Genomic DNA, 57,671 nt, shown 5'->3' on the forward strand with positions numbered 1-57,671 from the left:
CCCGGCGCCCGCGGCCACCGCCGCGCCGTCGCCGATCGCGCCGGCCGCGCCCGCCGCCGGTGGCGAGAGCCCGTACGTCACGCCGCTGGTGCGCAAGCTCGCCGGCGAGCACGGCGTCGACCTCGACTCGCTGACCGGCACCGGCGTCGGCGGCCGCATCCGCAAGCAGGACGTCCTTGAGGCCGCCCGCGCCCAGCGTGAGCAGGCCGCCCAGGCTCAGGCCGCTCCCGCCCCGCAGGCCCAGCCCGCGCAGGCGGCGCCCGCTCCGGCTCCCGAGCCGGTCCAGGCCGACACCAAGCTGCGCGGCCGCACCGAGAAGATGTCGCGCCTGCGGCAGACCATCGCCAAGCGCATGGTCGAGTCCCTGCAGACCGCCGCCCAGCTCACCACGGTGGTCGAGGTCGACGTCACCAAGATCGCGCAGCTGCGCGAGCGTGCCAAGGCCGACTTCCAGCGCCGCGAGGGCGTGAAGCTCACCTTCACGCCGTTCTTCGCGCTGGCGGCGGTCGAGGCGCTCAAGCAGCACCCCAAGCTCAACGCGACGATCAACAACGAGACCAACGAGGTCACCTACTTCGACGCCGAGCACCTCGGCTTCGCGGTGGACACCGAGCGCGGCCTGCTGGTCGCGGTCGTGCACAACGCCGGCGACCTCAACCTCGCGGGCCTGGCCCGCAAGGTCGCCGACCTGGCCGACCGCACCCGCAGCAACAAGATCACCCCGGACGAGATCACCGGCGGCACGTTCACGCTGACCAACACCGGCAGCCGTGGCGCGCTGTTCGACACGCCGATCCTCAACCAGCCGCAGGTCGGCATGCTCGGCACCGGCGCGATCGTCAAGCGCCCGATCGTGGTCGACACGCCCGAGGGCGAGGTCATCGCGATCCGCTCGATGATGTACCTCGCGCTGACCTACGACCACCGCCTGGTCGACGGCGCCGACGCCGCCCGCTTCCTGACGACGGTCAAGCGTCGCCTGGAGGAGGGCCGCTTCGAGGCCCAGCTCGGCCTCGCCTGACACACCGGGCTCTCGCGGGACGTCCCGCCGGCCCCCTCAGGGAGCCGGCGGGAGTCCGCGCGCCCGCGACGTCAGCCGGGAGCCCCTGCGACCCGCCACGTGATCCGCCGCGTCCCGCGACGTAGAGTGACCGCATGGCAGTCGTCGTCACCGGCTCCTCCGGGCTTCTCGGTTCGGCCCTCGTCCGCGCGCTGCGCGACGAGGGCCGTTCCGTCGTCAGGCTCGTACGCCGCACGCCCTCCGGCGCGGACGAGGCGTACTGGGACCCCGCGAAGGGCGTCCTCGACCCCGCCGCGATCGAGGGGGCGGACGCCGTCGTCCACCTGGCCGGGGCCGGCATCGCCGACCGGCGCTGGAACGACGCCTACCGCCGCGAGCTGGTCACCAGCCGTCTCGACGGCACCCGCCTGCTCGCCACCACCATCGCCGAGCTCGAACGCCCGCCCGCCGTCCTGCTGTCCGGCTCGGCCATCGGGCTGTACGGCGACACCGGCGAGCATCCGGTGGACGAGTCGCGCGAGCCCGGTGCGAGCATCGAGGCGCCCGCGGACGCGCTGAAGGACCCCGGCGAGAAGGGCCAGTGGCTGGCCGGGCTCGTGCGCGCCTGGGAGGGCGAGACGCTGCACGCCGCGGAGGCGGGCGTCCGGGTCGTACGGCTGCGCACCGGCCACGTCCTGGCCAGGCAGGGCGGTTTCCTCGGCAGGATGCTGCCGCTGTTCAGGCTCGGCCTCGGCGCGCCGCTCGGCTCCGGACGGCAGTACGTCTCCTGGATCTCCCTTCCCGACTGGCTCGGCGCCGTCTCCCACCTCATCGCCCACCCGGAGGCGTCCGGCCCGGTCAACCTGACCGCTCCCGTGCCGGTCACCAACGCGGAGTTCACCAAGACGCTCGGCCGCGCGCTCGGGCGTCCCACCCTGCCGGTCCCGGTTCCGGCGTTCGCGCTGCGTGCGGCGCTGGGCGAGCTGGCGGACGAGGGCATACTCATCGGCCAGCGCGTGCTGCCGAGCCGCCTGCTGGAGATGGGTTACCGGTTCAGGCATCCACGTCTCGACGACGCTCTGGCCGCCATACTCTAGGGTGCCGTTCCGGTGAAAAAGGGAGAGGACGCCGCGGCTCGCCCAGGGCCTCGAAGGTGAGACCTCCGCCCCTCGAGGCAGCAGGAGACTTCATGAGCAGAATCGGACAGTCGCACATTCTCGCCATCGGCGGCGGATCCTTCCGCCCGTCACCGCGCTACGGATTCATCGAGGCCTCCGGCCTGCTCCGCTACGCCCTCGACCTGACCGGGCAGGACCGCCCCAAGCTCGGCCTGCTCGCCACCGCGACGGGCGACAACGCCGACTGGCTGCTGAAGATGTACGGCGCCTTCCGCGAGTGGGACGTCGAGGTGAGCCACCTCACGGTCTTCCCGATGCCGAACGTCGAGAGCCCCCGTGACTGGATCATGGAGCAGGACGTCATCTACGTCAGCGGCGGCAGCGTCGCCAACCTCGCCGCCCTGTGGCGGCTGCACGGCCTCGACGAGGCGCTGGAGGCGGCCTGGCAGTCGGGTGTCGTGCTGTCGGGGCAGAGCGCCGGGGCGCTGTGCTGGCACGTCGGCGGCAACACCGACTCCTTCGGCCCCGTCCTGCGCCCGTGGGCGGAGGGCCTGGGCTTCCTCCCCTACTCCTGCGGGGTCCACTACAACTCCGACCCCCAGCGCCGCACCCTGCTGCACGAGTCGGTGGCCTCCGGGGAGCTTCCCGAGGGTTACGCCGCCGACGAGGGCGTGGCGCTGCACTACGTCGGGCGCGAGTTCATCCAGGCCGTCACCGTCGACCCCGAGGGCTACGCCTACAAGATCGAGCGCGACGGCGCCGGGGGCGTGAAGGAACTCCGCGTCGAACCTCGCCTTCTCACCCCGTGACCTCGCGTTAGGCTGGCACCCGTGAGCGAGCGCGCCAACCAGGTCAACCACGAAGGCACCACCGGCGGCGGGGCCGGAAGGCTCGCCCTGGTCCGGCTCGGGGTCGACGTCCCCTACGAGCAGGCGTGGGCGTTGCAGCGCGAGGTCCACGCCCGCCGGGTCGCCGGCACCCTCCCCGACACGTGCCTCATGCTCGAACACGCCCCGGTGTACACCGCGGGCAAACGCACCCGCCCCGAGGAGCGTCCCACCGACGGCACGCCGGTCATCGACGTCGACCGGGGCGGCAAGATCACCTGGCACGGTCCGGGCCAGCTCGTGGGCTACCCGATCGTCCGGCTCACCGAGGAGCTCGACGTCATCGCCTACGTCCGCCTGCTGGAGGAGGCGCTGATCCAGGTCTGCGCCGACTTCGGCGTGGCGGCGGGGCGGGTGGCCGGGCGCAGCGGGGTCTGGGCCGCCGGCGACCCTGCCAGCGGCCTGCCCGACCGCAAGCTCGGCGCGATCGGCATCCGCGTCGCCAGGGGCGTCACGATGCACGGTTTCTCGCTCAACTGCGCCAACGACCCGAGCTGGTACAACCGCATCATCCCCTGCGGCATCACCGACGCGGGAGTCACCTCGCTGTCGGCCGAGACCGGGCGCCGCATCACGGTCGACGAGGTGCTCCCCTTCGCCGAGAAGCGGCTCGCCGAGTCCCTCGGCGCCGAAGGCCTCGACGTCCAGGAGGAGGACCTCCTCTCCGGCCGCCTGTGAGCTGCGAGCGTCCGGTTCGGGGCCGGCGGTGGATTGAGGAGGAGGGAGGGTGAGGTACGAGCCCGTACGACGACGAAAGCCGCCGCCTCAAAGAGGCCCCGAACCCGCCGAGCGCAGCGAGGCAATCAAGCACAGCCGGCGGTGGATTGAGGAGGAGGGAGGGTGAGGAACGAGCCCGTACGACGACGAAAGCCGCCGCCTCAAAGAGGCCCCGAACCCGCCGAGCGCAGCGAGGCAATCAAGCACAGCCGGCGGTGGCTTGAGGAGGAGGGAGGGTGAGGTACGAGCCCGTACGACGACGAAAGCCGCCGCCTCAAGGAGGCCCCGAGCCCGCCGAGCGCAGCGAGGCGATCAAGCACTCGAACCCGCCGAGCGGAGCAGAGCGAGGCAGGAGAACGCAGTGATCCCCGCCACCCTGCCCTGGGTCCGTGCAGGGCGATGCGGAGACGTAAGCTTGAGCGCGTGACAGTTGCTCCTGAAGGCCGAAAGCTCCTCCGCCTGGAGGTGCGCAACAGCCAGACCCCCATCGAGCGCAAGCCCGCGTGGATCAAGACCAAGCTGCGGAACGGGCCCAACTTCAACGAGATCAAATCCCTCGTGAAGGACCGCGGCTTGCACACGGTCTGCGAAGAGGCCGGCTGTCCCAACATCTCCGAATGCTGGGAGGACCGCGAGGCCACCTTCCTCATCGGCGGCGACCAGTGCACGCGGCGCTGCGACTTCTGCCAGATCGACACCGGCAAGCCCGCCGAGTACGACCGGGACGAGCCGCGCCGGGTCGCCGAGTCGGTCGCCCAGATGGGGCTGCGCTACGCCACCGTGACGGGCGTCGCCCGCGACGACCTGCCCGACGGCGGCTCCTGGCTGTACGCCGAGACGGCCCGGCAGATCCACGCGGCGGTGCCCGGGTGCGGCGTCGAGCTGCTGGTGCCCGACTTCAACGGCCACCGCGACCAGCTCGAGGAGGTCTTCTCCAGCCGCCCCGAGGTGTTCGCGCACAACATCGAGACCGTGCCGCGCATCTTCAAGCGCATCCGCCCCGCCTTCCGCTACGAGCGGTCGCTGCAGGTCATCACGATGGGGCGTGAGGCCGGGCTGGTCACCAAGTCCAACCTCATCCTGGGCATGGGCGAGGAGCGCGAGGAGATCAGCCAGGCGATGCAGGACCTCCACGACGCCGGGTGCGACCTGCTCACCATCACGCAGTACCTCCGCCCGTCGCTGCGTCACCACCCCGTCGACCGGTGGGTGAAGCCCGAGGAGTTCATCGAGCTGAAGGAAGAGGCCGAGGAGATCGGCTTCGCCGGTGTCATGTCGGGCCCGCTCGTCCGTTCCTCCTACCGCGCCGGCCGCCTCTACCGCCAGGCCATCGAGTCCCGCCAGACCACCTGACGCCGTCCACGCCCGACCGGCCGGGGCCACCTCGGCCGGTCCCGCGCATCCAGAGGGCCGCGAGTCGTACGGCGCGTGCGCGGCCGGTCGCCGTACGCGACGGCCCAGGTCACGGACCGGGGTGCCGCAAGGTCACGTTTTCCTCACTCCAGCTCAGCGTTTGTATCCTTTAACCATGGCGAACAAGCCCGCAGACCCAGAGCGCCCGGGGCGCGTCAAGCAGCTCCGGATGATCGCTCAGATCATCAGTAAGGCCAATCCCAAGGGGATGCCGATCGTCTTCGCGTCGGCGATCGCCACCCTGGCCGTGTTCATCGTCCTCGGGCTGGTCACCGGTTACCTGTGGCAGCTGATCATCCTCGGGGTGATGTTCGCCGTGACGGTCGGCATGGTCGTGTTCGGGCAGCTGGCGCAGAAGGCGCAGTACTCCATGCTCGACGGGCAGCCCGGCGCCGCCGCGGCCATCCTGCAGAGCATGCGGGGCAACTGGGAGGTCACCCCGCACGTCGCCGTCACCCGCGACCAGGACGTCGTCCACCGCGTCGTCGGGTACCCCGGCATCGTGCTCGTCTCCGAGGGGCCGGGCAACCGCGTCCAGAAGATGCTGGTGGCCGAGAAGAAGCGCGTGCAGCGCGTCGCGGCCGACGTCCCGGTGTACGACATCCAGTGCGGCGACGGCGAGGGCCAGGTCCCGCTGCGCAAGCTCCAGCGCCACCTGATGAAGCTCCCGCGCAACATCAAGAAGCAGGCGGTCTCCGAGGTCAACTACCGGCTCCGCGCGCTGCCTCAGACCCTTCCGGTGCCCAAGGGCCCGATGCCGAGGGGTGCCCGCATGCCCCGGGGCAAGATCCGCTGATGCCGGGTTCGCCGGGCGTCTCGCGGCGGGCGGTGGCCGACGGGCCGACCGTGCGCGCCAACCGCCGCTGGTGGGACTCCGAGGCCGACGACTACCAGGCCGAGCACGGCGGGTTCCTGCGTGACGCGGGCTTCGTCTGGTGCCCCGAAGGGCTCGATGAGGCCGATGCCCGCCTGCTCGGCGACGTCCGCGGCAGGCGGGTGCTCGAGATCGGCTGTGGTGCCGGGCAGTGCGGCCGGTGGCTGGCCGGCCAGGGGGCCGAGGTGGCCGCCTTCGACCTGTCCCACCGCCAGCTGCAGCACTCCCGGCGCATCGACGAGGAGACGGGCCTGCGCCTGCCGGTCGTCCAGGCCGACGCGCTGCGCATCCCGTTCGCCGACGCGTCGTTCGATCTGGCCTGCTCGGCCTACGGGGCGCTGCCGTTCGTCGCCGACGCCCGCGCGGTGCTGGCCGAGACCCGCAGGGTGCTCCGGCCCGGTGGCCGGTTCGTGTTCTCGGTCAGCCATCCGATCCGCTGGGCGTTCCCCGACGACCCCGGCCCGCGCGGCCTGACCGCCGACCGCTCCTATTTCGACCGCTCGCCCTACGTCGAGGAGGACGACGACGGCGAGCCGACGTACGTCGAGCACCACCGCACGCTGGGCGACTGGGTGGGGGACATCGTGGCGTCCGGCCTGACGCTGACCGGCCTGGTCGAGCCCGAGTGGCCGGCGGGCCACCACCGCACCTGGGGCGGCTGGAGCCCGCTACGAGGCCGCCACCTCCCGGGCACCGCCATCTTCACCTGCCTCAGCTCCTGAGCGCCCCTCGCCGCCGAGCGCAGCGAGGCCGTCGAACACAGCGAGGCCATGAGCACGGCACAACTACAGGCGGACGACCACCGTGCGGGCGGCGCGGTCGTGGAGGCCGCGCTGGTCGCGGTCCCAGATCAGGGCGGGCACGGCCAGGCACAGCAGAAGCGTGCGGACGAGCACCGATCCGAAGCCGGGCCTGCCGCCGTCGAGCGAGGCGACCCTGATGTTGAACAGCCGCATGCCGAACGTCATGCCGATCGTGCCGACGAGCAGGACGTACTCCAGGGCGAACACGCCGAGGCCCACCCAGCCGGCGTTGAGCGGGCCGGCGTGCAGCAGGCCCTTGGCGATCAGCCAGGTGCAGATCAGCCAGTCGACCACGACCGCGCCGATGCGCCGGCCCCAGCCGGCGACCGCCCCGCTGCCCTCGCGCGGCAGCCCGAGCCGCTCACCGGGATAACCGAGATCGACACCGGCGGCGCGGGTGCCGCTGATCCAGGTCTGGGTCCATCTCGGTTCCTTGCTCATGCCGGTAACCTATCCATTCGACACAGCGGTCCGCTCAGCGGCTCCACCCCCCTCTCCTTAACATCCGTGAAACAAGCGAGACACGGGGCAGAAACGGCACAGTCCTAGCTTCAAGTCTGTACGCCCGTGCCCCTGGGAGGTTGGATGTTCAGCTCCGCCGATGACGTCCTGAAGTTCATCAGGGACGAGGGGGTGCAGTTCGTCGACGTCAGGTTCACCGACCTGCCGGGCACGACGCACCACTTCACCTTCCCCGTTGAGAACTTCGGGGCCAGCGTCTTCACCGACGGCCTCATGTTCGACGGTTCCTCGATCCGCGGTTTCCAGGCCATCCACGAGTCGGACATGCTGCTGCTGCCCGACCCGTCGACGGCCGTGCTGGACCCGTTCCGCCAGCACAAGACCCTCAACATCAACTTCTTCGTCCACGACCCGCTGACCGGCGAGGCCTACAGCCGCGACCCCCGCAACGTCGCGCGCAAGGCCGAGGAGTACCTCAAGGGCACCGGCATCGCCGACACGGTCTTCTTCGGCCCCGAGGCCGAGTTCTACATCTTCGACGATGTGCGGTTCGCCAGCAGCGCGAGCGAGTCGTTCTACCACATCGACTCGATCGAGGGCGCCTGGAACACCGGCAAGGCCCAGGAGGGCGGCAACCTCGGGTACAAGCCCCGCTACAAGGGCGGCTACTTCCCGGTCCCGCCGATGGACCACTTCACCGACCTGCGCTCGGAGATGGTGCGCCGCCTGATCGAGTGCGGCATCGAGACCGAGATGCAGCACCACGAGGTGGGCACGGCGGGCCAGGCCGAGATCGACTTCAAGTTCGGCACGCTGCTCAAGACCGCCGACAACCTGATGCTGTACAAGTACATCATCAAGAACACCGCGCTCGAGTACGGCCACACCGTCACGTTCATGCCCAAGCCGATCTTCGGTGACAACGGCTCCGGCATGCACTGCCACCAGTCCCTGTGGAAGGACGGCGAGCCGCTCTTCTACGACGAGGTGGGCTACGCCGGTCTGTCCGACACCGCCCGCTACTACATCGGCGGCCTGCTCAAGCACGCGCCCGCGCTGCTGGCCTTCACCAACCCGACGGTGAACTCCTACCACCGCCTGGTGCCGGGCTACGAGGCGCCGGTCAACCTGGTCTACTCCCAGCGCAACCGCTCGGCCTGCATCCGGATCCCGATCACGGGCTCCAACCCGAAGGCCAAGCGCATCGAGTTCCGCGTGCCCGACCCGTCCTGCAACCCGTACTTCGCGTTCGCGGCGCAGCTCATGGCGGGTATCGACGGCATCCGCAACAAGATCGAGCCGCCGCAGCCGGTCGACAAGGACCTCTACGAGCTTCCCCCGGAGGAGGCCGGCCAGGTCCCGCAGGTCCCCGGCTCGCTGCCCGAGGTGCTGGCCGCCCTGGAGGCCGACCACGAGTTCCTGCTCGAGGGCGGCGTGTTCACGCCCGACCTGATCGAGACGTGGATCTCCTACAAGCGCGAGAACGAGATCGACCCGATCCGCCTGCGCCCCCACCCGCACGAGTTCGAGCTGTACTACGACGTGTGACGCCCGGACGGTTTCCGTCCGGCGCCTCCCGGCCCTCCGGCCCGCCCTTGTGGGCGGCCCGGGGGGCCGCCGTCGTTCCCGGGGAATCCGACTGGACCCTGCCACGGTGTCAGGCTGTACAAAGGACGCCATGACGGTCGACATGGAGCGGGCGCTCGACGGGCTCGTGCGGGCGGGCAGGGCGCCGGATCTGCACGGTGTGGTGGTCATGCGGCACGGGGACGTGGTGTTCGAGCACTACGGCCGGGGGGTGGACTTCGTCCTGAACGAGCCGCTCGGCGAGGTGACGTTCGGGCCCGGCACGCTGCACGACATCAGGTCGGTCACCAAGAGCGTGGTCGGGCTGCTGTACGGCACGGCGCTGGCCGCCGGGCAGGTCCCCGAGCCGCGCGAGCCGCTGCTGGCGTGCTTCCCGGAGTACGCCGACCTGGCCGGCCGCACGGAGCTGACCGTGGAGCACGCGCTGACCATGACCCTCGGCCTGGAGTGGAACGAGGACGCCCCCTACACCAGCCCGGCCAACAGTGAGATCGCGATGGAGCTGGCCCCCGACCGCTACCGGTACGTGCTGGAGCGTCCTGTCGTGGAGGAGCCGGGCACGCGCTGGAGGTACTGCGGCGGGGCGTCCGCGCTGATCGGCGCGCTGATCGCCAGGGGCACCGGCATGCCGCTGGAGGACTTCGCGCGGACCGCGCTGTTCGAGCCGCTCGGCATCGCCGCGTTCGAGTGGTCGGCCGGCGGCGACGGTGTGGCCGCGGCGGCCTCCGGGCTGCGGCTGGCCCCTCGCGACCTGGCCCGGATCGGCGCTCACGTCCTCGCGTCCGACGACCCGTGGGTCGCCCGCATGCTGCGGCCGCGCGTGACGATCGGGGACGACTTCTCCTACGGGTACCAGTGGTACATGGGGTCCCGCTGGTACGGCGGGTTCGGCAACGGCGGCCAGCGGCTGTACGTGCGTCCCGATCTCGATCTGGTGGCGGCCGTCACCGCCGGCCAGTACAACGAACCCGACCAGCCGACCGCGACCGCGGTGCTGGAGGAAGTGGTCCTGCCGGCGTTCGCCCGCTCCTGAGCTCCTGGGCAGGGCACCGCGGCCGGGGACGCGGTGCCGTGCGGATGTCCTAGCGGTGACGCCGCGGCGGGGTGATGGTGTGGCGCTTGCCGCGCATGTCCACCACCGGGCCGGGGCCGGTGGGGTTGCCCTTCGTCCCGGAGGAGACGGCTGAGGCCAGCGCGCTCACCACGCTGAAGAGCTCCTGCACGAGGCTCTTGTTGCTCTTGGGGGCGCTCGACATGGGTTCGGTCCTCCTGAAGGTGGCGTGCCTATCGCGCAACATCACGATATGTCGCGTACGGACGGCATGTCCACCGGTTCGGCATTCCTTCCCCGTCACCGCGCGGCCCCGAATATGGACCGAGGCAGGCGGCGGATACTCTTCCTGTGACATCGGCGACAGTCCGTTCAGGAAGCCTCCGCTCGGACACGGCGTTGTCATCGGTGTTCGAGGACGGCCGAAGTGTCGGCCGTCCTGTCATGCGAAAGGCGTTTCATTGTTCGGTCGTAAGCCCATCGAGGAGCGACTCGCCGAGCGCCGCGCGCAGCTGCCCCCCTTGAAGGAGGGGGAGCACTTCGAGCACGCTCCGGCGAAGTTCATCTTCATCTTCTTGATCGTCTTCGTCGTGCTCGGCCACCTGGTCGGTCTCTTCGTCCTCATGGCGCTCAACCTGCACTGACCGCCCGGCCCCGTGCCGGGCGGCCGGCGGTCAGTACGGCAGTGTGTAGCGGGCGAAGCGCGGCGCGGCGTACGGGGCCTTGAACTTCGGGAACGCGACGGTCCTGACGTCCCCGTCGGAGGTGTAGCGCTCCTCCGGGTGGGCGTTCAGCCAGTCGAGCCACGCCGTCGAGCAGAAGCGCGCGCAGTCGCCCACCTTGTCCATCGCCCGTATGCGCGGGATGCCGAGCGGGTCGAAGTCCTTGCTGAACGGCGAGGGCGCCGGGGTGTACCCGGCCAGGAAGACGCCGGTGTAGTTGTAGTTCGTGCCCCCGGCGCCGCCGTGCATCGCCCAGTCCTTGGTGCTCGGCTGGTTGCCGTACGGCAGCGCGAGAGTGGACGGGGCGTCCTTGATCAGAGACGTGATCAGCTTGTGGCCCGCGACGATCTGGTCGGTGACCTGGTCCTTCGACTTGCCTCGCAGGTTGAGGTGGTCACGGGTGTGGTTGCCGATGTCGAAGCCGTTGTCGCGCAGCCATCCGAGGGTCTGCGCCTGTGCCTCCGGGCCGAACGTGCCGAACATGTCCTTGATGACGTAGAACGTGGCGACGGGGCGGAAGCCTGGGTTCTTGCGGGCGACGTCCTGCAGGATGCCGACGGCGGTGTCCGGCTTGGGGGCGCCCATGCCGTCCAGGGTGAGCTGTGAGGGCGAGGAGTCGTCGAAGGTCAGCACGACGGGGTGGCGTCCCGCCGGGATGCCGATCCGTCCCGTGGTGTACTCCTTGGCCGTGATGGGGACGTAGCCGTCCTTCGCCAGCCGTTCGAGTTCGCTGCGGAACTGCTGGGGGGTACGGTCGTCGGGCCCGGCGGGCTTGGCGACGACGCGGTGGTACATGATCACCGGGATCTGCCCGAGTTCGTTGGCCTTTACCTTGGCGGCCCGCTCGGCCGCCGCCTTGTGCGCCTCCTGGGCCGAGGCGGGCTTGCCCGACTTCTGTGCCGCGGCGTGCTGCGCCGAGACCTTGGTCTCCCCTTGAGAGCATCCGGCGAGCGCGACCACCGCCAATGAGAGCAGCCCGATATGACGTTTCCCGAAGCCCCGCATGGTCCCCCCAACCGGCCCGAGGAATGAGCTACGTCTCTCCTACCCCTCTGACCTGGGAGTTCCACCAGCGCGTAGTTTGGCGGACACCAAAGGACCGCAGTTGATTCCACATTTCTCGGCATCGCGGACATATCGCCATATATGCCGATATGCGGGGATTCGGTGGTCCGCTACTGCTTGGTCTCACCCGCCCGGACCCGGATACCGGTGAGACGGCGGAAGATGTCCCACCAGAACGGGGCCCCGAACAACAGGGCGAAGAACGTGATCAGGAACCCGGGCCAGTGGCCGGGCGTCAGCAGGCGGTGCAGCCACTGGCCGCCGTTCCACGACCAGCTCGGGCTGCCGTCGCCGGGGATCCTCACCGACACCGGCGCGTTGCCCACGATGTTCACGAACGCCGGAGCCGACAGCACCTCGGTCACGCAGCCGTACGGATCGGCCGGGTGGTCGGGGCACCTGTCGCGCAGGCCCGCCAGCGACTGCGCTCCCCCGTCGGCCACCGCGGCCACCTGGGCGCGGATGGCATTGTCGGTGAGGATCGCCTTGCCGTACTCCAGGGAGTCCATGCTGAACAGCAGGGTGAGCACCAGGCCCAGCGCGGCGATCACCCAGCGGACGTAGCGCCGGTACAGCATCGTGAGGCGCTGCATCTCGCCGTCGAACCACTCCTCCACACCCTTGCGGAACGCGTCCAGGTCGCCGCGGGCGGTGTCCCAGATGCCCTGCAGCGGCCCGTACAGCGGGCTGTGCGCGTCCTTCAGATTGGCCAGCATCGGGGCGACGCCGCCCTCCCCCGTCACGATCTCCATCATCGCCACGGCGAAGCGCGCGGGCGGGATCGAGGCGATGCTCGTCTTGCCGTCCTTGCGGTGGTCGATCTCGCGGAGCCGTTCGTACAGCCGCCCCGACCAGGTCGTCGCGGCGCTCTCCACGGGGGCGGGCAGCGGGCTGAACGACGGCCGGGCGTCCTTCCCGCCGAACGGCAGCCGCGCGAAGACCTCGGCGACGGAGCTCGGGATCCACGACTTCTTGCCGTCCGGGCCGTCGAGGGTGTCCCTGAGGTAGGCCCACAGGAACTTGCTGCGGATGCCGAGCAGCCGGACGAGACCTTCGTTCACGCCGCTGACGAGCATCGAGAACAGCAGGAACGCGAGGACCAGGCCGATGGCCAGGTCGAGGTAAACAGAGTCCAATGGAGATCACCCGTGACTCTAGATACACCCTCGGCTACGGTCGCCGCAATGACATGGCCCCAGCGGGAATGGATCAGCGCCCGCGGGCCTCAGCGCCCAGCGGGCTCGCGGGTCTCCGCACGGGCGCGCCACCAGGCGTACACCTCCGGCAGCACGGCCGGCGCCCAGGCGGTGAGCCGGAACGTCGCGGCCTCGGCCTCCGTCACCCACCGGGTCTCCGCGATCTCCACCCCGTCGGGCCGCGCCGTGGTGGCGCCGGCGGTGCAGCCGTAGGCCGTGATGACGTAGGAGACCTGGTCACCGTTGGGGTAGACCGAACGGAACTGGGGCCCTCCGTACACGCCGATGAGGCCCTGGACCTCGATGTCGAGCCCGACCTCCTCGCGGATCTCACGGACGACGGCGGTCTCCGGAACCTCGTCGGGCTCCACCATGCCGCCCGGCGGCGCCCAGACGTCCCCCAGCTCGTTGTGGCGGGCGAGCAGCAGCCGCCCCTGGTCGTCGAAGACGCACGCCGTCACCGAGGGCAGGACGAGCAGGGCGTTGCCGACCAGGCTCCGCACGCCGGCGAGGAACTCCGAGATGGGCACGACCGTCTCCCCCAATGCTGACCCCAAAGGACCTCACCCAAGGTACTCAGCCGGATCGACGCGCGGACGAACTCCGCTGGAACCCGCCGGATCACCCGCCGTAGAACACCCGCTCGGTGACCGCCCTGGCCCGCCGGGTGGCGCGCAGGTAGTCCTCCACGAAGTCCTCCGACCCGTCGGGCGGGTAGCCCAGGGCCCTCGCGATCAGCGCGCGCTCGCGCACGTCGGCGGGAATGCTGTCGCCCGCCCTCCCGCGCACCAGCATGATCGCGTCGCGGACCCGCGAGGCGAACCGCCACGCCTCCGCCAGCACCTCCTCGTCGGCCTCGGACAGCAGCCCCGCCCCCACCGCGGCCCGCAGGGCGTCCAGCGTGCGGGTGGTGCGCAGCCCGGGGACGTCGTGGGCGTGCCGCAACTGGAGCAGCTGCGCCAGCCACTCGACGTCGGACAGCCCGCCCCTGCCGAGCTTGGTGTGCAGCAGCGGGTCGGCGCCCCTCGGGAGGCGCTCGGCCTCCATGCGGGCCTTCAGCCTGCGGATCTCGCGCACGGCCCCGTCGTCGATGCCGCCCGGCGGATGGCGCAGTGGCTCGGCCAGGGCCATGAACTCGGCTCCGAGCTCGGGGTCGCCCGCCGAGAAGCGGGCGCGCAGCAGAGCCTGCGACTCCCACGGCGACGACCACCGCCGGTAGTAGGCCGCGTAGGACGACAGGGAGCGCACCAGCGGGCCCTGGCGGCCCTCGGGACGCAGGTCGGGGTCGATCGGCAGAGGCGGGTCGGGGGCGGGCAGCGCGAGCAGGCGGCGCAGCTCGTTGGCGACCGCGAACGCCACGTCGGTCGCGGCCTTCTCGTCGGCCCCGGGAAGCGGCGAGTGGACGAACATCACGTCGGCGTCGCTGCCGTGGGAGCATTCGTACCCGCCGAGGCGGCCCATGGCGATCACCGCGAACCGCGTGGGCAACTCCCCGCGCCGCTCCAGCGAGATCTTGTGGACGGCGGCGTCGAGGGCCGCCTGGATGGTGACGTCGTTCAGCTCCGACAGTGCCCGCCCGACCTCCTCGACGTCGATGTACCCGGCCAGCTCGGCCACGGCCGTACGGAACAGCTCGCGGCGGCGCAGCGCCCGGACGGAGGCGACGGCGGTCTCCGCGTCGGCCGCGTGCCGCCTGACCAGCGCGTCGGCCTCGGCGACGAGGGCCTCCTTGGGGCGGGCGGCGAGCTCGGCGTCGGACCCGAGCATCGCCACGACCTCGGGGGCGTGCAGGAGGAGCCCGGTGACGTAGCGGCTGGTGCCGAGGAGCCGGGCCAGCCGCTCGGCCACGGCCGTCTCGTCGCGCAGCAGGCGGAGGTACCAGGGGGTGGTGCCCAGCTTGTCGCTGACCTGGCGGAATCCGAGCAGCCCGGCGTCGGGGTCGGGCGCGTCGGCGAACCAGCCCAGCATGACCGGCAGCAGGGTGCGCTGGATGGCGGCCCTGCGCGAGACACCGCTGGTCAGGGCGGCGATGTGCCGCAGAGCCCCCTCAGGGTCGGCGTAGCCCAGGGCCGACAGCCGCGCGGCGGCGGCCGAGGCCGACAGCCTGACCTCGTCCCCGGGCAGCCTGGCCACGGCCTGCAGGAGCGGGCGGTAGAACAACTTCTCGTGCAGCCGCCGGGCCTCCATGGCGTGGCGCTTCCAGCGGGTGGTGAACTCGCCGACCGGGTCGGCCGTCATGCCGAGGGCCCGGCCGATGCGGCGCAGGTCGGTGTCGTTCTCGGGGACCACGTGGGTGCGGCGCAGGCGGTGCAGCTGGAGCAGGTGCTCGACCTGCCGCAGGAAGGTGTAGGCCTCCGCGAGGGCCTTGGCGTCGTCGCGGCCGACGTACCCGCCCCGGGAGAGCGCGGCGAGCGCGGGCAGCGTGGCGCGTCGGCGCAGCAGCGGGTCGGAGCGGCCGTGCACGAGCTGGAGCAACTGGACGGCGAACTCGATGTCGCGCAGGCCGCCCGGCCCCAGCTTGATCTGCCGGTCGGCCTCGCCGGCGCGGACGTTGGCCTCGACCCTGCGCCGCATCGCCTGCACGTCCTCGACGAAGTTCTCGCGGGCGGCGGCCTGCCAGACCAGCTCGTTGACGGCCGCGACGTACTCTTCGCCGAGCTCCATGTCGCCGGCCACCGGACGCGCCTTCAGCAGCGCCTGGAACTCCCAGGTCTTGGCCCAGCGGCGGTAGTAGGTGAGGTGGCTGGCGAGCGTACGGACCAGCGGGCCCGCCTTGCCCTCCGGCCGCAGGGCCGCGTCGACCTGCCACAGCGCCCCTTCGGGGGTGCTCGCCGAGCAGGCCCGCATCATGCCCTGCGCGAGCCTGGTGGCCGTCTGGAGCGCCTTGGTCTCGTCGACGCCCTCGCACGGCTCCGCGACGAAGATCACGTCCACGTCGCTGATGTAGTTGAGCTCCCGGGCGCCGCACTTGCCCATGCCGATCACCGCGAGCCGTACCTGGTCGCTCTCGGGGACCTCGGTCCTGGCGATGGCGAGGCCCGCCTCCAGCGCGGCGGCGGCGAGGTCGGACAACTCCGCGGTCACCTCGGGCAGCGACGCCACACCGGTGACGTCCCGCGCCGCCAGATGCAGCAACCTGCCACGGTAGGCGGCCCGCAGGGCCGACATGGTGTCGATCCCGCCACCAAGGCCACCGGGCCGCGGAGCGGACGGGCCGGCGCCGACGGCCGAAAGGAGCTCGGCGCGCATGCCGGGCTCGGACATGCGTTCGGTGGCCTGCTCGCCTTCGAGGAGCTTCCAGTGCTCGGGGTGCCGTACGAGGTGGTCGCCGAGCGCCGCCGACAGGCCGAGGACGCCGATCAGCCGCGCACGCAGCCCGGGGTCGGCGCGCAGCGCGCCGAGGACGCTCGGGTCGCGCTCGACGAGGCGGTCGAGCGAGGTGAGCGCGAGGTCGGGGTCGGCCGTGGCCACCAGGGCGCCGAGCAGGCCGAGATCACCGACGGCCTCGGGGCCGAGCCCGTCGAGGAGCCGCTCGGCCCGCGCTCCGTCGGCGAACCCGAGCCGGGCGAGCCGCCCGGCCGTCGTCTGCATCCGGGTCTCGGCATTCACAACCCAAACGTAGCCGCTCCTTCACTCCACCGTCGTCAACGCTCCCCCACCGTCTTTGGCGCTTCACTCCTCCGCCTTGAGCGTTTCGCTCCCGCCACCTTGGGCCGTTCGACAGGCGCGGGACTCAGGTGCCGGTCGGGTTCCGGCCGGCTTTCACGATCTTGGTGAAGGCGTCGGCGAGGAGGTGCCAGGTCTTGGTGAGTTCGTCACGGGCGGCGAGGACGTCGGCGTCGAGGGCACGCGGGTCGGCGCCCGTGGCGGCGATCTCCTGAGTGGTCGAGGCGGTCCAGGACGCGAAGATCTCCGGGGTGGCCTCCGGGTGGAACTGGACGGCCCAGGCCCGGTCGCCGAGGCGGTAGGCCTGGTTCGGGTACATCGTCCCGGTGGCGAGCGGCACCGCGTCCGGCGGGAGGGCCGTCATGGCGTCCTGGTGGTACTGCACGGCGCGGACGGCCCGCGGGAGAGCGCGGAAGAGCGGGTCGTCGGACGCGGCCGGCAGCAGCGAGATCTCCCCGAGGCCCACCTCCAGTCCCGCGGCCCCGCGTTCGACCTTTCCCCCGCAGGCGAGGGTCATCAGCTGAGCGCCGAGGCAGATGCCGAGCGTGGGGACGCGGGCCTCGACCGAGCGCCTGATCAGGTCGCGGGTGGCGGGCAGCCAGGGGTAGCCCGTGTCGTCCCAGGCAGCGGCGGCGCCTCCGAGCACGATCACGCCATCGGGCCGCGCAGGACCGTCCCCGCCCACAGGGGCCTGGGCTTCGACCGGGTCACCGGCCGCGGGAACGCCGGAAGCGAGGTCGGCGGACGCGGGCCCATCGGAAGTGAGGTCACCGGCCGTGGGACCACCAGAGACGAAGTCCGCGGATGCGGGCCTGCCGGAAGTGGGGTCGGCGGGCGGGAGGGTGGGGAGCTTTTCGCCTAGGTAGGGGCGGACGACGTCGTAGGACAGTCCTGCCTCCGCCAGCCAGCCGGCGAAGAATCCCAGGCCGGCGTCGGCCTCGTGCTCGATGATCAGAACCCGCTGCTTCATGCCCCAATTATGGATGACCGAAACCACCACCTTGCCCCGGAACAGGCGATATAGCTGCCCATATACCTATTAAGACACCCTTTCCCGCTCATTTCCAAGCAGCACCGTTATAGATGTGACCCACGCGACATCCGCCCACATACCCTGCAAAGAAGACCCACCCAGCTCGACATAAAGCTCATTATCGGACAACTTGCTCCCTACCAGGTGGGGGCCTTTCGTGGCTAGAGTTACAGGCGGCAGGAATTCCGGTATTTCTGAGGAGATAGATGGCGCCTTCCCCCGAAGAGCCGCACCCGCCTCCCTCCGAGGAGGCATCTCCCGGTGATTCCTCCCCTCCCCAAGGCCCCCCCGAAGGCCCTCCCGAGGGTGCCGGAGAGCTGGCCCGCCAGGTGGAAGAGCTCACCCGGCTGCTCACGGCCCTCACCGAGACGGTCCGGCGCGAGCACGATCGGGCGGCGCACCGCGAAGAGGTGATCGACCGGCTGCACACCGAGAACCAGCGCCTGCGGCACGGTCTCCTGGAGGAGGCGCTCACCCCGGTCAGGGCGGGTCTCTACCGGCTCCACGACACCGCGGCGCGCGAGGCGGCCCGCTGGCAGGCCTCGGACCCTCCGCCCGCCGCGCTCGCCGGTCCCCTGCTGTCGGCGCTGGCCGACGACGTGGCCGAGGTGCTCGGCCGCACCGGCGCCGAGCGGGTCGGCGTCAAGCCGGGGGACGCCTACGACCCGGCCGTCCACCGCCCGGTCGAGACCCGGACCGTGGACGCGGACGCCGACGGGACGGTGGTGGAGGTGCTGGTCGACGGCTTCGCGCAGGGCGAGCGGGTGCTGCGCAAGGCGTCGGTGGTGGTCGGCAGGGCCGTGACGGACGGCAAGGACGATGACGACGAGGAGAGCGAGTAAAGGGATGGCTGTTCACGGGATCGACCTCGGCACGACGTACTCCTGCATCGCCTACGTCGACGACGTCGGACGGCCGACGGTGCTGCGCAACCTGGAGGGCACCGACACCACCCCGTCGGTGGTCTTCTTCGAGTCTCCCGACAACGTCGTGGTGGGGGCCGCCGCCAAGGACAGCGCCGTGCTGGAGCCCGACCTGGTGGTCAGCCGGATCAAGCGCGACATGGGGCAGGACGTGCCGCGGGTGCGGCACGACAGGGCGTACACGCCCGAGGAGATCTCCGCCTTCATCCTGCGCAAGCTCGCCGACGACGCCCGCACGGCGACCGGCGAGGACGTCGAGGACGTCGTGATCACCGTGCCGGCGTACTTCGGCGCCGCCGAGCGCGACGCCACGCGCAAGGCCGGGCACATCGCCGGGCTCAACGTCATCGACATCATCTCCGAGCCCATCGCCGCCGCGATCACCTACGGCGTGCTCAATCCCGACCAGGACCACACGATCCTGGTGTACGACCTCGGCGGCGGCACGTTCGACACCACCGTGATCACGCTGAAGGGCGGGGACATCGAGGTCGTCTGCACCGACGGCGACCACGAGCTCGGCGGCGCCGACTGGGACGACCGGCTGGTCGAGCACCTGGCCGAGCGCTTCCGCGCCGAGCACCCCGACGCGGGCGACCCGCTGCTGGACAAGCAGTCCGAGCAGCAGCTGCGCCGTGACGCCGAGGACCTGAAGAAGACCCTGTCCACCCGCACCCAGCACGCCGTCCGCGTCGTGCACGAGGGCAGGGTCGCCACCGTCGAGCTCACGCGCGACGCCCTGGCCGACCTCACCCGCGACCTGCTCGACCGCACGATCGAGATCACCCGCAGGACGATCGAGACCGCCGCGCTCAAGGGCGTCCAGAGGTACGACCACCTGGTGCTGGTGGGCGGCTCCACCAAGATGCCGGCCGTGGCGGAGGCCCTGCAGAAGGAGTTCGAGCTGGTCCCCCGCATGCAGGACCCCGACCTGGCGGTGGCCAAGGGCGCGGCGCTGTACGCCTTCGAGGAGACCTACCGGCGGCTGCTGCGCTCGGGCGAGCGCGAACGGGCCGAGGACATGGCGGCGCGGGCGGGCCTGTCGGCCGACCAGCAGGAGCAGATCGCGGGGCGCACCATCAGGACCGTCGCCTCCCGCGCCTTCGGCATCGTCGTCACCGACAAGGAGACCAGGCGGCGCGGCGTTGAGCACCTCGTGCACGCCAACGACCCGCTCCCCGCCTCCGTCACGCAGGACTTCTACACCGTCGACACCGGCCAGACCGGGGTGAACGTCGAGGTCATGGAGCAGGCGGGCAGCGCCGAGTCCGACGAGCCCGAGGACAACGCGCTGATCGCCGAGGGCGTGCTGAAGATCCCGCCCGGCAAGCCCGCGGGGTGGCCGATCGAGGTGACCTTCGCGCTCGACGCCTCCGGCCTGCTCCAGGTGACCGCCCGTGAGCGTGAGACCGGCGAGGAGCTGGAGCTGCGCATCCAGATCGGCGGCATGTCCGAGGAAGAGGTGGCCGAGTCGCGGGCCGCCCTCTCCCGCGTCCGGGTCGGCTAGCCGGGCGGCCGCGTGGCGTTCGACGAGCAGCGTTACACCCGTGAGGTCCTGGAGCCCGCGCGCGAGGCGGGCGGGCTCCCGCCGGAGGGCCTGCGCGCCCGCTACCAGCTGAGCGAGGCGATGAACGCGGCGGAGGTGACCGAGACCGTCAGGCAGGTCCGCCAGTGCTGGCGCCGGGCGCGCGGCATGCTCAAGTACAAGCGGCTCGCCGACCGCCTGGAGGCCGACCACGCGCGGATGGCGCCGATCTTCTCGGCCGCCGCCGAGGGGGACCTGGGGCCGTTGCGCGAGGCGCTGGGCGAGGCCGAGGGCCGTGCGGAGCGCCGGCTGCGCGACGCCCGCCGCCGCCTGGACGACGCCGCGGGCACCCTGCGCATGCTGTCGCCCGCCCTGGTGGCCACGATCGCCCGTTCGAGCGGCGTCACTCCCGAGGAGGCCGCGCGCCTCGCGGCCGAGCGGTCGATCGAGGTCCGGGCTCCCGACCCGCTGCCCGCCTCCGCCCCCTACGCGGGGTACGGCAGGGCGCGTGAGGCGCTCGACACGCTCGGCATGGGCCACCTGGGCCGTTTCGTGTTCGGCGAGCGCTGCGCGGGGATGCGGATGCCGGCCGGCGATTCCGCGGCACGGCCGGGCGGGTCCGTCAGGGTGCCGGACGGCGGGACGGTGGAGGATGCGATCAAGGACGCCGAGCGCCACTGGGCGGCCCGTACGCGGGGCCCGTGGACGACGAGCGCCGACACCGTGCTCGCGGCCCTGCGCGGCTCCCACGACCCGTCGGCGCTGATCCTGTACGACGTCGTGACGCGCCTGCGCGAGCGGGTCCGGGAGCATCCGTACGACGACACGCTGCTGCGGCACGCCACCACCGAGCTCGACCTGGCGCCCGAGGACGCCCGCAGGCTGGTCTTCGCCGTCCGCGCGGAGGGCGGCGCCGTCGCGGGCGGGCCGTCGGCGCGGCTGCGCGAGCTGGTCGACGCCGGGGAGATCCACGCGGCGGCCGACTTCGCCGAGGCGCTCGAGCCGGGCGCCCTCACCGGCGAGGCCGCCGAGCTCGCCGTGGAGGTGCGGGCGCGGCTGGCGCGGGCCGTGCAGCTCAGGGAGCGGGCGCGGGCGGCGCTGGACCCCGACGAGGCGTGGCTGGCCCTGCGCGACGCCCTGCAGCGCGTCCCCGACCTGCCGGGCGCGGCCGAGCTGCTCGCCCGCCTGGCCCCCTACCCGGCGCGGACGCTGCGCGTGGAGGTGCGCGACGACGCGGTCGACCTGCTGTGGCAGCCGTCGCCGTCGCGGGCGGGGCGCATCGTCTACGACGTGTACCGCAACGGCGTGCCGCTCTCGTCCACCGAGCGCACCTCCGCGCGCGACGAGCGGCCGCCCGTCAACGAGCCGCTGGCGTACTGGGTGGTGGCCCGCCGCGACGAGGCCGCGTCCACGCCCTGCACCGCCGCTCCGCTGATCGTGCGGCCCGAGCCCGGGGACGTCCGGCTGACGGCGGGCGACGGCGTGGTGTCGGGGCGGTGGGCCCGTCCGGAGGAGGCCGCCAGGGTGGTGGTGATCCGCGACGGACGGGCGATCGCCGCCGGGGACACCGGGTTCCTCGACAGGGACGTGGTCAACGGCACGAGCTACACCTACCTCGTCGCCGCCTGCTACCCGGCGCCGGAGGGGGAGGTCCTGACACCGGGGGTGCGGCGCACCGTCACCCCCCGGGGCCGTCCCCGGCCGGTCACCGGCTTCACCCTGGAGCCCGACTCCTCGGCCCCCGGCACCTACATCGTGCGCCACGAGGAGCCCCCGGCGGGGACGGTGGAGATCGTCGCGCTCGACGGGCCGCCGCCGTGGCCGGTGGGGACCACGGTCTCACTCGCCGAGCTGCGCGCCGCCACCCGGGCCGTCCCCGCCGTCCCCACCAGGGAGGGGCAGGCCGTCCGCCCGCGTCCGGGACGGGTCGTGCTGCTCGCCGTCACCGTCGCCGGAGAGCTCGCCACGATCGGCGCGCACCGCGACCACGTCAACCTCACCCCCGTGGGCGGGCTGACGGTCCAGCGGCGAGGCGCCACCGTGTACGTCGGTTTCGACTGGCCGGCGGACGTGCCGGAGGTGGAGGTGCGCTGCGGCGGCCACTGTCTGCTGCTCAACTCCGCCGCCTACCGGGCGCAGGGCGGCGTACGGCTGGAGGTGCCCGAGCACCTGCCGGTGACGGTGGAGGTGGCGGCGACCACCCTGGTGCGCGGGGAGCGGGTGCGCGGCCCGGCGGCCGATGCGCGTCTCGCCGCGCGGGTCCCCGTCCACTACGACCTCACCCGTCAGGGGCCGGTGTGGCGGCGCTCGGTGGTGGTGGAGGTCACCTCCGACCCGCCGGTACGGCTGCGGCGCCTCCAGCTGGTGCTCAAACCGGGGCATGTCCAGCCGAAGTCCGCCGACGACGGTGTCGTGCTGACGTCCTGGACCGACCTCGCGGTGCCCGCCCGGCTCACCGTCCCCGAGCCCCGGCAGGCGAGGCCGTACTGGCTGCGCTGCTTCGCCGACGGGGACGCCCCGGACGTGGTGCTCGTCGACCCGCCGGTCCGGCGGATGAAGGCGGAGTGATCCGTTGGTCGTCACCTGCCCCTTCTGCTTCGCCCGCCTGGAGCGGAACAAGATCGCATTCCGCTGCGCGGGCCGTGCCGGGCGCGGCGGCGGCTGCGAGGCGCGGCTGGACGAGACGCTGGCCGACTACCTCGGGTCCAGCGCGGCCGCGTCGCTGCCGCCGGTCTTCTCGGTGCGCAGGCCCGGCCGCCGGGCCGACTGCCCGCACTGCGGGCGCTCCACCGGGTGGCGGGTGTGCCCCGAGTGTCACAACCGGCTGCCGGCGGAGTACTGCGCCAACCCGGGCCGGATCGTCGCGCTGGTCGGCGCCAAGGGGTCCGGCAAGAGCACCTACATCGCCGTACTGCTGCACGAGCTGACCAACCGGGTCGGCGCCGAGCTGGACGCCTCCCTCGTGGCCTGCGACGACCGGACGATCGCCCGCTACAAGCAGGACTTCGCCCGCCCGCTGTACGGCGAGCAGCGGCTGCTCAGCACGACGCGCCCGGCGGCGACCGAGCCCCGCGACCCGCTGGTGTACCTGCTCACGCGCACGGTGCCGGGGCGGCTGCGCAGCAGGACGATGTCGCTCACCCTGGTGTTCTTCGACACGGCCGGGGAGGACCTCCGCAGCCGCGAGTCCACCGAGACCCACCTGCGCTACCTCAACGCCGCCGACGCCGTGGTGTTCCTGGTCGACCCGCTGGAGCTGCCGGGGGCCAAGGCCTCGCTGGACGGGCTCGCCCAGGCCAGGGGCGGCCTGAACGCGGGCGACCCCGACAGCGATCCGATCAACGTGATCAGCAGGGTGACCGAGCTGCTGCGCGACCGTTCGGGGGGCGGGCGGCTGAAGGTGCCGGTCGCGGTGGCGCTCAGCAAGATCGACGCGCTGCGCGAGGGCATGGACGCGCAGTCGGCGCTGCACCGCGCCCGCGTCCCGTCCGGCACGCTCGACCTCGACGACAGGGACGCGGTGCACGAGCAGGTCAGGGCCCTGCTGGACGAATGGCAGGCGGGCATGGTCGACCGGTACCTGCGTCAGCACTTCACCGACTTCGCGCTGTTCGGGCTGTCGGCTCTCGGCGGCGTACCGGGCGCCGACCGGGTGGGGCCCGGCGGCATCCGCCCCTACCGGGTGGAGGATCCGCTGCTGTGGCTGCTGTACAGGTTCGGCATGCTCGCCGGGACGCGCCGATGACCGGACCGGGGTACCGCCGCCCGGATGGCGGGAGGGGTCTCGTCCGCGGGCACGCCGGCGGCGGGCGTGCTTCTTCAAGCGGGCGGACCTCTTCAAGCCGCCGGGCCTCCTCAAGCCGCCGGGTCTCCTCAAGCGGGCGGGGGTGAGGGCGGGTGGCCTGGCAGCTGCACTACACCTCGGCGGAGGCCGGCACCGCCGGGCGGGCGGGGTTCCAGTTCGTGGCCCGGTCGCCGGGCCTCCCCCACGGCCTCGCCGATCAGGTGGCCGCCTTCCTCACCTACCGGCCGCCGCCCGCCGCCCCGCTGGCCCCCACGCCGGACGAGATCACCGCCTTCCCCGTCGCGCTCGGCTACGGCCGGGTGGGCGCGTTCCGCGTGCTGACCCGCTGCGTCTACCTGGGACGCGACTACTCCGGGCGGTACGGCAACTTCCTCGGGCACGCGGTGGTCGCCGGTCCCGGCGAGCTGACCGGGCTGAGGCCGGTGGAGCTGTGGCGGTCGCCGGTGTGGTCGGACGCCCCCGCTTCCCCCGGCAGCGACCTGCCCGAGCTGTCCGACCTCGCCCCCGGCGACCACCTCGACCCCGAATGGCTGTCGGACTGGCTGTCCCGGCAGGGCGAGGCGGCCTACGCCCGGCTGGGCGCCCTGCTGTCCACCGTCTGCCACACCCTCGCCCGGGGGCACGGCCGCGTCGTGCTGGTGTGCCCGGACGTCGAGGAGATCGTCCGCTGGATCGCGGTGATCTCCTATTCGCTGCCGTGGCCGGTGGCGGCCCGGCTGCCGTTCCTCACCTACAGCGCCGACCCGGCCACCGCCTCCCAGGTCATCGTGGGCACCACCCCGGACGTGTGGCTGCCGTCCGACGTCGAGGCCGCCGTCGTCCGCCTCGACGTCCCCGACGGCGGGCCCGGCGCGCCTCCCGGCCGCTTCGCCCGCACGATCGCCGACTGCTGGCGGCGGACCGATCTGGAGGGCATCGACGCGATCGGCGAGCTGAGCGGCCACGTACCGCCGGAGACCGAGGACGGGCGGGCGCGACCGGAGACCGAGGACCGCCGGGAGGACGGCGGCGGCTTCGATCCGGAGAGCGGCGCGGCGCTGCTGGCGTTCTGCCGGGGTGATCCCGGTGTGACCGCCGAGGAGCAGTCCGCCGTGGCCCGCGCGCTCTCACCCGGCCTGCCCGAGTGGATCTGGCACGAGCTCGGACGGGCGTCGGAGCGCATGGGGTTCGAGCTGGCCTCCGCCGCCCGCGCCCTGGCCCCCGCCGACGTCGCCGAGCGCTGCGCGGCGCGGTGCGCCGTCCTGGCCCTGCGCGACCGCGCCCTGCCCGCGCCGCCGCCCGCCCGGCGGGACGAGACGCGTGACGCCCTCCGCCCCGAGGCGGCGCGGGCGGTCGCCGCCGCCCACGACCTGGACGAGGTGGGACGCGTCGTCCGCACGGCCCACGCGATGGGCGTGCCCGTGGCCGCAGAGGGCCTCGAACACGCCGCCCGCGCCCTCGCCCGCGACGGCAGGGGCGACCTCGGACGGCTGATCGAGGGCCTCCCGGTCGAGCTGCGGGAGAGCGCGCTCGGCGGCGCCCTGCCGGGGCTGGAGGAGGCCACCGTAGAGGTCCGCGAGCGGATGCTGACCGGCGCGGTGTGCGAGCGGCTCGCCTCGCGCGACCTGTCGGCCACCCCCCGGACGGGGACGGCGGTGGTGCTCTCCCGGCTACGCCACGGCCACCTCTCCCGCGCCGACGCCACCGGGCGGCTGCTCCACCTCGCCCCCTCCCCCGATGCCGCGGACCCGGACGCCGGCCTCCCCGGGGAGGCCGGCGAGTGGGACGAGGCGCTGGGGCTGATCTGGGAGGAGGCGCCGGGAGCGGCCGAGTGCGCCGACCTGGTCGCCCGGCTCGGCCCCGCCATGGACGCCTCCCCGCACCTGCGCGACCTGCCGGCCCGCGCGTTCCTGGCCGAGGGCCTCGGCTCCCCCGGCACGGTACGGCTCGCCGAACTGGTGCGCGACCGCGTGCCCGGCTATCCCTCCAGGGACGCCGAGGCCGTGCTCCTCGCCGCGGCCGCCGGCGCGGCGGGCGGTCCCGGTGACGCCGCCACGCTTCTCCGCCGCCTGGACGACCTCCGGCAGGAGGCCCACGAGGAGCTCCTGCGCGAGGCGACGGCGGCCGCGGCGCGGTGGCTGGCCGGGCGCGACGCGGCGTTCCGCGCCGAGGTCGCCCGATCGCTGCCCGACGGCCCCCGGGCGGCCCTGGTCCGGGCCTGGCTGGACGGCCGCAGGACGCGCGACGACCGCCTGGCCCTGCTGGAGATCGCCGTACGGCTCCACGTGTCGGGGGCCGCGGCCGCGGCGCTGGACTCGTGGGCGAGGGCGGAGCTGGACGGCTGGGGGGTGTCCCGCTCGCTGGAGTCCCGCCTCCGGCACGACACCGCGCTCCTGGACGGCCTGAGGGAGATGACGAGACCCCGGCGCGGGCGGCCCTGGAAGCGCGAGGACGTCTGATGCCGCTCGCGGTCCTGCTGGGAGTGGCGGTCTGGGCCGTCTGCATGTACTTCGGGTTCCTGTACGGCTTCCCCGTCGCCTGCGCCGTCACGGTGGTGGCCGCGACCGCGGCCGGGCTGGCGCACTACATGTTGCGGGCCACGCGCATCCTGCTGCCCGCCACCGCCGAGGGCCTCTCGCCGGCCGTCCCCGGCGACCCGGACGCGGGCCGCGACCCGGCCTACCGGCACTACCTTTTCACCCAGGCGTCCCGCGACTGGTGGCAGATCCTCCGCGCGGCCGTCCCCGCGATGATCGGCACCGCGGGCCTCGCGCTCCGCACCGCCACCCGGTGGCTGATGGGGGGCTACCAGGGCCTGTTCCTGGTGCCGATCTGGCTGGCCATGGTCGTCGGCCTGGTCCTCACCCTGCTGCCCCTGGCCGGACTGGGCGCCGGGCTCGCCGCCGCGTACGGCGTCGTGACGGCGGTCGGCACGCTGCTGTGGCTCGCCTGCGTGCTGGCGCTGCGCGGCGCCGAGCAGGCCTTCATGCTGGTGCGGCGCATCCTGCAGACCTGCCCGCATCCGCAGTGCTACGCCCGGATCGCCCTGCCCGAGTACGCCTGCCCGACCTGTGGGGAACGTCACCGGCGGTTGATCCCGAACCAGGACGGGGCGTTCCGGCACGTGTGCCGGTGCGGCACGCGGCTTCCCACCGCGATCGTGCTCGGCCGTTTCCGGCTGCAGGCGTACTGCCCGAACTGCGGCCGGGCCCTGCCGCCCCGGATCGGCCGGGTGCGGATCGAGCCGCTGCCGTTCGTGGGCGGCCCGGACGCGGGCAAGACGACGTTCATGGTGCTGGCGATCAGCGCCCTGCACCGGGCGGTGAAGGCGGCCAGCGGGCGGGCCGGTTTCGTGGTGCGGGGCGACGAGATCGCCTTCGCCCGGTCGCGGGAGGAGCTGCGGGCGGGCAAGGTGGCCAAGACGACGACGGCGGCCCCGTCGGCGACCATGGTGGACGTCACGCTGCCCGGTTCGCGGTCGCGGAGCGGGAACCGCCTGCTGTACCTGTTCGACCCTTCCGGCGAGGGCTTCACCGGGGCCGCCGGGGTCGAGGAGATGTCCTACCTGGCCCACACCGAGGCGATGCTCATCGTGGTGGACCCCTTCGCCCTGCCCCTGGTGCAGCAGGGGCTTTCACCCGGTGAGCGGGACGAGCTGCGGGCCGCGGGGGTGGTGCTGTCCCCGGAGGACCCGGCCGACACCTTCCAGCGGGTCAGGAACGAGCTCGCCGCCCGCGAGGACGGCGGGCGGCAGAAGCGGGTCGCCGTGGTGGTCACCAAGGCGGACCTGCTGCGGCGCACGGCCGTCGGGCAGGACTGCGAACACCTGCCCGGCTGGTTCGACGGCGTGGGCCTGGGGAACATGGTGCGCGACCTGGCGAAGACGGCGGGCGAGGTGCGTTACCTGGCCTCGGGGCTGCCCGCGGACGACGCCGCGATCGTCGTGCTGCTGGCTTGGCTGACCGGCCTGCCGCTGGCGTCCCCGCCGCCCGCCGAGGACGCCGAGGTCACCACTGCGGACCTGCGCGAGCCATGGGCCGGGGGCAGGGTGGCCGAGGGGCGGGCGCCCCTCGGCTACCGGCTGTTCCGCTGGTCGATCTTCGCCCTGTCGGTGGTCGTCGGAGCGGGCACGCTCGCCCTGAGCGCCGCCGTGGCGTTCGCGCTGGTCACAGGCTTCGCCGCGATCTGGTGAGACCGCGGCGAGACTCGTGCGTCGTGGTCAGGCGGGCAGGATCCAGGTGGCCTTGGCGGCGCCGACCAGGGTGCCGTCGACCTCGTAGACCGCGCTCTCGCCGAACAGCTTGCGCCCCTCGCGGCCGCTCGCCCGGCCCACGACGGAGTAGGTGCCGTTGGGGTAGACCCGGCGGAACACCTGGGCGGTGATGCGGCCGAGCAGCCCCGGGCCACCGGGGACGTCGTGCGCCCAGCCGGTGGGGCAGTCGAGCGCCGCCCATACCAGCGCGCTCGGCACCACGCCGTTCTCGTCGGTGACGGTCACCGGGACGCGCCAGCCGGCGGCGACCACGTCGGCGCCCTTGACCGGGCCAGGGAAGATCCGCAGACCGTCACCGGGGTTGCGCAGCCCGCAGACGAAGCAGCCGGGCACGGGGTGCTCCCCGGTGAGCCCGGGGAACCCGGCCTCGGCGCGGGCGGCCTGGTTGAACGGCACGAACGGCGGCGGTGTGATGTCCTCCGCCACGGGGATCGCCTCGGCGAGCAGCTGCCCGTCGTGGGACAGCGAGACCGAGTTCGCCATGTGACCGATGGCCAGCCCGGTCTCGAGGGGAATCGGCCGGTGCAGAGTCACCTCGAGCGCGTGCGAGGCGTCCAGCGTGCCCGCCAAGGTGCCGGCGAGCGTGCCGGCGATCCAGCCGCCGTTGGCCATGCCCTCGGGGCCACGGAAACGAGCCGGAACGGTGAGCTCGGTCTGCAGACCGGCGGAAGTCGTCATGCCAGCACCCCCACGCCCCAGCACATGGAGCGACAACTCGTAAATTTAGTGAGATAGCGTCACATTTTACGCGTACTCCCCTGCCAACATCGCACCAGGTGGCGATGACGGACCCGTTAGCCCGGCGTGACGGCGAGGTGACGACCTGCGGCGAGATGGCGTGAACGACCACTTCGCCCTTGCCCGGCCCGCGCCGTCCGGGCCCCGGTGCGCCCGGGGAGCGTTCGCACTGACTGGCAACGACCGAGGTGGACGCCTGATTCCCGGATGACGGACGACCTCTTCGCCCAATCGGAGAAGAGGCCGCCCGGAAGACCTACAGCACCGGCAGGTAGCGGCCGAGCTCGAACTCGGTGACCTGGCGGCGGTACTCGTGCCACTCGGCGCGCTTGTTGCGCAGGAAGTAGTCGAAGACGTGCTCCCCGAGGGTCTCGGCGACCAGTTCGCTGCGCTCCATGGTGGTGATCGCCTCGTCGAGGCTCTGCGGCAGCGGCTCGATGCCGAGGGCGCGCCGCTCGGCGCTGGTCAGCGCCCACACATCGTCCTCGGCGCCGGGGGGCATCTCGTACCCGCCCTCGATGCCCTTCAGGCCGGCGGCGAGGATCACCGCGTAGGCCAGGTAGGGGTTGCAGGCGGAGTCGAGCGACCGGAACTCCACGCGCGTGGAGCCGCCCTTGTGGGGCTTGTACATCGGGACGCGCACCAGCGCCGACCTGTTGTTGTGGCCCCAGCTGATGTAGCTCGGCGCCTCGCCGCCGAGCCCCGCGATGGCCTCGGCGCCGCCCCACAGCCGCTTGTAGGAGTTGACCCACTGATTGCAGACGGCGGTGATCTCGGCGGCGTGCTTCAGCAGGCCGGCGATGAACGAGCGGCCGATCTTGGAGAGCTGGTACTCGGCGCCGGGCTCGTAGAAGGCGTTGCGGTCGCCCTCGAACAGCGACATGTGGGTGTGCATGCCGGAGCCGGGGTACTCGGTGAAGGGCTTGGGCATGAACGACGCCCAGACGCCCTGCTCCAGCGCGACCTCCTTCATCACCAGCCGGAAGGTCATGATGTTGTCGGCGGTGGTGAGCGCGTCGGCGTACCGCAGGTCGATCTCCTGCTGGCCGGGGGCGCCCTCGTGGTGGCTGAACTCCACCGAGATGCCCATGGCCTCGAGCATCATGATCGCGTTGCGGCGGAAGTCGTGGCCGGAGCTGTGCGGGGTGTGGTCGAAGTAGCCGCCGGAGTCGATGGGGACGGGCCTGCGGCCCTCTTCGGGGCGCTCCTTCAGCAGGAAGAACTCCACCTCGGGGTGGGTGTAGAAGGTGAAGCCCATGTCGGCGGCCTTGGCGAGCGTGCGCTTGAGCACCCAGCGCGGGTCGGCGTGGGAGGGCGAGCCGTCGGGCATGAGGATGTCGCAGAACATGCGCGCCGCGCCCGGCGTCTCGCTGCGCCACGGCAGGATCTGGAACGTGCCGGGGTCGGGCTTGGCCAGCATGTCGGACTCGTGGACCCGGGCGAAGCCCTCGATGGCCGACCCGTCGAAGCCGATGCCCTCGGCGAAGGCCCCCTCGAGCTCGGCAGGGGCGATCGCCACCGATTTGAGGAACCCGAGGACGTCGGTGAACCACAAACGGATGAACCGGATGTCGCGCTCTTCCAGTGTGCGGAGCACGAACTCCTGCTGGCGGTCCAAGGCATCCCCTTCTGCCGGACGGTGATCGGACACCATCGTCGTCGCGCTGAGCCATTCTCTGAGTCGGCGGAAGACATGTCTGGTCTTCTACCAGTCTGCCCGCTTGGTGTTTCGGACACGTTACGCGGGAGAGCAGCTCCGCGCACAACTCCGCTCACCCGACACGGCAACATGCCCTCCGACCTGGGCGTCTGCCCGACATCGCGGCGTGAATCACCGGAACAGGCCATCATCACGTAATGTGACACCATGATATCGCAGCGTGTTCGTCAAGCCTGACGTGGGCGAGGGGGAGGCCATGAACACGGATCGGCGGCAGCGCCTGGCGTGGGGCGTGTCGATGGCGACGGCGCTCGCGCTCCTGGCGCTCGGCGCCCGCGCCGGCAAGGACGCCGCCTGCGCCGCCACGGGAGCCGGAGCGTCCGGGCTCCGCAGGCACGACGACGCCTGGCCGGGCGGCGGCGACTGCTCGCTCGCGGGAGCGGTGATCGGCGACCTGGTCGCGGCGGTCTCGACCGAGGAGTACGCCGGCTCGGCCGCCTGCGGGGCCTATCTCGACGTCTCCGGTCCGCAAGGCACGGTGCGGGTGCAGGTGACCGGCCGGTGCGAGACGTGCGACCCGGGCGAGCTCGACCTGAGCCGCTCCGCCTTCGCGCGGGTCGCCGGGCCCGTCGGGAGGCTCGTGCGGGTCACCTACCACACGGTGCGCAATCCCGAGGTCGCGCAGCCGGTGGGCTTCCGGCTCAAGAGGGGCTCCTCCGCGCGCTGGCTGGCCATCCAGGCCGTCGACCACGGCAATCCCCTGCGGCGGCTGGAGATCCTCCGCTCCGGCCACTGGCAGGCCCTGTCCCGCCGGTCCGACAACTACTGGGTGGCCGCCGAGGGCGCCGGCCCCGGGCCGTACACCGTGCGCCTCACCGACGTGTACGGCCAGCGGCTGGTCGTGGGCGGTCTGCTGCTGGCCCCCGGGGATCTCCAGCGCACCTCGCGCCGGCTGTACCGCACGGGGCAGCCACCGGCCGCCCGCATGGCGACGCCGCCCTCCTCTCCGGCCGCCCACGTACCACCGCCGCCTTCCTCCCCGGCCGCCGGCACACCGGGGAAAGGGGTGGAGGGGGCCTCCGCGCACAGTGCCCGCCACGAGGCCGGCCGGGTCCCCGGGCGTGGCCCCGCCCGCGCGAGCTCCTCGAAGGAGGCCGGGCCGCGGCCGTCCGCCTCGCGGGGCGGGGCGTCCGCCTCGCGGGGCGGGGCGTCCGGCGAGCCGCCGGCGAGTCCCTCGCCGACGCCCGAGAAGTCCGGCAGCGCGGTCTCGGGGCACGACGGCGCCGAGGGCCCGCCGCTGGCCGCGCTCCCCTCGGCCCGCCCCTTCTTCTGCTGAGGCGGGTTTCAGGAGCCGCCGACCAGGGCGTCCCCGGTGGCCGTGCGCTGGTAGAGCACCTCGCGGCCGAGCCGCCTGCGGGTGACCAGGCCGTTGCCGCCGAGCACCGAAAGGTGCTGGGAGACCGCGCCGGGGGTCAGCGACACCCGCCTGGCCAGGGCCGTGGTGGAGGCGGGCTCGCGGAGGGCGAGCAGCAGTTGTGCGCGCGTCCTGCCGATCAGCGCGGCGAGCGCGCCGGGGGCGGGCGGCGGGCCGGCGTCCCAGACGGTGCCCACACCGTGCGCCGGGTAGACGAGCATGGGCTGGTACGGCTCGATCATGACGGCGATCTCGGGCCAGCGGAACACGCTCGGCACCAGCAGCAGCCCGTCGCCGCCGATCTCCCCGGAGTGGTCGTAGCTGCCCCGGGTGAAGAGCCGGTCCCCCTTCCAGCTCACGGAGGGGTGCAGGTCGGCGAACAGCTCCCTGGCGCCGCCGGCGGCCAGCCGCCTGGTGCGCCGCATCACGTCGGCCTCCAGCAGGCCGTAAACCCGCGGCCAGAATTCGGCGAGCGCCAGCTCCCAGTAGGCGGCGAGGGTGGCCGTCACCCGCTCGATCCCCGCGACCGGGTCGGCCTGGAACCGGGCGACGGCCCGCCGGTCGCCCGTCATCGCCCATCCGGCCTCCTCGGCCGCCCGGGCGGGCGGCGTCCGCCGTACCCTGTCGAGTTCGGCGGTGAAGTCGGGCAGCAGGGTGTCCGGGGGCGGGGTGAGGAAGTCGGGCATGTAGCCGCGCGCGGGCACCAGGGCGAACAGCTCCGACAGGTCGATCGCGCCGAGCCGGGGCCGTACGGCGCGCAGCCAGGGCAGGTGAAGGGAGTGGCGCGCGGGGACCTGCAGCACCCGCAGGCTCGCGACCAGCTCCCACAGCGGTGAGAAGGCGAAGCGGAGCCGGGCCAGGTCGTCGGCCCCGAACCGCCACTGGATCCCCACCCGCGCCCCCGAGGTTTTAGCCAGAGCTAAAAGATTGGCACGAGCGCGGGACAATGTCCAAAAGTGGTGCCCGTGACCAGCGCAACCACCACCAAACCCTCCCTCCTGCAGTCTCGCGTCGGCGGCCTCCCCCGGGCGTTCTGGGTGCTCTTCGGCGGCACCTTCGTCAACCGGCTCGGCACCATGGTCGAGCCCTTCATCGGCGTGTACCTGACCCAGGCGCGGCACATGCCGCTCGCGACGGCCGGGGTGGTCATGGCGGTGTTCGGCGTCGGCTCGCTGCTGTCGCAGCTGGTGGCGGGCTGGCTGGCCGACCACATCGGCCGCAGGGCGACCCTGACGGGCGGCATGGTCGCGACGGCCGCCGCGATGATCGTCCTCGGGTACAGCACGTCGCTGCCCGCGATCGTCGCCGTGATGGCGGTGCTGGGCCTGGTGGTCGACGCCTACCGGCCCGCGTCCCAGGCCATGGTGACCGACCTCATCTCGCCGGACGACCGGCCCAGGGCGTTCGGCCTGCTGTTCTGGGCGATCAACATGGGGTTCGCCGTCGCGATGGTCGCGGGCGGCTGGCTGGCCCAGTCCGGTTTCACCTGGTTGTTCTGGATCGACGCCCTGACCTCGCTGGCCTTCGGCCTGCTGGTGTGGCGGGCGGTGCCCGAGACCCGGCCCGAGAAGAACGGCCACGAGGGCGGCGGCTTCGCCGAGGTGCTGAAGGACCGGCTGATGGTGGCGTACGTGCTGTTCAGCCTGCTGTACACCTTCGTCTACCTCCAGGCGTTCACCACGATGCCGCTCGCGGTGACCGGCCAGGGCCTGCCCACCACGTCGTACGGCGTGGCCATGGCGGTCAACGGGCTGCTGATCGTCCTCGTCCAGCCCCTGATCAGCCCGTGGCTGAGCAAGCGCGACCCCAGCCTGATGCTGGCGATCGGCATGGCCGTGGTGGGCGTGGGGTTCGCGCTGACGGCACTGGTGTCCACCACCGCCGGGTACGCCGCCACCGTCGCCGTCTGGTCCATCGGCGAGGTCCTCACGGCGGGCATGGCCGGGGCGGTCGTCGCCGCGCTCGCCCCGGCGCACCTGCGCGGCCGGTACAGCGGGCTGTACGGTTTCGCCTGGTCGGTCGGCGGGCTGCTCGCGCCGCTGATCGGCACCCGGCTGCTGGCGTCCGGCCAGGTGGTCCTGTGGCTGACGGTGGGCGCGATGGGCCTGCTCGGGGCCCTCGGTCAGCTCGCGATCGCCCCGGCGGTGCGCCGACGCTCGGCCGCCGGGTGAGCACCTTTCCCAAAATGTCACCCTTCGGCGCACCGTAACCCTCTGCCGCCGCCCGGAAACCTGCGCTACCGTCCCCGGTCGGGGAGGGAAGCGGGGATGGTCAAGATCACTGGGCCGCGGGTGGCGGCCACCGCCGCGGCGGCGTGGTCGCCGCTGCTCGTCATCGCCGCCATGAGCCTCTACGTCGGGCTGCCGCCCGAGTGGCGCCCCCGTCCTCCGGCCACCCCCGACACGGGCGCCGGCCTGATGTTCCCCGTGGTGGGCGCCTTCCTGGTCTACCAGCGGCCCCGCCTGAGCATGGCCTGGCTGATGTGCGCCGGCGGCCTGGCGGCCGGGATCAGCCAGTTCTGCGGCATGCTGATGTTCCGCATGGCCGCGGACGGGCACCTGGTCGCCGCCGGTCACCTGCGATACGTCAACCTGGTCGGCTGGGCGGTGTCCGGCGTATCCCTGGCCATGCTGCTGCCGCTGCTCTCCCCCGACGGCAGGCTCCCCTCCCGCCGCTGGTGGCCGGTCGCCGCGCTCGGCGTCCTGTCGATCTCCGTCGAGCTCGTACGGCAGATCGTCCGGCCGGCGCCGCACCCGAACCCCCGGCCCGCCCTCATCCCGAACCCCCTGGCGATCGAGGCGCTGCGTCCCTACGGCGACGTGATCAGCGCGGTCGCGTGGGTGGGCATCATCGCGGCGGTCGCCCTGGCGATGCTGTCCCTGGTCGCGCGGTTCCACCGCTCCGGCCCCGAGGGCCGGCGCCAGATCGCCTGGCCGCTGCTGGCCTTCGCGGTGTACGTGCTGTTCCTGCTGTTCGGCCCGGGCATGTGGCCGATGGCGGCGGTCTGGGCGGCCGTGGTGCCCGTGGCGATCGCCTTCTCGGTGATGCGTTACCGGCTCTACGGGATCGACACGATCGTCAGCCGGGCCTTCGTCGCCGCCGGGATCCTCGCGGTCGTCAGCGCGGTCTACTTCGGCATCGGCGCCCTCGCGGGCCTGGTGGTCTCCGAGCAGCACCAGATCGGCGGGCTGGTCGCGGCGCTGTTCACCGGCGCGTTCTTCCAGCCGTTGCGGCGCTGGCTGCAGCGGCTGGTCGACCGCATGCTGTACGGCAGCGTCGGCGACCCGCGGCTGCTGGCCGAGCGCCTCACCCAGGAGGTACGCCGGGCCGACCCGTCCAGGGCCCTGTCGTCGGTGGTGAGGGTGCTGCGCGACGGGCTCGCCGTCGAGGGCGCGGCCGTGGAGGTGGTCGACGGCAAACCGGGGTACGTCGAGAACGGCGAGGTGGGCGACTCCCCCAGGCAGATCCCGCTGGAGTGGCACGGGGAGACCGTCGGCCGTCTGCTGCTGGGGCGCCCCGGGGCCCGGCGGTTCCCCGCCGCGCACGACGAGCGGGTGCTCGCCACCCTCGTCCCGTACGCCGCGGACGTGGCGCACGCGGTGCGCATGGCCGCCGACCTGCAGCGTTCCCGTGAACGGATCCTCGCCGCGCGCGAGGAGGAACGCCGGCGCCTGCGCCGCGACCTGCACGACGGCCTCGGGCAGACGCTCTCCAGCATGGCCATGACGATCAACATGGCGCGCAGCAGCCTGAAGAAGTCCCCCGACTCCGCCGACACGCTGCTGCGCGACCTGCGCACCGGCATGGACGCGGTGTCCGGCGACATCAGGCAGCTGGTGTACGGGCTGCGCCCGCCCGCGCTCGACGACCTCGGGCTCGGCGGCGCCGTGCGCGCCCTCGCCGGCGAGGGGCCGCCCGCCACGACGGTGCGGGTGACGGGCGAGCTGGACGGATTGCCCGCGGCCGTGGAGGTCGCGGCGTACCGGATCGTGCAGGAGGCGCTCACCAACGTCCGGCGGCACGCGCACGCCGAGAAGGCCGCCATCACGATCGAGCGAGGCGAGGACGCGCTGCGGGTCCGCGTCGAGGACGACGGCGCCGGGCTCCCCGGCCGCCCCCGCGCGGGGGTCGGGCTGGCGTCCATGCGGGAGCGGGCGGCCGAGCTCGGCGGCACCTGCGTAGCGACCCCCGCCCCCGGTGGCGGCACCATGGTGGAGGCCGTCCTCCCGCTGTGACCGGCATCCCCGTGCGGACCCTCCCCTCCCCTCCATCTCCTGTGCGCCTCGGCTGCCCGTCAGGGCGGGCGGAACAGGCTGGGGCTCCTGGTTTTCCACAGGCGAGGGCGGATAGCCGTTCTTCATCCACAGGAGGCGATCCAGCCCGTTCGCCTCGTGACCTCCGCACGTAAGGTGGAGACCGTGCCACAGCTGCGTATAGCCCTCGCCCAGACCAATCCCGCGGTCGGCGACCTCGCCGCCAACGCCGACACGCTCGTCGAGTGGACACGTCGCGCCGCCGACCGCGGCGCGCACCTGGTCGTGTTCACCGAGATGTTCCTCACCGGATATCCCGTCGAGGACCTGGTGCTGCGCACGTCGTTCGTCGACGCGTCGATCGCCACGCTCACGGCCACCGCCGCCCGGCTGGCCGACGAGGGGCTCGGCGAGATCCCGGTCGTCGTCGGATACGTCGACCGCTCCGGCATCACGCCGCGCCCGGGCCAGCCGAAGGGCGCGCCGCTCGACGCCGCCGCGCTCATCCATCGTGGCCGCGTGGTCACGCGCACGGCGAAGCACCACCTGCCCAACTACGGCGTGTTCGACGAATACCGCTATTTCATCCGCGGCGACCGCCTCCCGATCTTCCGGCTCCATGGTGTCGACGTGGCGATCGCGGTCTGCGAGGACCTCTGGCAGGACGGCGGGCCGGTGGCCGCCGTCGCCCAGGCCGGCGCGGGGCTGCTCGTGGTGCCCAACGCCTCGCCCTACGAGCGCGAGAAGGACGACGTCCGGCTGGAGCTGTGCGCCAACCGTGCCCGCGAGGCCGGGTGCGCCCTGGCGTACGCCAACCAGGTGGGCGGCCAGGACGAGCTGATCTTCGACGGCGACTCGATCGTGGTCGACGCCGCGGGCGAGCTGGTCGCCCGCGCGGGCCAGTTCCGCGAGGAGCTGCTGGTCACCGACCTGGAGCTGCCGCTCGCCGACCCGGCCGCCCGTCCCGGCTCCTTCCCGGTCGACGCCGGAGACGGCACCACGATCACCGTCGAGCGGCTGGAGCTGTCGTCCGAGCCGCTTCCCGCCTACACCCCCGAGCCGCCGACCGTGGCACCGCGCCTGGACGACCTCGAGGAGGTCTACTCCGCGCTGGTCCTCGGCGTCCGCGACTACTTCACCAAGAACGGCTTCCGGTCGGTCATCCTCGGCCTGTCGGGAGGCATCGACTCGGCGCTGACGGCCACCATCGCGGCCGACGCCGTCGGCCCCGGGCAGGTCCATGTGGTGCTCATGCCTTCCCGCCACTCCTCCGAGCATTCGGTCAGCGACGCGCAGGACCTCGTCGAGCGGCAGGGGCTCAACTCCCGGGTGGTGCCGATCGAGGGCATCGTCGACGCCTTCGAGAAGGAGATCGACCTGCACGGCCTGGCCGCCGAGAACCTCCAGGCGCGGGTGCGGGGCATGCTGCTCATGAGCCTGTCCAACGAGCACGGCCACCTGGTCCTCACGACGGGCAACAAGAGCGAGCTCGCCACCGGCTACTCCACCCTCTACGGCGACTCGGCGGGCGGCTTCGCGCCCATCAAGGACGTCCTGAAGACGATGGTGTGGCAGCTGTCCACCTGGCGCAACGCCCAGGTCGGCCACGAGAACGACCTGCTGCACCCCTTCGCCGTGCCGCCCATCCCGGAGAACTCCATCACCAAGGAGCCCAGCGCCGAGCTCCGGCCCGACCAGCGCGACACCGACTCCCTCCCGCCGTACGACGTGCTCGACCGGCTGCTCTCCGACTACGTCGAGCACGACATGGGCAAGGGCGAGCTGATCGCGGCGGGGCACGACCCCGAGCTCGTGACGAGAGTGATCCGCCTGGTCGACCTCGCGGAGTACAAGCGCCGCCAGTATCCCCCGGGCCCCAAGATCACCCCCAAGAACTTCGGCCGCGACCGCCGCCTTCCGATCACCAACCGCTGGCGGGAGACCACCGCCTGACGCTCGCCCGGGGCCGGTGCGGCGGGCGGTTCGCAGGGCTGTGCCATGCTGGGCGACATGGGAGATCTTGGCGGCATCGACACCGTTCGCCGGAGTTATGACACCGTAGCCGAGAAGTACCTGGCCAACCTGGGTGACGAGCTCGCCGGCAAGCCGCTCGACCGGGCGCTGCTGGCGGCCCTCGCCGAGCAGACGGAGCCCGGTACGCCGATCGCCGACCTCGGCTGCGGGCCGGGGCACGTCGCGGCCTGGCTCGCGGCGCGCGGGGCGACGACCGTCGGCATCGACCTGTCCCCCGGCATGGTGGCGGTGGGCCGCCGGGAGTATCCGGAAGTGGAGTTCCGCGAGGGCGACCTGGTGGCGCTCCCGGCCGAGGACGGCGAGTTCGGCTCGGCGGTCGCGTTCTACTCGATCATCCACATCCACCCGGACGACCTCCGCCGGGCCGTCGGGGAGGCCTACCGGGTGCTGCGCCCCTCGGGTCTCCTCCTCGTGTCGTTCCACGTCGGCTCGGAGGTGCGGCACGTGGAGGAGCTGTGGGGGCAGAAGGTCGACGTCGACTTCCGCTTCCTCGACCCCTCGCACGTCGCCGGTCTCCTGGAGGAGGCGGGCTTCGCCGTGGAGATGCGCATGGAGCGCGTCAACTACCCCCACGAGGTCGAGACCCGCCGCGCCTACCTCCTGGCCCGCCGCCCCTGACCCCGGCGCCTCCGCCCGGAACGCGCCCCGCCGTACGACGGCGCCGCCTTCGCCGTACCCTCGTCCCGCCCGTACCGGCGCCGGGAAGTACGCACTGACAGCAGGTGAGGGCGCCTCGGACGCCGCTGGAATACACGACCCGCGCCCTCCGGTGGAGGAGCGGCGCGGGTCGGGCACGAAGACTCCTGGGAACACGCGACCCGCGCGCTCCGGTAGAGGAGCGGCGCGGGTCGGGCGTGGAGATGGGGCCGGTGGGTCGCCGGTCAGGGGCGTAGGCCTGTGAGCATCTGGTCGGTGATGCGTACGGCGATGTCGGGGGAGAGGGCGTCGTCGAGGTCGCGCCATTTGGTGAGGAACAGCATCGTGCCGCTCAGCGTCGCCATCGCCACCTCGACGTCGACGTCGGGGCGCAGCTCGCCGCTGTCGACGCCGCGCTGGATGATCCTGCGCAGCGCCTCCCGTCGCGGCTTGACGGCGATCTCGCGGAACCGCTCGGCGAGATGCGGGAAGCGGTCGGACTCGCCCAGCGCGATGTTGATGATGCAGCGGGTACGCGCGTGGCTGCTCTCCTGCCGCATCAGCTCGAGGTAGCTGATGATGTCGTCGCGCACGGACTTCCCGGGCAGCTCCGGCAGCGGCGGCTTGAGGGTGGCGAGCGCGTCGACGACGAGGTCCTCCTTGTTGGACCAGCGCCGGTAGATGGTGGTCTTCCCGACGCCCGCCCGCGCGGCGATCGCCTCGATGGACAGCTCGGCCACGCCGGTGCCCTCGGCGAGCATGTCGATCGTCGCGTCGATGATCGCCTTCTCCGCCTTCTCGCTGCGGGGACGGCCCGGCGTGCGCGCCGCCCCCATCTGCTCAGTCACCATGGTCAGATCACACTACTGCCGGTTCCTTGCTTTCGGGGCGTGTCGGCACCGCATCGGCCGGCTGCTTGCCGGGAAGCCACTTGGCGACGACCGCTGCCCCGATCAGCGCGACCACGGCGCCGCACAGGGCGGTGATGTGCATGCCGTCCATGAACGCCTGCTTGGCGGGCGCGACGAGCGCGGCGCCGCGGGGGCCGAGCGCCTGGGCGACGCCCATGGTGGCCGTGATCGACTCGCCCGCGGTGTGCCGGATGTTCTCCGGGAGCACGGACAGCGCCGGGGCCATGTTGTCACGGTAGGTGGCCGACAGGATCGACCCGAGGATGGCCACGCCGAGCGCGCCGCCCACCTGCCGGACGGTGTTGGTCATGGCCGAGCCCACGCCGGCCTTCTCGCGCGGCAGCGAGGACATGACGGCCTCGGTCGCCGGCGGGTTGATGTTGGCCATGGCCGCGCCCTGGACGAAACCGATGATCTCGAAGACCCAGATCGGGGTGTCGACCTTGAGGAAGGAGTAGCTCACCAGCGCGCCGGCCACGACCACCAGGCTGGTGGTGGCGACGGCCTTGCCGCCGAACCGCCGCACCATCTGGGCGCTCAGCGGGGAGAAGATCAGCTGGGCCGCGGCGAACGGCAGGACGAGGGCGCCGGCCTCCAGCGGGGTGTAGTTCTTGACGATCTGCAGGTAGAACGCCATGAAGAACATCACGCCCATCATCGCGAAGAACACCAGGCCGACGCTGGCGACGGCCGTGGAGAACCTGGCGATGCCGAAGTACCGCACGTCGAAGGCGGGGTGGGCCGTACGGCGCTCGTGCCAGACGAAGGCCGCGAGCACCAGGACACCGGCGATGCCGGGCGCCCAGACCTCGGGGTCGGTCACCGTGCCGAGCTCGCCGCCCTTGATGATGCCGTAGACCACGCCGACCAGACCGATGATCGACAGCAGCACGCCGACGGGGTCGAGCTGGGCCTTGTCGGGGTTCCTCGACTCGGGCACCAGGAACGCGATCAGCACCGAGCTGATGGCCACGACCGGCACGTTGACCAGGAACACCGAGCCCCACCAGAAGTGCTCCAGCAGCAGGCCGCCGGTGATCGGGCCGATGGCGATGGCGAGGCCGACGCCGCCCGCCCAGATGCCGATGGCCTTGCCGCGCTCCTGGGGCGCGAAGACGTTGGAGATGATCGCCAAGGTCGCGGGCATGACGGCGGCGCCGCCGAGGCCCATGGCCGCCCGAGCGAAGATCAGCTGTGTCGGGTCCTGCGAGTAGGCGCTGGCGAGGGAGGCCAGGCCGAACAGCACCATGCCGACCTGCAACATGCGCTTGCGCCCGAACCGGTCGCCCAGCACGCCGAAGGTGAACAACAGGCCCGCGAAGACAAGTGTGTAGGAGTTGATCGCCCACTCGAGCTGGCTCTGGGTGGCCCCGAGCCCGGCGACCGGGTCGGAGATCACCTTCAGTGCGACGTTCAGAATCGTGTTGTCAAGGACGATGGCCAGCAGGCTGAACACCATCACGCCGAGGATCTGCCATCGGCGCGGGTGACCTGTCGGTTGATCCACTGTGCCCCCCAGTTAGGAATCAGTAGTCCAGTTTCGATACGGTTGAGTTTCGCTACGCCACCGTAGCGGTTCCTGATTCGATACGCAACCGTCTCGTTTCGATATTCCCCACGGGCACCCCTGCGCCGTACGGCCGGGTAGCCTGGCGGGGCCGGCCCCAAGGCCGATCACACCCCTGTTTCCTCACGTCAGGGCATCCGCGACAAGTCGGGGTGACCACCGAGGAGTGAAGGGATGAGGAGGGGGCAGCCCGGGTGTTGCCATGGCGGTCAGGCATGCGATGATCTGACCGTCCGGGGACGCCACAAGGGCGCCTCGAGGCCTGGAGGGATCCATGATGTCCTCTACGTCAAGCATTTCCGGCTCGCCGACCACTCTCTACGGCGGCAAGGCCGGGCGGAGGGTCACCGTCCGCGACATCTCGGCCGCCAAGGAGCGCGGCGAGAAGTGGCCGATGGTCACCGCCTACGACGCGATGACGGCGAAGGTCTTCGACGAGGCGGGAATCCCCGTCATGCTCGTCGGCGACTCGGCGGCCATGGTCGTCTACGGCTACGACTCCACCCTTCCCGTCTCGGTCGACGACCTCGTCCCGCTGACGGCGGCGGTCGTGCGCGGCTCGTCGCGCGCGATGGTGGTGGCCGACCTGCCGTTCGGCTCCTACCAGTCGTCGCCGCAGCAGGCCCTCGAGTCGGCGGCGCGGTTCATGAAGGAGGCGGGCGCCCACGCGGTCAAGCTCGAAGGCGGCCGGCGCGTGCTCCCGCAGGTCGAGACGCTGGTCTCGGCCGGCATCCCCGTCATGGGCCACCTCGGCCTGACCCCGCAGTCGGTCAACGTCTTCGGCGGCTACCGCGTGCAGGGGCGCGGGCAGTCGGGCGACGAGCTGATGGCCGACGCCAAGGCGCTGGAGCACGCCGGCGCGTTCTCCGTCGTCCTCGAGTGCGTCCCCAGCGAGCTCGCCGCGCGGGTCACCGACGCCCTGTCGATCCCCACGATCGGCATCGGCGCCGGCCCCTCATGTGACGCCCAGGTGCTGGTCTGGCAGGACCTCATGGGGCTCACGCCGCACCCGGCGAAGTTCGTCAAGAAGTACTTCGACCTCGCCGGCGAGATGGACCACGCGGTCCGCGCCTTCGCCGACGAGGTCGTCTCCGGCGCCTTCCCCGCCCCGGAGCACAGCTACCGCTGACCCACGGTCCCCTTGTCGCCGCCCCATCCACCGGCGACAAGGGGACGCCCCGGCGCCGATCGGAAGAAGGGCCCGGTCAGGTCAGGGTGGCGGGGTCGGTGTTGGCGCCGCAGACGACGACGGCCACGCGCTCGCCGGGGGCGGGAGCGTAGGCGCCGGAGCGGAGCGCCGCGAGCGCCGCGGCGCCCGCGTGCTCGGCGGCGACGCGATGGTCGCGCCACAGCTCCCTGCGGGCCTCGATGATGGCGTCGTCGGTGACCAGGACGGACCTCACCCCCGCGGCCGTGACCGTGTCGAAGGCGATGCGCCCGATCCGGCTCGCGCCGAGCGAGTCGGCGGCCACGCCGCTCACCTCGACCAGTACCGGCTCCTGCCGTGCCAGGGCCTCGTGCAGGGTGGGGATGCGTTCGGGCTCCACGGCGACGACCCGGGCGGCGCCCGCGACGGCGGCCGTGATGCCGCCGATCAGCCCGCCGCCGCCGACCGCGACGAGGATCGTGTCGACTCCCCCGCCGTCGCGCGCCTGGTCGAGGATCTCCAGTCCGACGGTGCCCTGCCCCGCCACCACCTCGGCCTGGTCGTAGGCGTGGATCTCCAGCGCACCGGTCTCGGCGGCCCGCTTCGCCGACGCCTCGTACGCCTCGGCGAAGATCGCCCCGGTCTGGTGGACGTGGGCGCCGAGCGCCCGCAGCCCCGCGACCTTCACCGGTGAGGAGATCACCGGGACGAAGATCTCGGCGCGTACGCCGAGCACCCGCGCGGCGTACGCCACGGCGAGCCCGTGGTTGCCGCCGCTGGCCGCGATGATCCCCGCCTCCGGAAGGTGCTCGGCCGCCAGGATGCGGTTGAAGGCGCCGCGGACCTTGAACGACCCGGAGTGCTGCAGGCTCTCGAGCTTGAGCAGCGGCCCCGGCCCGCCGTCGAGCAAGGGGGTACGGCGGACGTGCCCGGCGATCCGTTCGGCCGCGCGCTGGACGTCCTCTCGTGTCAGAAGCATCGCGTCACCCTAATCCCATTTCCCGTACGTCGCCCTCATCGGCCTGGCCGCGCACCCTCCACCCCGGGAGCCGGGGCGGAGGGTGACGGGTCTAGCTCTGGGCGAGGGCCTGCTCGAAGTCGGCCCAGAGGTCGTCCGGGTGCTCGATGCCGACCGCCACGCGGACGGTGCCCTCGCCGATGCCCGAACGCGCGAGCTCCTCGGCGGTCAGCGACCGGTGGGACGTCGTCGCCGGGTGGAGGATCAGCGTCTCGACGCCGCCGAGGGACGGGGCGAGCAGCGCGAGCCGTACCGAGCTCATGAACTTCTCGCCGGCGGCGCGCCCGCCCACCAGGTCGAACGAGAAGACCGCCCCGAAGCCGGGCAGCAGCCCGGCTGCCAGCTCGTAGGACGGGTGGCCGGGCAGGCCGGGCCAGTGGACGGCGGCCACGGCGGGATGCTCGGCGAGGCGGGTGGCCAGCACGCGGGTGTTGTCGCAGTGCCGCGCCATGCGCAGCGGGAGCGTCTGCAGGCCGCGCAGCGTCAGCCAGGCGGCGAACGGGTCGAAGGTGGCGCCGAGCTCGCCGGCGAACGACCAGATCTTGCGGTACATCGCGTCGTCGGCGAACACGGCGATCCCGCCCAGCAGGTCGCTGTGGCCGCTGAGGAACTTCGTCATGGAGTGGACGACGATGTCGGCCCCGTGCTCCAGGGGCCGGCACAGCACCGGCGAGGCGAAGGTGTTGTCGACCACGGTGACCACGCCCGCCTCCCTGGCGGCCGCGCACATGCCGGGCAGGTCGGCGACCTGGGTCATCGGGTTGGCGATGGTCTCCAGGTAGAGCATCTTCGTCTCCGGGCGGACCGCCTGGCGCACCGCGTCCGGGTCGGCCTCGGGCACGTAGGTGACCGAGACGCCGAACCGCCTGGTCAGGTCGTTGACCAGCGCGGCCGTGCCGCCGTACAGGGCCTTCTGCGCGATCAGGTGGTCGCCGGCCCCGAGGAGGCCGAGCAGCACGGCGCTGATCGCCCCCATGCCGGATGCCGTCGCGACCGCCGCGACCCCGCCCTCCAGGCCGGCGACGGCCTCCTCCAGGACCCGCACGGTGGGGTTGCCGTGCCGCCCGTACACGAACGCGCCGTCGGGCCGGCTCATGCCGTCGGCGAAGACGGCCGGGTCGTCGAAGGCGAATCCCGAGGTCTGGTAGATGGGGGTCGTGATCGGCACGCTGCCGTTCAGGGGTGGCTTCGGCAGGTGGACGGCGCGGGTGTCCGGATGCAGAGAAGTCATATCGTCCAGCTTGCTGTCGCGGGGGTCATTCCGCTTCCGAAAAAACGACAAGTGCCGCGGAAGATCCGCCATGCCCGGTGCGTGGGCCTTCGGCGCCGGAGCCGGCGCTCACCGGCACGTCCACACCCTATCCGCCCTGAAACGACGGCTCCGGCACAGGTCAGACGTCGGTGATGCGGATCCCGGCGTGAGCCTTGTAGCGGCGGTTGATCGAGATGAGGTTCGCGGTGAACGCCTCGATCTGGTGGGCGTTGCGCAGCCGGCCGCCGTAGACGCCCCGCACGCCGGGGATCCGCGACGCCAGGGCCTGCACCGTGTCGGTGGCCTCGCGGTCGTCGCCCAGCACCAGGACGTCGAGGTCCACCTCGGCGACCTCGGGGTCGAGCAGCAGGACGGCGGAGACGTGGTGGAAGGCCGCGACGACCCGGCTGTCCGGGAGGACCGCCGCCGCCTGCTGCGCCGCGCTGCCCTCCTCGACCGGCAGCGCGAAGGCGCCCTGCTTGTCGAACCCGAGGGGGTTCACGCAGTCGACGACGATCTTGCCCGTCAGCTCGGAGCGCAGCGACTCCAGCAGGGACTTGTGCCCGTCGTACGGCACCGCGACGATCACGATGTCGGCCTCCGCCGCCACGGTGGCGTTCTCGCCGCCGCGCACGCCCAACTCGGCCCCGAGACCGTCGGCCGCCTCCTGCGCGCGAGAGGCGCTGCGCGAGCCGATCAGCACGGTGTGGCCCGCCAGAGCGAACCGGCGTGCGAGACCTTTGCCCTGGTCACCGGTGCCGCCGAGGATGCCGATCGAAAGGCTCTTCACGTCCTGAAGCTCCTCAGTCATGATCATTTCCTTTTGCTCGCCCGATAATTCTCCAGATCATGCCAGGTGTTTCTTCCCGGGACGGGAGCGGGGGCCGTGATGCACCATGGTGGCCATGGACGCTGCGTCGGTGGCCTTCCTGCGCGAGGTTCTCTCCACGACCGGGTGGGTGGAGCGCACCCGCGAGCTCGGGCTGTCCCTCCGCTCGACCCGTACGCCGGGCGGGCTGCTCGTGGTCGGCACACCCGACGACGAGCCGTGGCACCTCGCCGCCCACCTGGGCGACGAGGCCCGGATGTCGGGGCTCGCGCAGCTCTCCCCCACCCTGGTGCGCTGGTCGCCCCCGCCCGGCGCCCCTCCGCACCTGTCGGTGGGCGTCGACCGCATCCAGGCGGCCCGGCGCGGCGAGACTCTGTTCGTCGTGGCCGAGCAGAAGGCCCCCGCTCCCCTGCTCGAACGCGTCGACGACGCCAGGCGCACGGGGGCGACGATCCTGGCGCTCGACGGCGGCGACCCCGAGCTGGAGGACCTGGCGCACGACGCCCTCGCCGTGCCGCCGCACGACGACCTGTTCAGCTTCGACGCCGCCCAGCACCTGGTGAGCATGGCGGCGGGCGAGGCCTCCCGGTCGCGCGGCAGGCTGCTCGACCGCCTGGCCCGCCTCGCCGAGCGCATCACGGGCCCCCACGTCTCCGACTGACGTCCCAGAGACGCCGGCCCTGACCGCCGGGATGCGCGAACCTGACCGAAAACCCCCGCGTGGTGCACAAAACCTGCATCCCGATATGAGGCGCTTTCCCTTGAATTCGAAGCCTGCCCACCCGGGTTGAACCTCCGTCCTCGCACTCCGGAAGGCACGCCTGACGGCACGCGTAGCGTGGAGCGTGGCTCCGATCCCCAGGAAGGCAGGAGGGTCAGTTGCAGCTCAGCGCGATCCGCCGGAAGCACGCCGCTTCCGGCACGTCGGGACGGCGGGTCCGTCCCGGTGAGGCCCGGGTCCGTGTCCGTTCTCGTTGACGTCTGCGGCATGCTCGGCGCCGCGGCGTTGCTGTTCGCCTACGCCCTGCTGTCCATGTCGAAGATCTCCGGTGACAGCCTGTCCTACCAGCTCGCGAACCTCCTCGGCGCGATCGCCCTCATGGTCAACTCCGCCTACCACTTCGCGTGGCCGTCCGCCGTCCTCAACCTCATCTGGAGCGCCATCGGGACGTTCGCCCTCTGGCGCGTCTTCACCGCCCGGCCCTGGAGACGGCGGTACGGCTCACGCGGCTGACCGCCCGGCCGCCGCGGCGCCGGGCGCACCCGACCGGGGAGGCGCTAGTCGTCCTCCCACTCCTTGTCCTGCTCCTGCCAGGCCTTGTTGCGCGCGGCGGCGGTCTGCAGCGCCGCCGCCGCCTCCTCCTGAGTGGGATAGGGGCCGAGACGGTCCTTGTTCGGGCAGCCCCTCTCGGGCTCGACCGCCATGTGCTTCAGGCAGAACCACCACTGGCCTTCACTCATAAGCCCCTCCAATGAGAACCGCGCCGGACACACCGCCGCGCTCGTCGTCAGGCAGATCCTGCCCTCTTGGGGGCGGAACTAGACTTGCCGCATGACGACACTGCTCCGGCCGGGACGGCTCTCTCCCACCCGCAAGGTCCCCGCCCACATCGCACGTCCGGAGTACGTCGGCCGCAAGGAGCCCCGCAGGGGAGAGACCGACGTCCAGACGCCGGAGACCATCGAGCGCATGCGCGTCGCGGGGCGCATCGCCGCCCAGGCCCTGGAGGAGGTCGGCCGCCACGTCGCGCCCGGCGTCACCACCGACGAGCTCGACCGCATCGGCCACGAGTTCCTCTGCGACCACGGCGCCTACCCCTCGACGCTCGGCTACCGGGGCTACCCCAAGTCGCTGTGCACCTCGATCAACGAGGTGATCTGCCACGGGATCCCCGACGACACCGTGCTCAACGAGGGCGACATCGTCAACGTCGACATCACCGCCTACATCGGCGGCGTGCACGGCGACACCGACGCCACCTTCCTGGTGGGCGAGGTCGACGAGGAGTCCCGGCTGCTGGTGGAGCGCACCCGTGAGGCGATGATGCGCGCGATCAAGGCCGTGGCGCCGGGTCGCCAGCTGAACATCGTCGGCCGCGTCATCTCGGCCTACGCCAAGCGGTTCGGATACGGCGTCGTGCGCGACTTCACCGGGCACGGCATCTCCACCTCGTTCCACTCCGGCCTGATCGTGCCGCACTACGACGACCCGTCCCTGACGGTGACGCTGGTGCCCGGCATGACGTTCACGATCGAGCCCATGCTGACCCTCGGCACCATCGAGTACGACGTGTGGGCCGACGGCTGGACGGCCGTGACCAAGGACCGCAAGCGCACCGCCCAGTTCGAGCACACGATCGTGGTCACCGAGAGCGGCAACGAGATCCTCACCCTCCCCTGACCCTCCGGGGCTAGAAGAACGCGAACCACCACACCACGAAGGCCACGGCCACCAGCGCGGCGACGGCGGCGCGCGGGCGCGAAGGGCCGCGGACGAGCAGCACCACGTCGAGCAACGCCGAGAGCACGGCCAGCGTGCCGTACCACGTCAGCGACGACGGCACCCCGACCGCGAGCACGGTCGGGTTCGACGTCGCCACGCCGTACACCACCGCCACGGCGAGCAGGGTGAAGACCACTCCGGTGACCCCCGCCACGGTGGTCAGGGCGACCGCCGAGGAGACCGTCCTGCTGCCGGGGCGCCGCACCAGCGCCGTCGTCCCGGCCGCCAGCTGAACGGCCGCCACCAGGAAGAACAGGGCGAACGGCACGAGCAGCCACCAGGCGCCCGTGCTCACCCGGTAGACGGCCGAGGTGAGGTGCAACTCCCCCGGCCCGGCGATCTCGTAGGCGGCCTGGCGTGGATCGCACGGCGCGGCGGCCCCGGGATCGGCGACGAAGGCGGAGATCGTCTGACGGCCGCACCGGCTCGAGAGGAAGACCGCGTGCCCGACCCCGGCGAACTCCACGAACCGGGCGCGGGGCAGCGCCTCGGCGGCGGCCCTGGCGGCCGACGGCGGGGTCGCCGGGTCGTACTGCCCGCCGAGGACGAGCACGGGCGCGGTCGTGCTCGGCGGGTCCGCCGGCCGCTCGCGCGGCGGCAGCCCCCAGGCGTCGCACACCGCCTGGTCGCCGGTCACGGTGAACAGCCTGGGATGGCCGCGGCCGGCGGCGAAGGAGTTGGCGGGGGCCTCGTCCTGGCACATCACGGCGTAGTACAGGCCGAACTCGTGGGACAGCAGCGCGCTCCCGGCCTGGTCGGCCAGCGCCTGCAGCAGGTCGTACCTTCCCGCGGCCACGCCGTCGACCAGCGCCGGCACGATCGGCAGGACGTCCACCTCGTGCATGGCCTCGGTCAGGACGGTCGCCACGTCGTCGCCGGTGAGGACCACCGTCAGCGGGCGGCCGGTGAGCGGGTCGGCGGTGCGGAGCCGGGCCGGCCGCCGGTTGAGGCGATCGACCATCGCGGCGAACCGGTCGGGCAGGCCCTTCCAGGTCCCGCCGAGCCGGGCCAGGGTGTCCTGCAGCTTGGCCACGGCGCCGTCGTACCAGCGGTCCTGGAAGGTCCAGAACGAGTCGAGGACGACCGAACGGGTGCCGCGCGGGTCGGCCGCCGCGGCGGTCAGCATCGTCCTGGTCGAGTAGCTCACCCCGAACAGGTTCCACTGGTCGTACCCGAGCGCCCGCCGCAGGTCGGCGACGTCGGCCGCGATCTCGGCCGTCACGTACCCGCGCAGGTCGACGCCCTGCCGCGTGAGCCGGTCGCGGCAGGCGGTGGCGCCCTGCGCCATGCGGGCCCGCTCGCCGGGGTCGGCGGTCTGGCCGGGAAGGGTGAGGGTGTCGACGAGCGCGCGGGCGATCTCCGGGCAGTCGAGGCGCGGCTGCGACCAGCGGCTGCCGCGCTGCTCCAGCACGACGACGTCCCGGTCGCGGGCGAACGCCATGTCGGCGAGGTAGCCGACGAGCTGGATGGAGGAGGAGGCGGGGCCGCCGCTGGTGTACACGACGGGGTCCGGTCGACGGTCGGCGTCCGTGGAGCGGTGGACGGCGAAGCCGACGCGGATCTGCCGGCTCCCGGGGACGTTCCTGCGTTCGGGCACCACCAGGAAGCCGCAGCGGGTGCCGCCGGGCACCGGGACCGGGCACGGATGGTCCTCCAGCCTCGGCACGGATTCCGCGCGGACGCCGGTGGAGGCCGCCCCCGCCGCGGTGGCCGGCGTGGAGGCGCCGGCGGTCAGCACGAGGGCACCGGGCCCGGCCGCCGCCGCCCGGCCGCTCGTGAGCGGCAACGGAACGACCAGGAGCAGGGCCAGGATGGGGACGAGCGCCCAGAAAGGTCGCGGGCGACCGGTGCGCCCTGCTGTACGACGCACGGCCTCGTGGCCGCAGGAGGACATCACCTGATCGGCTCCCTCCGACGACGGTTCCGGCTCGCCTCCCCGAGAGTAACCGCCGATCGCACGGCCGGGCGGAACCGAGACTGATCGGTGATCAAGGCTGTGGTTTTCCGCAATCGAACGGCTGCGGCGTACCCCCGGAAACCGGACGGTGATCCTCATGCCCGACATATCATCTGATCAATAGCGTTATCAGCATGGAAACCACGACCGTCGATGGAGTCGCCGGATGGGCGATCGGCCTCATGGAACAGCTCGGAGCCCCCGGCGCGGGCCTCGCCATCGCGCTGGAGAACCTCTTCCCCCCGCTGCCGAGCGAGGTGATCCTTCCGCTGGCCGGTTTCACCGCGAGCAGGGGTGACATGAGCCTGCTGGACGCGCTGCTGTGGACCACGCTCGGGTCGGTGATCGGCGCGCTCGCCCTGTACGCCGTCGGGGCGCTGCTCGGACGGGAGCGCACCCTGGCGATCGCCGCCCGGCTGCCGCTCGTCAAGGTGTCCGACATCGAGAAGACCGAGGCCTGGTTCGCCCGCCATGGCCGCAAGACGGTGTTCTTCGGGCGGATGATCCCGATCTTCCGCAGTCTCATCTCGGTCCCGGCGGGCGTCGAGCGCATGCCGCTGCTCTCCTTCCTCGCCCTGACGGGCCTCGGCAGCCTGATCTGGAACACGGTGTTCGTGCTCGCCGGGCACCAGCTGGGCGAGAACTGGTCGCTGGTGGAGACCTACGCCGGGATCCTGTCCAAGGTCGTGCTCGGAGCCGTCGTCCTCGCCGTCGTCACCTTCGTCGCCGTACGGCTGGCCGACCGCCGCAAGGGCAGGCATGCCGGCCGGTGAGAGCCGCGGCGCGGTGATCGCCCGTCCCGAGCCGACCCGCCCGCTGGAGGCGGGCACCGGACCGGCCGGCCGCGCCGGAGCGATCGGCCGCGCCGCGCTCGTGCCGGTCGCGCTGCTGGCCGGGACGGCGACGGCGCTGCTGCAGCTCGCGTTCCTGCTGGTGGCCGCGGTGGTCGTGCTCGCCTGCCTGGCGAGCGTGCGCGCGCGGCGCCGCACGGCGTCCCTCATCCTCGCGGTGACCGGGCGGCTGACCGCGCTGGAGCTGCGGCGCCTGCGCCTGACGGCCGGCGAAGAGGATCCCGTGCCCGGCACGCAGGCCCGGTACGACGGGCGGCGCTCGCTGTCGTACGTCATGGCGCGCTGGCCGGTGGGGATCCTCGGCGGCGCGGTGCTCCTGCTGTTCGCCTTCGGGCTCTCCACGGCCGTCCGGGCCGCCTGGAGCTGGCTGAACGGCGGGAACGTCGACGGCATGCCGCCCACGACGCCGATCCTGCTGTACCTCGGCGTCGCCGGGCTCGTGCTGCTGTTCCTCGTCGTCTCCGGAATGGCAGGGGTCGTGGCCCTGGAGCGGGCACTGGCCCGGCGCATGCTCGGCCCGAGCCCCACCGAACTGCTGGAGCGCAGGATCGCCGAGCTGGCCGAGAGCCGCGCCGGGATCGTCGCGGCCGTCGACCAGGAACGGCGGCGCATCGAACGCGACCTGCACGACGGGCTCCAGCAGCGGCTGGTGGCGCTGGGCATGCTGATCGGCAGGGCCCGCCGGGGCCGCTCGCCGGAACTCCTGGACACCCTGCTCCTGCAGGCCCACCAGGAGGCGCGCGACGCCCTCGCCGACCTGCGGGAGGTCGCCTGGCGGGTGTACCCGACGGGGCTCGACACCCTCGGCCTGCGGGAGGCCCTCGCCACGGTGGCCGAGCGGTCGGCCCTGCCCGTGCGGATCCACTACGACCTGGCCGAGCGGCCCGAGCCCACGGTGGAGACCGCCGCGTACTTCGTGGTGTGCGAGGCGGTCACCAACGCCGCCAAGCACGCGGACGCGCACCTGGTCACCGTCCACCTCGCCCGGCACGGCACAATGATCGTCGTGCGGGTGGAGGACGACGGGCGCGGCGGCGCCGATCCGGAGGGGACCGGCCTGTCGGGGCTCGCCCGCCGGGTGGCGGCGCTGGACGGCCGATTCCGCCTCGACAGCCCGCCCGGAGGTCCCACCGTCGTCACCGCGGAGCTGCCATGCGCGTGATCATCGCCGAGGACTCGACGCTGCTGCGCGAGGGACTGGTCCGGCTGCTGGTGGAGGAGGGGCACGAGGTCCCCGCGGCGGTCGGGGACGGCGACGCCCTGGTGGCGGCGGTCTCCGAGCACCGGCCCGACATCGTGGTCGCGGACGTGCGCATGCCGCCCGGCCACACCGACGAGGGCCTGCGGGCGGCGATCGAGATCCGCCGCCGATGGCCGGGGACGCGGGTGCTCGTGCTCTCGCAGTACGTCGAGAAGCGGTACGCCACGGAGCTGATGAGCGGGGACGTCGAAGGGGTCGGGTACCTGCTCAAGGACCGGGTGGCCGAGGTGTCGGACTTCCTCTCCGCCCTGGAGAGGGTGGGGGCCGGCGGCGCGGCGTTCGATCCGGAGGTGGTGCGCCAGCTGCTCGCCCGCACCACCCACGCCGACCCGCTCGCCACCCTGACGCCGCGCGAGCGCGACGTGCTCGACCACATGGCGCAGGGGTACACCAACGCCTCGATCGCCGCCCAGCTGCACGTGTCGCAGAGCGCCGTCGAGAAGCACGTCAACGCCATCTTCGACAAACTGCGCCTCTCCCACGTCACCGGCTACAGCCGCCGGGTCCTCGCCGTCCTCCGCTATCTGGGTTCCTGACAGCGTGGAGGGTGCTCTTCTAGGCTCGCCGGAGCACGGTGAACACTCGTCATCCCAGGGAGATCCCGCATGGACGACTTCCAGCCGGCGACCGCCGCCGAGCACCTGCTGTGGCTGCTCGCCGAGCACGGTGTCGAGCATCTCTTCCTCAACCCCGGCACCGACTCGGCCCCGCTCCAGGAGGCGATCGCCACGCTCGCCAAGGCCGGCGTGCCCGCGCCGAAGGTCGTCCTGTGCTCCTTCGAGTCGGTGGCGCTGGCCGCCGCGCACGGCTACTGGCAGGTGACCCGCCGCCCGCAGTGCGTCTTCGTCCACGTGGACGTGGGCACCCAGAACCTCGGGGCCATGGTGCACAACGTGATGCGCGACGGCGCCGGGGTGATCGTGATCGCGGGCAGGACGCCGTACGCCGAGGAGCGCGACTCCCCCGGCGGGCGCTCCCACACGATCCAGTGGCAGCAGGACGTCCCCGACCAGGCGGGCATCATCCGCGGGTACGCCAAGTGGGTCATGGAGATCACGCGGCCCGGCGTGCTCGCGCGGGCCGTCGGCCGGGCGGTGCAGGTGGCGGCGGGCGGGCGGCCCGGCCTGGCGTACCTCATGGTCTCCCGCGACGTCCTGATGGACCCGCCCGCGCCCGAGCGCGGCCGCACGACCCGGTACGCCCTTCCGCGCCCGCCGGCGGCGGACCCCGAGACGGTGCGGTGGATCGCCGACCGGCTGGTGGAGGCGGAACGGCCGTTGCTGATCACGGGCAAGGTCGGCCGCCGTCCGGAGGGCTTCCTCGCCGTCACCCGCCTGGCCGACATCGCCGGGGTCCGGGTCATCGACCTTCCCGAGACCGGCTGCCTCAACATCTCGACGTCCCACCCGATGAACGTGCTGACGGCGGCCGACGGGCAGCGGGCGGTCGAGGAGGCCGACCTGATCGTGGTCGTCGACGCCGACGTGCCGTGGATCCCGAAGTTCACCAGCCTCCGGGACGGCGCCACGGTCGTCCACATCGACGCGGACCCGCTCCAGGCCGGCATGCCCCTGCGGACGTTCCCGGCCGACGTGGCCGTCACCGCGGACGGCGCCACCGCCCTCGCTCAGATCGTCGCGCACCTGGAGGAGACCGGACGCACGACACCCCCCGCCGGACGGCCGCCGGCGTCCCGGGCCGCCGCCCCGGCGGTCCCGGGTCCGGACGATCCGATGAGCCCGCACGAGGTGCTCGCCGCGCTGAACGAGGTCCTGCGCGACGACGACCTCGTCGTGGAGGAGTCGGTGACCTCCGCCCGGACGCTCCACGAGGTCCTGCGCCGCACGCGCCCGGCGACGTTGTACGGCACGGGCACCCCCGGCCTGGGCTGGGGGCTCGGCGGGGCCGTCGGAGTCAGCATGGCCTCGCCGGGACGGCGGGTGGTGACGGTGGTGGGCGACGGGTCGTTCATGTTCGGGGTGCCGACGGCGGCGCTGTGCCTGGCCGCCGAGGCGAACGCGCCGATCATGGCGGTGGTGCTGAACAACGACGGTTACCGCGCCAGCAGGCTCCCCGTCTACGAGCTGTTCCCGGAGGGGCTCTCCGCCGCCCGCGGCGACGCCGAGGGGACGCGCTTCGGCTCGCCCCCCGACTTCGCGGCCGTGGCCCGCGCCTGCCACGCGCACGGCGAGATGGTCACCGGCCGCGCCGACCTGCTCGCCGCCCTGCGCCGCGGCCTTGCGGCGGTGGAGTCGGGCCGCTGCGCGGTGGTGGACGTCCGCATCGCGCGGGACTGACTCAGGCGCCGGTCCGCGCGGGCGACCGGCCCGCGCCCGGACGAGCGTGCGCCGCCGGGAAGAGGCGGCACGCCCGCTCCCCCGCCGCCCAGCTGGCGGGGGAACGGGCGTGGTCTGTGACGGGCGGCTATCCGGCGGACGCGCGCACGGGCCGCCGTACGTTCCCCTCCGCGCGGACGGCCTCACGCACGCCGTCCCGCTCGGGGGCGGCGGCCAGGGCCCGCAGGACCCGGTCGCGCCGGCGGAGCAGCTTGGCCGGGTTGATCGGCATGTCGACGACGCCGGCCGGCGTGATGCCGAGACCGATCATGTCCGGGAGCGGGATGGCCGCGATCTCCCGCGCCCAGCCGGTCACCCGGCTGCCCGCCGCCCCCTCCACCCCCCTGATCTCGAAGACCATGACCCCGGCGGGGCAGGAGAATTCACATCTCAGCCCTTCCGCGGTTTCCACCACCGGCACGGATTTCCGTGCCATTGTTTCCCTCAGCGTCAGACCGGCCACCGCCACGATCTCCGCCGCCCTTTCCGGAGCGAGCGGGAAATCGGCGGTGACGCACTCCACCGCGATCCTCCCCCTGCGGGTCCTCCGGGTGGCGAAAACCCCGGAAAACAGCACGATCGCGAGGATGGCGACGGTCACACCTTCCATAGCCGGCTCCTTGCCCGTGCTCGTACGGACACGACTTCACACGGCCGTCACCGGTGCCCGCGGCCGGAAAGCCGCCGACCACCGACAAACCCCTCCCTATTGACATAAGGACGATATCCGGCCTGATCACCGGTAGCGCCTCCATCGGCGGCGGGTTTTCGGCGGGCGGAGGTCAGTACTTAGTACTGGTCGCGCTCACTCCGTGAACTTCGGTGAACGGTCGGTGACCGTCCGATGAAGTGACACCTCACCCGCCCCGCCGTCGGCCGGGGTCAGTCGAAGAAATGCTCCAGCTTCGCGGCGATGCCCGACCGCTGCTCGACGCCGAGTTTCCGCAATATGCGCGAGACGTGCCCCTTGATGGTCGACTCGGTCACGAACACCCTGGCGGCGATCTCCTTGTTGGTCAGCCCCCCGCGCGCGATGAGAAAGGCGATCTCCCGTTCCTTCGACGACAGCGAGTTGACGAGGTTCTCGGCGCGCACGGACGGCCGGGCGATGATGTCCATCGTCGCGGTCTGTCCCTCCTCGCACTGCTCCCGCAGCTCCCGGACCATACGGACCAGCTCCGGCCCACCGTCCGGGAGGGCCTCCTCGATCGCGCAGATCTTCGCGTGCAGGGCGGCGAGGACGGCGGAGACGTCCTGCACGACCTCGGAGATCGTCGGCTGGTCGGTCTCGGAGCCGCCGGCCGGTACCGCGAGCTCCTCGCGGTTGAGGGCGTCCTCGCGCTCCCGGGCGAGCACCGTGGCCACCGACCGCGCGGTCCACTCGAACGCCCTGACGTGCTCGTCGGTGTAGGAGTCGGGGCGGTAGGACTGGATCGACGCCAGGCCGATCACCTCCCGCTCGCCCTCGTCGCGGGTCTCGAAGATCGGGATCGTGATGGCGTCCAGCGAGACCCGCCGCTCGTCGCCGAAGGCCACACCGTGGTGCAGGAGCAGGCCGCCGTCGCAGGCGTAGGTGTAGGGACGCCGGTGCCTGAGGATCCACGCGGCCTGCCCCCTGGGGCCGTACGCGCAGACCTCCGGAGGCACGTATCTCTTCACGGCGACGCTGTCGTCGTAGGTGTACGGGTAGACGATCTTTCGCCCTTCCCGGTAGAACCCGACGTAGAACGCGTCCACCGCGCAGATCGTGCTCAAGGCGAAGCGCCAGTAGTCGAAAAGGGCGTGATGGTTGCCCATCCGGGCACGGATCCCTCGATCGGCCTGACTCAACGCCGCGGCGACGTCCGGCGAGAACCCGGAGTTCGCACGAGGCACTGACACTCGCCCTCCCATGACTGACCTCGACGTCCGAACGACTCGGTGCCCGGAAAACCCGGGCACGGCTTTGAGCCTTACCGATTCCCGCGCGTCTTGTCACTATTCAACCTGATTTGCTGCCATTAAGAGATCATTCGGTGCCCGCCCAGAATTTCGCCTGCCCGCCGTACCGGCCATCCGTTACCGTTGGTAGCCACACAGCTACACATAGCATTCGGCGTCGTGTAGAACGGCCGCCCCCGTAGCGGATCAACGGAAATCGGCGAGGAGCCCAAATGCCGCGTATGACGAAAATCAACCCCGAGGACTCGGCTCGCGCGAGGTTCGCGTACGAACTCCAGCGCCACCGCATTCTGGCCGGGCTGACACAGGGGCAACTCGGCAGTCGCATCGGCTTCTCCGGGAGCCTCATCGGCGCCGTCGAGAACCTCAAGCGCACCCCGAGCGACGATTTCGCCAAACGCTGCGACCAGGCACTCGGGCTCGACGGCGGGCTCACCACCCTTCACCTCCAGGGCTGGCCGCCCCCGCCCCCGGTCCCCGCCCACTTCCGCGACTGGACGATGGAGGAGCGCCGCGCGACGGCCCTGCAGATGTGGGACCCGATGCTGATCCCCGGGATATTCCAAATCGAGCCGTACGCCAGGCGAATCTTCGAGCGGGCGCCCGGAATCACCCCCGACGAAGTGGAGCAGCGCCTCGTCGGGCGGATGCGCCGCAAGGAACTCCTGTCACTGGAAAACCCGCCGATGGTGCTGAGCCTGATCGACGAAGGAGTTCTCCGCAGAATGATCGGCGGGCGCGAGGTGATGCGCCGGCAACTGGAGTACCTATTGGAGATCGCCCAGCACCCGAAAGTCACGATTCAGATCGTTCCCTTCGATGCCGAGGTCGTTCCCGGATTACTCTCGGCCTTCGTTATAGCTGAGCTACGCGGCAACCCGAGTGCGGTATATGTGGATTCCATACCCGAGGGACGTACGATGAGCGACCGAAACGCCATCGCAGCGCTCACCGCCCGCTATGACGCCATCAGGACTGAGGCCTACCCCCAGTCACTGTCGCTGAAAGTAATCAAGGAATCGGCAGACAAATGGACTTAAACAACGCGCAATGGCGCAAATCAAGCTTCAGCGGGGACACCGGCGGCCACTGTGTCGAGGTCGCGAGCAACCTGCCGGGCCTGATCGCCTTGCGCGACTCCAAGAAACCCCACACACGCCCCCTCCTCCTCCTTCCCGACGAATGGGTCATTTTCCTCAAGAGCCTTAAACAGGGCAGATCACATTCCAGCCGGTTCGCATAGCCGCGCTTTCCCCTTTCGTGT

Annotated in this window: 50 protein-coding genes; 31 read left to right on the plus strand and 19 right to left on the minus strand. The window is 72.2% G+C overall.

Going from position 1 to position 57,671, the window contains the following annotated elements:
- From sucB to KIK05_RS41110, 7 genes are all read left to right on the plus strand, one after another.
- A partial coding sequence (sucB, locus tag KIK05_RS41080; protein ID WP_214416319.1) for a 2-oxoglutarate dehydrogenase, E2 component, dihydrolipoamide succinyltransferase occupies positions 1-1,021 on the plus strand: 1,021 nt, incomplete at its 5' end.
- 134 nt (positions 1,022-1,155) lie between these two features.
- Positions 1,156-2,097, plus strand: coding sequence for a TIGR01777 family oxidoreductase (locus tag KIK05_RS41085; RefSeq protein ID WP_214416320.1), 942 nt, complete (start codon positions 1,156-1,158; stop codon positions 2,095-2,097).
- Positions 2,098-2,189: 92 nt separating this feature from the next.
- Positions 2,190-2,927 (plus strand): Type 1 glutamine amidotransferase-like domain-containing protein, encoded by a 738-nt coding sequence (locus KIK05_RS41090; protein WP_214416321.1) that lies wholly within the window; start codon positions 2,190-2,192, stop codon positions 2,925-2,927.
- 87 nt (positions 2,928-3,014) lie between these two features.
- Entirely contained in the window at positions 3,015-3,683 is a 669-nt protein-coding gene (lipB, locus tag KIK05_RS41095; protein ID WP_214416381.1) for a lipoyl(octanoyl) transferase LipB, read from the plus strand.
- A 462-nt stretch (positions 3,684-4,145) separates the two neighbouring features.
- Positions 4,146-5,075, plus strand: coding sequence for a lipoyl synthase (lipA, locus tag KIK05_RS41100; RefSeq protein WP_214416322.1), 930 nt, complete (start codon positions 4,146-4,148; stop codon positions 5,073-5,075).
- 229 nt (positions 5,076-5,304) lie between these two features.
- Complete coding sequence (locus KIK05_RS41105) at positions 5,305-5,931, plus strand: DUF4191 domain-containing protein (protein WP_250564295.1); 627 nt, start codon at positions 5,305-5,307, stop codon at positions 5,929-5,931.
- Entirely contained in the window at positions 5,931-6,731 is an 801-nt protein-coding gene (locus tag KIK05_RS41110; protein WP_214416324.1) for a class I SAM-dependent methyltransferase, read from the plus strand. Before KIK05_RS41105 ends, KIK05_RS41110 begins: the two co-directional genes overlap by 1 nt.
- Before the next feature lie 63 nt (positions 6,732-6,794).
- Here the strand turns inward: KIK05_RS41110 and KIK05_RS41115 are convergent, their stop codons facing one another.
- Entirely contained in the window at positions 6,795-7,253 is a 459-nt protein-coding gene (locus KIK05_RS41115) for an RDD family protein (RefSeq protein ID WP_214416325.1), read from the minus strand.
- A 144-nt stretch (positions 7,254-7,397) separates the two neighbouring features.
- On the opposite strand from KIK05_RS41115, the gene glnA reads away from it, so the two are divergent.
- Both glnA and KIK05_RS41125 read left to right on the plus strand, forming a co-directional pair.
- Positions 7,398-8,822, plus strand: coding sequence for a type I glutamate--ammonia ligase (glnA, locus tag KIK05_RS41120; RefSeq protein ID WP_214416326.1), 1,425 nt, complete (start codon positions 7,398-7,400; stop codon positions 8,820-8,822).
- 130 nt (positions 8,823-8,952) lie between these two features.
- Positions 8,953-9,894: a serine hydrolase domain-containing protein gene (locus KIK05_RS41125; RefSeq protein ID WP_214416327.1), complete on the plus strand. Its 942-nt coding sequence runs from the start codon at positions 8,953-8,955 to the stop codon at positions 9,892-9,894.
- A 49-nt stretch (positions 9,895-9,943) separates the two neighbouring features.
- Here KIK05_RS41125 and KIK05_RS41130 read toward each other — a convergent pair whose 3' ends face one another.
- Entirely contained in the window at positions 9,944-10,117 is a 174-nt protein-coding gene (locus tag KIK05_RS41130; protein ID WP_214416328.1) for a hypothetical protein, read from the minus strand.
- 256 nt (positions 10,118-10,373) lie between these two features.
- Between KIK05_RS41130 and KIK05_RS41135 the strand changes: the two genes are divergently transcribed.
- Positions 10,374-10,556 carry a hypothetical protein gene (locus KIK05_RS41135; RefSeq protein WP_214416329.1) on the plus strand — a complete coding sequence of 61 codons (183 nt, stop codon included), beginning with the start codon at positions 10,374-10,376 and terminating at the stop codon, positions 10,554-10,556.
- A gap of 30 nt (positions 10,557-10,586) precedes the next feature.
- Here the strand turns inward: KIK05_RS41135 and KIK05_RS41140 are convergent, their stop codons facing one another.
- From KIK05_RS41140 to KIK05_RS41160, 5 genes are all read right to left on the minus strand, one after another.
- On the minus strand, positions 10,587-11,594 hold the full coding sequence (locus KIK05_RS41140) for a polysaccharide deacetylase family protein (protein WP_308250346.1): 1,008 nt from the start codon (positions 11,592-11,594) through the stop codon (positions 10,587-10,589).
- A gap of 215 nt (positions 11,595-11,809) precedes the next feature.
- Positions 11,810-12,835: a hypothetical protein gene (locus KIK05_RS41145; RefSeq protein WP_214416331.1), complete on the minus strand. Its 1,026-nt coding sequence runs from the start codon at positions 12,833-12,835 to the stop codon at positions 11,810-11,812.
- A gap of 89 nt (positions 12,836-12,924) precedes the next feature.
- Positions 12,925-13,425 (minus strand): NUDIX domain-containing protein, encoded by a 501-nt coding sequence (locus KIK05_RS41150; RefSeq protein ID WP_308250340.1) that lies wholly within the window; start codon positions 13,423-13,425, stop codon positions 12,925-12,927.
- Positions 13,426-13,516: 91 nt separating this feature from the next.
- The gene (locus KIK05_RS41155) at positions 13,517-16,486 is read right to left on the minus strand and encodes a bifunctional [glutamine synthetase] adenylyltransferase/[glutamine synthetase]-adenylyl-L-tyrosine phosphorylase (protein WP_214416383.1); all 2,970 of its coding nucleotides are present in this window, start codon (positions 16,484-16,486) and stop codon (positions 13,517-13,519) included.
- A gap of 142 nt (positions 16,487-16,628) precedes the next feature.
- Complete coding sequence (locus tag KIK05_RS41160; RefSeq protein ID WP_250564297.1) at positions 16,629-17,531, minus strand: type 1 glutamine amidotransferase; 903 nt, start codon at positions 17,529-17,531, stop codon at positions 16,629-16,631.
- A 392-nt stretch (positions 17,532-17,923) separates the two neighbouring features.
- Between KIK05_RS41160 and KIK05_RS41165 the strand changes: the two genes are divergently transcribed.
- From KIK05_RS41165 to KIK05_RS41190, 6 genes are all read left to right on the plus strand, one after another.
- Complete coding sequence (locus KIK05_RS41165) at positions 17,924-18,436, plus strand: nucleotide exchange factor GrpE (protein ID WP_308250341.1); 513 nt, start codon at positions 17,924-17,926, stop codon at positions 18,434-18,436.
- A gap of 4 nt (positions 18,437-18,440) precedes the next feature.
- Complete coding sequence (locus tag KIK05_RS41170; protein ID WP_214416333.1) at positions 18,441-20,024, plus strand: Hsp70 family protein; 1,584 nt, start codon at positions 18,441-18,443, stop codon at positions 20,022-20,024.
- Between the two features lie 12 nt (positions 20,025-20,036).
- Complete coding sequence (locus KIK05_RS41175; protein ID WP_214416334.1) at positions 20,037-22,610, plus strand: hypothetical protein; 2,574 nt, start codon at positions 20,037-20,039, stop codon at positions 22,608-22,610.
- Positions 22,611-22,614: 4 nt separating this feature from the next.
- Complete coding sequence (locus tag KIK05_RS41180; protein WP_214416335.1) at positions 22,615-23,787, plus strand: TRAFAC clade GTPase domain-containing protein; 1,173 nt, start codon at positions 22,615-22,617, stop codon at positions 23,785-23,787.
- A 152-nt stretch (positions 23,788-23,939) separates the two neighbouring features.
- Positions 23,940-26,285 (plus strand): GAP1-N2 domain-containing protein, encoded by a 2,346-nt coding sequence (locus KIK05_RS41185; protein ID WP_214416336.1) that lies wholly within the window; start codon positions 23,940-23,942, stop codon positions 26,283-26,285.
- Positions 26,285-28,018: a TRAFAC clade GTPase domain-containing protein gene (locus KIK05_RS41190; RefSeq protein WP_214416337.1), complete on the plus strand. Its 1,734-nt coding sequence runs from the start codon at positions 26,285-26,287 to the stop codon at positions 28,016-28,018. Before KIK05_RS41185 ends, KIK05_RS41190 begins: the two co-directional genes overlap by 1 nt.
- Positions 28,019-28,045: 27 nt before the next feature.
- Here KIK05_RS41190 and KIK05_RS41195 read toward each other — a convergent pair whose 3' ends face one another.
- Positions 28,046-28,777, minus strand: coding sequence for a hypothetical protein (locus KIK05_RS41195; RefSeq protein WP_214416338.1), 732 nt, complete (start codon positions 28,775-28,777; stop codon positions 28,046-28,048).
- Positions 28,778-29,093: 316 nt separating this feature from the next.
- Positions 29,094-30,455: a gamma-glutamylpolyamine synthetase GlnA2 gene (gene glnA2 / locus KIK05_RS41200; RefSeq protein WP_214416339.1), complete on the minus strand. Its 1,362-nt coding sequence runs from the start codon at positions 30,453-30,455 to the stop codon at positions 29,094-29,096.
- A gap of 298 nt (positions 30,456-30,753) precedes the next feature.
- On the opposite strand from glnA2, the gene KIK05_RS41205 reads away from it, so the two are divergent.
- Positions 30,754-31,833 (plus strand): expansin EXLX1 family cellulose-binding protein, encoded by a 1,080-nt coding sequence (locus KIK05_RS41205; RefSeq protein WP_214416340.1) that lies wholly within the window; start codon positions 30,754-30,756, stop codon positions 31,831-31,833.
- An 8-nt stretch (positions 31,834-31,841) separates the two neighbouring features.
- On the opposite strand, the gene KIK05_RS41210 is transcribed toward KIK05_RS41205, so the two are convergent.
- Positions 31,842-32,804 (minus strand): DUF5937 family protein, encoded by a 963-nt coding sequence (locus KIK05_RS41210; protein ID WP_214416341.1) that lies wholly within the window; start codon positions 32,802-32,804, stop codon positions 31,842-31,844.
- A gap of 72 nt (positions 32,805-32,876) precedes the next feature.
- Here KIK05_RS41210 and KIK05_RS41215 point away from each other — a divergent pair, with 72 nt between their 5' ends.
- From KIK05_RS41215 to KIK05_RS41230, 4 genes are all read left to right on the plus strand, one after another.
- A complete protein-coding gene (locus KIK05_RS41215) occupies positions 32,877-34,082 on the plus strand; it encodes an MDR family MFS transporter (RefSeq protein ID WP_214416342.1) in 1,206 nt (401 codons plus the stop codon).
- A gap of 96 nt (positions 34,083-34,178) precedes the next feature.
- A complete protein-coding gene (locus KIK05_RS41220) occupies positions 34,179-36,146 on the plus strand; it encodes a sensor histidine kinase (protein WP_214416343.1) in 1,968 nt (655 codons plus the stop codon).
- A gap of 183 nt (positions 36,147-36,329) precedes the next feature.
- Complete coding sequence (locus KIK05_RS41225) at positions 36,330-38,117, plus strand: NAD+ synthase (RefSeq protein WP_214416344.1); 1,788 nt, start codon at positions 36,330-36,332, stop codon at positions 38,115-38,117.
- 57 nt (positions 38,118-38,174) lie between these two features.
- Positions 38,175-38,816: a class I SAM-dependent methyltransferase gene (locus KIK05_RS41230; RefSeq protein WP_214416345.1), complete on the plus strand. Its 642-nt coding sequence runs from the start codon at positions 38,175-38,177 to the stop codon at positions 38,814-38,816.
- Between the two features lie 263 nt (positions 38,817-39,079).
- Here the strand turns inward: KIK05_RS41230 and KIK05_RS41235 are convergent, their stop codons facing one another.
- Both KIK05_RS41235 and KIK05_RS41240 read right to left on the minus strand, forming a co-directional pair.
- Complete coding sequence (locus tag KIK05_RS41235; protein WP_214416346.1) at positions 39,080-39,685, minus strand: TetR/AcrR family transcriptional regulator; 606 nt, start codon at positions 39,683-39,685, stop codon at positions 39,080-39,082.
- 7 nt (positions 39,686-39,692) lie between these two features.
- The gene (locus KIK05_RS41240; RefSeq protein ID WP_308250342.1) at positions 39,693-41,252 is read right to left on the minus strand and encodes an MFS transporter; all 1,560 of its coding nucleotides are present in this window, start codon (positions 41,250-41,252) and stop codon (positions 39,693-39,695) included.
- Between the two features lie 334 nt (positions 41,253-41,586).
- Here KIK05_RS41240 and panB point away from each other — a divergent pair, with 334 nt between their 5' ends.
- On the plus strand, positions 41,587-42,441 hold the full coding sequence (gene panB / locus KIK05_RS41245) for a 3-methyl-2-oxobutanoate hydroxymethyltransferase (protein ID WP_372455655.1): 855 nt from the start codon (positions 41,587-41,589) through the stop codon (positions 42,439-42,441).
- 76 nt (positions 42,442-42,517) lie between these two features.
- Here the strand turns inward: panB and KIK05_RS41250 are convergent, their stop codons facing one another.
- The 3 genes from KIK05_RS41250 to npdG form a co-directional block, all read right to left on the minus strand.
- The gene (locus KIK05_RS41250) at positions 42,518-43,438 is read right to left on the minus strand and encodes a threonine/serine dehydratase (RefSeq protein ID WP_214416348.1); all 921 of its coding nucleotides are present in this window, start codon (positions 43,436-43,438) and stop codon (positions 42,518-42,520) included.
- A gap of 91 nt (positions 43,439-43,529) precedes the next feature.
- Positions 43,530-44,708, minus strand: a complete 1,179-nt coding sequence (locus KIK05_RS41255; RefSeq protein WP_214416349.1) for a trans-sulfuration enzyme family protein — start codon at positions 44,706-44,708, stop codon at positions 43,530-43,532.
- A gap of 160 nt (positions 44,709-44,868) precedes the next feature.
- Positions 44,869-45,540, minus strand: a complete 672-nt coding sequence (npdG, locus tag KIK05_RS41260; protein WP_214416350.1) for an NADPH-dependent F420 reductase — start codon at positions 45,538-45,540, stop codon at positions 44,869-44,871.
- 94 nt (positions 45,541-45,634) lie between these two features.
- Between npdG and KIK05_RS41265 the strand changes: the two genes are divergently transcribed.
- The gene (locus tag KIK05_RS41265) at positions 45,635-46,219 is read left to right on the plus strand and encodes a hypothetical protein (RefSeq protein ID WP_250564298.1); all 585 of its coding nucleotides are present in this window, start codon (positions 45,635-45,637) and stop codon (positions 46,217-46,219) included.
- Between the two features lie 300 nt (positions 46,220-46,519).
- Positions 46,520-46,792 (plus strand): CBU_0592 family membrane protein, encoded by a 273-nt coding sequence (locus tag KIK05_RS41270; protein ID WP_214416352.1) that lies wholly within the window; start codon positions 46,520-46,522, stop codon positions 46,790-46,792.
- A gap of 44 nt (positions 46,793-46,836) precedes the next feature.
- Here KIK05_RS41270 and KIK05_RS41275 read toward each other — a convergent pair whose 3' ends face one another.
- Positions 46,837-47,019, minus strand: coding sequence for a hypothetical protein (locus KIK05_RS41275; RefSeq protein ID WP_214416353.1), 183 nt, complete (start codon positions 47,017-47,019; stop codon positions 46,837-46,839).
- A gap of 91 nt (positions 47,020-47,110) precedes the next feature.
- Between KIK05_RS41275 and map the strand changes: the two genes are divergently transcribed.
- Positions 47,111-47,959 (plus strand): type I methionyl aminopeptidase, encoded by an 849-nt coding sequence (gene map, locus KIK05_RS41280; RefSeq protein WP_214416354.1) that lies wholly within the window; start codon positions 47,111-47,113, stop codon positions 47,957-47,959.
- A 10-nt stretch (positions 47,960-47,969) separates the two neighbouring features.
- Here map and KIK05_RS41285 read toward each other — a convergent pair whose 3' ends face one another.
- The gene (locus KIK05_RS41285) at positions 47,970-49,955 is read right to left on the minus strand and encodes an alpha/beta fold hydrolase (protein WP_250564308.1); all 1,986 of its coding nucleotides are present in this window, start codon (positions 49,953-49,955) and stop codon (positions 47,970-47,972) included.
- Positions 49,956-50,152: 197 nt separating this feature from the next.
- Here KIK05_RS41285 and KIK05_RS41290 point away from each other — a divergent pair, with 197 nt between their 5' ends.
- The 4 genes from KIK05_RS41290 (at position 50,153) to KIK05_RS41305 (ending at position 54,427) form a co-directional block, all read left to right on the plus strand.
- Complete coding sequence (locus KIK05_RS41290) at positions 50,153-50,791, plus strand: DedA family protein (RefSeq protein WP_214416356.1); 639 nt, start codon at positions 50,153-50,155, stop codon at positions 50,789-50,791.
- On the plus strand, positions 50,778-52,031 hold the full coding sequence (locus tag KIK05_RS41295; RefSeq protein WP_214416357.1) for a sensor histidine kinase: 1,254 nt from the start codon (positions 50,778-50,780) through the stop codon (positions 52,029-52,031). The genes KIK05_RS41290 and KIK05_RS41295 overlap by 14 nt, the downstream gene beginning before the upstream one ends.
- A complete protein-coding gene (locus KIK05_RS41300; protein WP_214416358.1) occupies positions 52,022-52,666 on the plus strand; it encodes a response regulator in 645 nt (214 codons plus the stop codon). Before KIK05_RS41295 ends, KIK05_RS41300 begins: the two co-directional genes overlap by 10 nt.
- A 69-nt stretch (positions 52,667-52,735) precedes the next feature.
- A complete protein-coding gene (locus KIK05_RS41305) occupies positions 52,736-54,427 on the plus strand; it encodes a thiamine pyrophosphate-requiring protein (RefSeq protein WP_214416359.1) in 1,692 nt (563 codons plus the stop codon).
- Positions 54,428-54,554: 127 nt separating this feature from the next.
- Here the strand turns inward: KIK05_RS41305 and KIK05_RS41310 are convergent, their stop codons facing one another.
- Together KIK05_RS41310 and KIK05_RS49255 are read right to left on the minus strand one after the other, a co-directional pair.
- Positions 54,555-55,076 carry a hypothetical protein gene (locus tag KIK05_RS41310; protein WP_214416360.1) on the minus strand — a complete coding sequence of 174 codons (522 nt, stop codon included), beginning with the start codon at positions 55,074-55,076 and terminating at the stop codon, positions 54,555-54,557.
- A 272-nt stretch (positions 55,077-55,348) separates the two neighbouring features.
- Entirely contained in the window at positions 55,349-56,347 is a 999-nt protein-coding gene (locus KIK05_RS49255) for a LuxR C-terminal-related transcriptional regulator (RefSeq protein ID WP_308250343.1), read from the minus strand.
- A 281-nt stretch (positions 56,348-56,628) separates the two neighbouring features.
- Between KIK05_RS49255 and KIK05_RS41320 the strand changes: the two genes are divergently transcribed.
- Complete coding sequence (locus KIK05_RS41320; RefSeq protein ID WP_214416361.1) at positions 56,629-57,447, plus strand: helix-turn-helix domain-containing protein; 819 nt, start codon at positions 56,629-56,631, stop codon at positions 57,445-57,447.
- Positions 57,438-57,650 carry a DUF397 domain-containing protein gene (locus tag KIK05_RS41325; RefSeq protein ID WP_214416362.1) on the plus strand — a complete coding sequence of 71 codons (213 nt, stop codon included), beginning with the start codon at positions 57,438-57,440 and terminating at the stop codon, positions 57,648-57,650. The genes KIK05_RS41320 and KIK05_RS41325 overlap by 10 nt, the downstream gene beginning before the upstream one ends.
- Positions 57,651-57,671: the final 21 nt, after the last annotated feature.

Origin of the sequence: Sphaerisporangium fuscum (assembly GCF_018531465.1) — a bacterium.
In the GTDB taxonomy this organism is placed as follows: domain Bacteria; phylum Actinomycetota; class Actinomycetes; order Streptosporangiales; family Streptosporangiaceae; genus Sphaerisporangium; species Sphaerisporangium fuscum.

Coding starts and splice junctions, on each gene's coding strand:
- KIK05_RS41310 (WP_214416360.1), bottom strand. CDS start 55,076: ATGGAAGGTGTGACCGTCGCCATCCTCGCGATCGTGCTGTTTTCCGGG.
- KIK05_RS41265 (WP_250564298.1), top strand. CDS start 45,635: ATGGACGCTGCGTCGGTGGCCTTCCTGCGCGAGGTTCTCTCCACGACC.
- KIK05_RS41105 (WP_250564295.1), top strand. CDS start 5,305: ATGATCGCTCAGATCATCAGTAAGGCCAATCCCAAGGGGATGCCGATC.
- KIK05_RS41125 (WP_214416327.1), top strand. CDS start 8,953: ATGACGGTCGACATGGAGCGGGCGCTCGACGGGCTCGTGCGGGCGGGC.
- KIK05_RS41170 (WP_214416333.1), top strand. CDS start 18,441: ATGGCTGTTCACGGGATCGACCTCGGCACGACGTACTCCTGCATCGCC.
- KIK05_RS41255 (WP_214416349.1), bottom strand. CDS start 44,708: ATGACTTCTCTGCATCCGGACACCCGCGCCGTCCACCTGCCGAAGCCA.
- KIK05_RS41305 (WP_214416359.1), top strand. CDS start 52,736: ATGGACGACTTCCAGCCGGCGACCGCCGCCGAGCACCTGCTGTGGCTG.
- KIK05_RS41195 (WP_214416338.1), bottom strand. CDS start 28,777: ATGACGACTTCCGCCGGTCTGCAGACCGAGCTCACCGTTCCGGCTCGT.
- KIK05_RS41220 (WP_214416343.1), top strand. CDS start 34,179: ATGGTCAAGATCACTGGGCCGCGGGTGGCGGCCACCGCCGCGGCGGCG.
- KIK05_RS41190 (WP_214416337.1), top strand. CDS start 26,285: ATGCCGCTCGCGGTCCTGCTGGGAGTGGCGGTCTGGGCCGTCTGCATG.
- KIK05_RS41300 (WP_214416358.1), top strand. CDS start 52,022: ATGCGCGTGATCATCGCCGAGGACTCGACGCTGCTGCGCGAGGGACTG.
- KIK05_RS41110 (WP_214416324.1), top strand. CDS start 5,931: ATGCCGGGTTCGCCGGGCGTCTCGCGGCGGGCGGTGGCCGACGGGCCG.
- KIK05_RS41235 (WP_214416346.1), bottom strand. CDS start 39,685: ATGGTGACTGAGCAGATGGGGGCGGCGCGCACGCCGGGCCGTCCCCGC.
- KIK05_RS41250 (WP_214416348.1), bottom strand. CDS start 43,438: ATGCTTCTGACACGAGAGGACGTCCAGCGCGCGGCCGAACGGATCGCC.
- panB (WP_372455655.1), top strand. CDS start 41,587: ATGATGTCCTCTACGTCAAGCATTTCCGGCTCGCCGACCACTCTCTAC.
- KIK05_RS41130 (WP_214416328.1), bottom strand. CDS start 10,117: ATGTCGAGCGCCCCCAAGAGCAACAAGAGCCTCGTGCAGGAGCTCTTC.
- map (WP_214416354.1), top strand. CDS start 47,111: ATGACGACACTGCTCCGGCCGGGACGGCTCTCTCCCACCCGCAAGGTC.
- KIK05_RS41160 (WP_250564297.1), bottom strand. CDS start 17,531: ATGAAGCAGCGGGTTCTGATCATCGAGCACGAGGCCGACGCCGGCCTG.
- KIK05_RS41325 (WP_214416362.1), top strand. CDS start 57,438: ATGGACTTAAACAACGCGCAATGGCGCAAATCAAGCTTCAGCGGGGAC.
- KIK05_RS41205 (WP_214416340.1), top strand. CDS start 30,754: ATGAACACGGATCGGCGGCAGCGCCTGGCGTGGGGCGTGTCGATGGCG.
- npdG (WP_214416350.1), bottom strand. CDS start 45,540: ATGACTGAGGAGCTTCAGGACGTGAAGAGCCTTTCGATCGGCATCCTC.
- KIK05_RS41115 (WP_214416325.1), bottom strand. CDS start 7,253: ATGAGCAAGGAACCGAGATGGACCCAGACCTGGATCAGCGGCACCCGC.
- KIK05_RS41085 (WP_214416320.1), top strand. CDS start 1,156: ATGGCAGTCGTCGTCACCGGCTCCTCCGGGCTTCTCGGTTCGGCCCTC.
- KIK05_RS41155 (WP_214416383.1), bottom strand. CDS start 16,486: ATGCAGACGACGGCCGGGCGGCTCGCCCGGCTCGGGTTCGCCGACGGA.
- KIK05_RS41090 (WP_214416321.1), top strand. CDS start 2,190: ATGAGCAGAATCGGACAGTCGCACATTCTCGCCATCGGCGGCGGATCC.
- KIK05_RS41295 (WP_214416357.1), top strand. CDS start 50,778: ATGCCGGCCGGTGAGAGCCGCGGCGCGGTGATCGCCCGTCCCGAGCCG.
- KIK05_RS41285 (WP_250564308.1), bottom strand. CDS start 49,955: ATGTCCTCCTGCGGCCACGAGGCCGTGCGTCGTACAGCAGGGCGCACC.
- KIK05_RS41320 (WP_214416361.1), top strand. CDS start 56,629: ATGACGAAAATCAACCCCGAGGACTCGGCTCGCGCGAGGTTCGCGTAC.
- KIK05_RS41290 (WP_214416356.1), top strand. CDS start 50,153: ATGGAAACCACGACCGTCGATGGAGTCGCCGGATGGGCGATCGGCCTC.
- glnA (WP_214416326.1), top strand. CDS start 7,398: ATGTTCAGCTCCGCCGATGACGTCCTGAAGTTCATCAGGGACGAGGGG.
- KIK05_RS41230 (WP_214416345.1), top strand. CDS start 38,175: ATGGGAGATCTTGGCGGCATCGACACCGTTCGCCGGAGTTATGACACC.
- KIK05_RS41275 (WP_214416353.1), bottom strand. CDS start 47,019: ATGAGTGAAGGCCAGTGGTGGTTCTGCCTGAAGCACATGGCGGTCGAG.